Origin of the sequence: Devosia sp. (assembly GCF_028290435.1) — a bacterium.
Taxonomy (GTDB): domain Bacteria; phylum Pseudomonadota; class Alphaproteobacteria; order Rhizobiales; family Devosiaceae; genus Devosia.
The window spans coordinates 1-57,671 of sequence record NZ_JAQGJV010000078.1 but is presented as its reverse complement, the minus strand read 5'-3'; the positions used below and the strand labels follow the sequence as shown (position 1 = coordinate 57,671).

The 57,671-nt window shown below is 62.7% G+C and carries 52 protein-coding genes (1 of these 52 running past the window's edge); 19 read left to right on the top strand and 33 right to left on the bottom strand.

What is annotated here, in order from left to right; genetic code table 11:
• Positions 1-195 carry the beginning of an AMP nucleosidase gene (locus JWP26_RS17595; RefSeq protein ID WP_299730758.1) on the bottom strand. 1,281 nt of this gene lie to the left of the window's left edge, so the window shows 195 of its 1,476 coding nt (coding positions 1-195); it begins with the start codon at positions 193-195; its stop codon lies beyond the left edge, outside the window.
• A gap of 462 nt (positions 196-657) precedes the next feature.
• Between JWP26_RS17595 and folD the strand changes: the two genes are divergently transcribed.
• Positions 658-1,560, top strand: coding sequence for a bifunctional methylenetetrahydrofolate dehydrogenase/methenyltetrahydrofolate cyclohydrolase FolD (folD, locus tag JWP26_RS17590; RefSeq protein WP_299730757.1), 903 nt, complete (start codon positions 658-660; stop codon positions 1,558-1,560).
• Positions 1,557-2,102 carry a DUF1643 domain-containing protein gene (locus JWP26_RS17585; protein ID WP_299730756.1) on the top strand — a complete coding sequence of 182 codons (546 nt, stop codon included), beginning with the start codon at positions 1,557-1,559 and terminating at the stop codon, positions 2,100-2,102. Before folD ends, JWP26_RS17585 begins: the two co-directional genes overlap by 4 nt.
• A gap of 162 nt (positions 2,103-2,264) precedes the next feature.
• On the opposite strand, the gene JWP26_RS17580 is transcribed toward JWP26_RS17585, so the two are convergent.
• Together JWP26_RS17580 and metH are read right to left on the bottom strand one after the other, a co-directional pair.
• Entirely contained in the window at positions 2,265-2,630 is a 366-nt protein-coding gene (locus tag JWP26_RS17580) for a hypothetical protein (protein ID WP_299730755.1), read from the bottom strand.
• On the bottom strand, positions 2,630-6,409 hold the full coding sequence (gene metH / locus JWP26_RS17575; RefSeq protein WP_299730753.1) for a methionine synthase: 3,780 nt from the start codon (positions 6,407-6,409) through the stop codon (positions 2,630-2,632). The genes JWP26_RS17580 and metH overlap by 1 nt, the downstream gene beginning before the upstream one ends.
• 246 nt (positions 6,410-6,655) lie before the next feature.
• On the opposite strand from metH, the gene JWP26_RS17570 reads away from it, so the two are divergent.
• From JWP26_RS17570 to mazG, 14 genes are all read left to right on the top strand, one after another.
• Positions 6,656-7,714, top strand: coding sequence for a septal ring lytic transglycosylase RlpA family protein (locus tag JWP26_RS17570; protein WP_299730750.1), 1,059 nt, complete (start codon positions 6,656-6,658; stop codon positions 7,712-7,714).
• 59 nt (positions 7,715-7,773) lie between these two features.
• A complete protein-coding gene (locus JWP26_RS17565; RefSeq protein ID WP_299730747.1) occupies positions 7,774-8,925 on the top strand; it encodes a D-alanyl-D-alanine carboxypeptidase family protein in 1,152 nt (383 codons plus the stop codon).
• A gap of 19 nt (positions 8,926-8,944) precedes the next feature.
• A complete protein-coding gene (gene tmk, locus JWP26_RS17560) occupies positions 8,945-9,631 on the top strand; it encodes a dTMP kinase (RefSeq protein WP_299730744.1) in 687 nt (228 codons plus the stop codon).
• A complete protein-coding gene (locus JWP26_RS17555; protein ID WP_299730741.1) occupies positions 9,628-10,653 on the top strand; it encodes an AAA family ATPase in 1,026 nt (341 codons plus the stop codon). Before tmk ends, JWP26_RS17555 begins: the two co-directional genes overlap by 4 nt.
• A complete protein-coding gene (gene metG / locus JWP26_RS17550) occupies positions 10,653-12,203 on the top strand; it encodes a methionine--tRNA ligase (protein WP_299730738.1) in 1,551 nt (516 codons plus the stop codon). The genes JWP26_RS17555 and metG overlap by 1 nt, the downstream gene beginning before the upstream one ends.
• A gap of 3 nt (positions 12,204-12,206) precedes the next feature.
• A complete protein-coding gene (locus tag JWP26_RS17545) occupies positions 12,207-12,986 on the top strand; it encodes a TatD family hydrolase (protein WP_299730735.1) in 780 nt (259 codons plus the stop codon).
• A 3-nt stretch (positions 12,987-12,989) separates the two neighbouring features.
• Positions 12,990-13,826, top strand: a complete 837-nt coding sequence (locus JWP26_RS17540; RefSeq protein WP_299730732.1) for an MBL fold metallo-hydrolase — start codon at positions 12,990-12,992, stop codon at positions 13,824-13,826.
• Between the two features lie 651 nt (positions 13,827-14,477).
• On the top strand, positions 14,478-15,434 hold the full coding sequence (locus JWP26_RS17535; protein ID WP_299730729.1) for a tripartite tricarboxylate transporter substrate binding protein: 957 nt from the start codon (positions 14,478-14,480) through the stop codon (positions 15,432-15,434).
• On the top strand, positions 15,415-15,954 hold the full coding sequence (locus tag JWP26_RS17530) for a tripartite tricarboxylate transporter TctB family protein (protein WP_299730726.1): 540 nt from the start codon (positions 15,415-15,417) through the stop codon (positions 15,952-15,954). Before JWP26_RS17535 ends, JWP26_RS17530 begins: the two co-directional genes overlap by 20 nt.
• A 3-nt stretch (positions 15,955-15,957) precedes the next feature.
• Positions 15,958-17,445, top strand: coding sequence for a tripartite tricarboxylate transporter permease (locus JWP26_RS17525; protein ID WP_299730723.1), 1,488 nt, complete (start codon positions 15,958-15,960; stop codon positions 17,443-17,445).
• Between the two features lie 47 nt (positions 17,446-17,492).
• Positions 17,493-19,016, top strand: coding sequence for an MmgE/PrpD family protein (locus JWP26_RS17520; RefSeq protein WP_299730720.1), 1,524 nt, complete (start codon positions 17,493-17,495; stop codon positions 19,014-19,016).
• Positions 19,017-19,019: 3 nt separating this feature from the next.
• Positions 19,020-19,898 carry an isocitrate lyase/phosphoenolpyruvate mutase family protein gene (locus tag JWP26_RS17515; RefSeq protein WP_299730717.1) on the top strand — a complete coding sequence of 293 codons (879 nt, stop codon included), beginning with the start codon at positions 19,020-19,022 and terminating at the stop codon, positions 19,896-19,898.
• Between the two features lie 12 nt (positions 19,899-19,910).
• Positions 19,911-20,594 (top strand): GntR family transcriptional regulator, encoded by a 684-nt coding sequence (locus tag JWP26_RS17510; RefSeq protein ID WP_299730714.1) that lies wholly within the window; start codon positions 19,911-19,913, stop codon positions 20,592-20,594.
• An 81-nt stretch (positions 20,595-20,675) separates the two neighbouring features.
• Positions 20,676-21,485 carry a nucleoside triphosphate pyrophosphohydrolase gene (gene mazG, locus JWP26_RS17505; protein ID WP_299730710.1) on the top strand — a complete coding sequence of 270 codons (810 nt, stop codon included), beginning with the start codon at positions 20,676-20,678 and terminating at the stop codon, positions 21,483-21,485.
• Here the strand turns inward: mazG and hflX are convergent.
• The 8 genes from hflX to dusB all read right to left on the bottom strand — a co-directional run bounded on the left by hflX (position 21,482) and on the right by dusB (position 31,705).
• A complete protein-coding gene (gene hflX / locus JWP26_RS17500; RefSeq protein WP_299730707.1) occupies positions 21,482-22,852 on the bottom strand; it encodes a GTPase HflX in 1,371 nt (456 codons plus the stop codon). The two genes, mazG and hflX, sit on opposite strands and share 4 nt — an antisense overlap.
• Before the next feature lie 8 nt (positions 22,853-22,860).
• Positions 22,861-23,112: an RNA chaperone Hfq gene (hfq, locus tag JWP26_RS17495; protein WP_046136099.1), complete on the bottom strand. Its 252-nt coding sequence runs from the start codon at positions 23,110-23,112 to the stop codon at positions 22,861-22,863.
• A gap of 184 nt (positions 23,113-23,296) precedes the next feature.
• Positions 23,297-24,679: a sigma-54 dependent transcriptional regulator gene (locus JWP26_RS17490; protein ID WP_299730700.1), complete on the bottom strand. Its 1,383-nt coding sequence runs from the start codon at positions 24,677-24,679 to the stop codon at positions 23,297-23,299.
• Positions 24,679-27,012 carry a PAS domain-containing sensor histidine kinase gene (locus tag JWP26_RS17485; protein ID WP_299730697.1) on the bottom strand — a complete coding sequence of 778 codons (2,334 nt, stop codon included), beginning with the start codon at positions 27,010-27,012 and terminating at the stop codon, positions 24,679-24,681. The genes JWP26_RS17490 and JWP26_RS17485 overlap by 1 nt, the downstream gene beginning before the upstream one ends.
• A 203-nt stretch (positions 27,013-27,215) precedes the next feature.
• Positions 27,216-28,133, bottom strand: coding sequence for a PfkB family carbohydrate kinase (locus JWP26_RS17480; RefSeq protein WP_367184166.1), 918 nt, complete (start codon positions 28,131-28,133; stop codon positions 27,216-27,218).
• A 4-nt stretch (positions 28,134-28,137) separates the two neighbouring features.
• Entirely contained in the window at positions 28,138-29,586 is a 1,449-nt protein-coding gene (gene ntrC, locus JWP26_RS17475) for a nitrogen regulation protein NR(I) (RefSeq protein WP_299730691.1), read from the bottom strand.
• The gene (locus JWP26_RS17470) at positions 29,583-30,707 is read right to left on the bottom strand and encodes an ATP-binding protein (protein WP_299730688.1); all 1,125 of its coding nucleotides are present in this window, start codon (positions 30,705-30,707) and stop codon (positions 29,583-29,585) included. The genes ntrC and JWP26_RS17470 overlap by 4 nt, the downstream gene beginning before the upstream one ends.
• Positions 30,704-31,705, bottom strand: coding sequence for a tRNA dihydrouridine synthase DusB (gene dusB, locus JWP26_RS17465; RefSeq protein ID WP_299730685.1), 1,002 nt, complete (start codon positions 31,703-31,705; stop codon positions 30,704-30,706). Before dusB ends, JWP26_RS17470 begins: the two co-directional genes overlap by 4 nt.
• A 175-nt stretch (positions 31,706-31,880) precedes the next feature.
• Here dusB and JWP26_RS17460 point away from each other — a divergent pair, with 175 nt between their 5' ends.
• Together JWP26_RS17460 and JWP26_RS17455 are read left to right on the top strand one after the other, a co-directional pair.
• Entirely contained in the window at positions 31,881-33,071 is a 1,191-nt protein-coding gene (locus JWP26_RS17460; protein ID WP_299730682.1) for a bifunctional 2-C-methyl-D-erythritol 4-phosphate cytidylyltransferase/2-C-methyl-D-erythritol 2,4-cyclodiphosphate synthase, read from the top strand.
• Positions 33,071-33,583 carry a CinA family protein gene (locus tag JWP26_RS17455; protein ID WP_299730679.1) on the top strand — a complete coding sequence of 171 codons (513 nt, stop codon included), beginning with the start codon at positions 33,071-33,073 and terminating at the stop codon, positions 33,581-33,583. Before JWP26_RS17460 ends, JWP26_RS17455 begins: the two co-directional genes overlap by 1 nt.
• Here JWP26_RS17455 and JWP26_RS17450 read toward each other — a convergent pair.
• From JWP26_RS17450 to aspS, 20 genes are all read right to left on the bottom strand, one after another.
• Positions 33,580-33,945, bottom strand: a complete 366-nt coding sequence (locus JWP26_RS17450; protein WP_299730676.1) for a VOC family protein — start codon at positions 33,943-33,945, stop codon at positions 33,580-33,582. The genes JWP26_RS17455 and JWP26_RS17450 overlap by 4 nt on opposite strands.
• Positions 33,946-34,022: 77 nt before the next feature.
• Positions 34,023-34,907 carry an alpha/beta hydrolase-fold protein gene (locus JWP26_RS17445; RefSeq protein WP_299730673.1) on the bottom strand — a complete coding sequence of 295 codons (885 nt, stop codon included), beginning with the start codon at positions 34,905-34,907 and terminating at the stop codon, positions 34,023-34,025.
• Between the two features lie 117 nt (positions 34,908-35,024).
• Positions 35,025-35,459 carry an SRPBCC family protein gene (locus tag JWP26_RS17440; RefSeq protein ID WP_299730669.1) on the bottom strand — a complete coding sequence of 145 codons (435 nt, stop codon included), beginning with the start codon at positions 35,457-35,459 and terminating at the stop codon, positions 35,025-35,027.
• Entirely contained in the window at positions 35,459-36,412 is a 954-nt protein-coding gene (gene lipA, locus JWP26_RS17435; protein ID WP_299730666.1) for a lipoyl synthase, read from the bottom strand. Before lipA ends, JWP26_RS17440 begins: the two co-directional genes overlap by 1 nt.
• 73 nt (positions 36,413-36,485) lie before the next feature.
• On the bottom strand, positions 36,486-36,734 hold the full coding sequence (locus JWP26_RS17430; protein WP_299730663.1) for a GlsB/YeaQ/YmgE family stress response membrane protein: 249 nt from the start codon (positions 36,732-36,734) through the stop codon (positions 36,486-36,488).
• Positions 36,731-37,771: a Gfo/Idh/MocA family oxidoreductase gene (locus tag JWP26_RS17425; RefSeq protein WP_299730660.1), complete on the bottom strand. Its 1,041-nt coding sequence runs from the start codon at positions 37,769-37,771 to the stop codon at positions 36,731-36,733. The genes JWP26_RS17430 and JWP26_RS17425 overlap by 4 nt, the downstream gene beginning before the upstream one ends.
• Before the next feature lie 47 nt (positions 37,772-37,818).
• Entirely contained in the window at positions 37,819-39,258 is a 1,440-nt protein-coding gene (lpdA, locus tag JWP26_RS17420; RefSeq protein WP_299730657.1) for a dihydrolipoyl dehydrogenase, read from the bottom strand.
• 3 nt (positions 39,259-39,261) lie between these two features.
• The gene (locus JWP26_RS17415; protein WP_299730655.1) at positions 39,262-39,852 is read right to left on the bottom strand and encodes a GNAT family N-acetyltransferase; all 591 of its coding nucleotides are present in this window, start codon (positions 39,850-39,852) and stop codon (positions 39,262-39,264) included.
• Positions 39,849-40,361 carry a hypothetical protein gene (locus JWP26_RS17410; RefSeq protein WP_299730653.1) on the bottom strand — a complete coding sequence of 171 codons (513 nt, stop codon included), beginning with the start codon at positions 40,359-40,361 and terminating at the stop codon, positions 39,849-39,851. The genes JWP26_RS17415 and JWP26_RS17410 overlap by 4 nt, the downstream gene beginning before the upstream one ends.
• The gene (locus tag JWP26_RS17405; RefSeq protein ID WP_299730651.1) at positions 40,358-41,008 is read right to left on the bottom strand and encodes an SGNH/GDSL hydrolase family protein; all 651 of its coding nucleotides are present in this window, start codon (positions 41,006-41,008) and stop codon (positions 40,358-40,360) included. Before JWP26_RS17405 ends, JWP26_RS17410 begins: the two co-directional genes overlap by 4 nt.
• A complete protein-coding gene (locus JWP26_RS17400; RefSeq protein ID WP_299730649.1) occupies positions 41,005-41,646 on the bottom strand; it encodes an SGNH/GDSL hydrolase family protein in 642 nt (213 codons plus the stop codon). The genes JWP26_RS17405 and JWP26_RS17400 overlap by 4 nt, the downstream gene beginning before the upstream one ends.
• A 12-nt stretch (positions 41,647-41,658) precedes the next feature.
• Complete coding sequence (locus JWP26_RS17395; RefSeq protein ID WP_299730647.1) at positions 41,659-43,026, bottom strand: pyruvate dehydrogenase complex dihydrolipoamide acetyltransferase; 1,368 nt, start codon at positions 43,024-43,026, stop codon at positions 41,659-41,661.
• Positions 43,027-43,038: 12 nt separating this feature from the next.
• Positions 43,039-44,427, bottom strand: coding sequence for a pyruvate dehydrogenase complex E1 component subunit beta (locus JWP26_RS17390; RefSeq protein ID WP_299730644.1), 1,389 nt, complete (start codon positions 44,425-44,427; stop codon positions 43,039-43,041).
• Positions 44,428-44,835 carry a hypothetical protein gene (locus JWP26_RS17385; RefSeq protein WP_299730641.1) on the bottom strand — a complete coding sequence of 136 codons (408 nt, stop codon included), beginning with the start codon at positions 44,833-44,835 and terminating at the stop codon, positions 44,428-44,430.
• A gap of 4 nt (positions 44,836-44,839) precedes the next feature.
• On the bottom strand, positions 44,840-45,859 hold the full coding sequence (pdhA, locus tag JWP26_RS17380) for a pyruvate dehydrogenase (acetyl-transferring) E1 component subunit alpha (protein ID WP_299730638.1): 1,020 nt from the start codon (positions 45,857-45,859) through the stop codon (positions 44,840-44,842).
• A 113-nt stretch (positions 45,860-45,972) separates the two neighbouring features.
• Entirely contained in the window at positions 45,973-46,371 is a 399-nt protein-coding gene (locus JWP26_RS17375) for a septum formation initiator family protein (protein ID WP_299730635.1), read from the bottom strand.
• 94 nt (positions 46,372-46,465) lie between these two features.
• Positions 46,466-46,759, bottom strand: a complete 294-nt coding sequence (locus JWP26_RS17370; protein ID WP_299730632.1) for a Dabb family protein — start codon at positions 46,757-46,759, stop codon at positions 46,466-46,468.
• Between the two features lie 2 nt (positions 46,760-46,761).
• Positions 46,762-49,047, bottom strand: a complete 2,286-nt coding sequence (locus JWP26_RS17365; RefSeq protein ID WP_299730629.1) for an NADP-dependent malic enzyme — start codon at positions 49,045-49,047, stop codon at positions 46,762-46,764.
• Between the two features lie 131 nt (positions 49,048-49,178).
• The gene (locus tag JWP26_RS17360; RefSeq protein ID WP_299730626.1) at positions 49,179-50,780 is read right to left on the bottom strand and encodes an EAL domain-containing protein; all 1,602 of its coding nucleotides are present in this window, start codon (positions 50,778-50,780) and stop codon (positions 49,179-49,181) included.
• Positions 50,781-50,943: 163 nt separating this feature from the next.
• Entirely contained in the window at positions 50,944-52,728 is a 1,785-nt protein-coding gene (gene aspS, locus JWP26_RS17355) for an aspartate--tRNA ligase (protein ID WP_299730870.1), read from the bottom strand.
• A 206-nt stretch (positions 52,729-52,934) separates the two neighbouring features.
• Between aspS and rnd the strand changes: the two genes are divergently transcribed.
• Positions 52,935-54,104 (top strand): ribonuclease D, encoded by a 1,170-nt coding sequence (gene rnd / locus JWP26_RS17350; protein ID WP_299730623.1) that lies wholly within the window; start codon positions 52,935-52,937, stop codon positions 54,102-54,104.
• 18 nt (positions 54,105-54,122) lie between these two features.
• On the opposite strand, the gene JWP26_RS17345 is transcribed toward rnd, so the two are convergent.
• Together JWP26_RS17345 and JWP26_RS17340 are read right to left on the bottom strand one after the other, a co-directional pair.
• The gene (locus JWP26_RS17345; RefSeq protein ID WP_299730620.1) at positions 54,123-55,661 is read right to left on the bottom strand and encodes a Ppx/GppA phosphatase family protein; all 1,539 of its coding nucleotides are present in this window, start codon (positions 55,659-55,661) and stop codon (positions 54,123-54,125) included.
• Positions 55,658-57,671, bottom strand: a 2,014-nt coding sequence (locus tag JWP26_RS17340; protein WP_299730617.1) for an RNA degradosome polyphosphate kinase, incomplete at its 5' end; no start/stop codon positions are given. The genes JWP26_RS17340 and JWP26_RS17345, both read right to left, overlap by 4 nt.

Here is a 57,671-nt window from a genome sequence, read left to right as displayed (position 1 = left end):
GCTGGTGGAGCGCACCTCGATCTGCGGGTAGCAGGCGCGCACCTTGCCCTCGGGGACGATGCCCTGGGCCAGCGCGTTCAGGTGGCCGCGGATAAAACCGGTATTGCGGTGATAGATTTCGGCGAGATAGGCCCAGGCTTTTTCAGGATCGGTGAAAGACTGCTTTTCAAGGCGCGGCGGGCTGATCGTTGTCATTCTTGTTCTCGTTTGCGGGCTCCGGATTGAGCCCCCCGTCTGGCGGACGATAGATTGCGATAACCCCATGCCATGACAGTTTATCGGCGTGGCGGCAATCTCGGCACGACGATCCATCGCTTTTCACACTTGAGTGAACCCCACTTTTCCTGCCGCAATTGCGCACCATCTTGATAGCAGTTCAAAGGACACGCAAGCGACCCATGCGCCCGGCGAACTAGGGATTTCCTTTTCGCCGCTTGTCCCCCAAGCCCTCAACAGTGCGGTGGGTGGATTTCCCCCAGGGCTGTGATGGTAGAGATACCGTTGCAGCCCTTTTTCTTGTCTCCACCATGTCGGTCCGCGCCATGTTCTGCGCCAAGGGCGTAGACGTAGAGCCGCGATTTCCGTAAGGGAAACCCGTTCCCCACCAGCAGCTCGCCCGCCGGTTTTCGGCGCCGCGGACATTCCATGGAGTGCAGCATGGCAGCCAAGATCATCGACGGAAAACTGTTTGCCGAAGGCCTGCGCACCCGCATCGCGGGCCATGTAGCGCGGCTGAAATCCGAACACGGCATTACTCCGGGCCTGGCAGTGGTCATCGTCGGCCATGATCCCGGCAGCCAGGTCTATGTCGCGCAAAAAGCCAAGCAGACCGTCGAAATGGGCATGCATTCCGAAAAATATGAATTGCCGGAAACGGTCAGCGAAGCCGACGTTTTGGCGCTGGTGGAAAAGCTCAATGCCGATCCGGCCATTCACGGCATCCTGGTGCAGTTGCCTGTGCCCAAGCATATTGATTCATTGAAGATCATCCAGACCATTTCGCCCGACAAGGACGTGGATTGCTTCACCCCGACCAGCGTCGGCAAACTGGTCATCGGGCTGCCGGGCCCGGTATCCTGTACGCCTCTGGGTTGCCTGATGCTGCTGCGCGACCAACTCGGCTCGCTCGCGGGACTGGATGCCGTCATCATCGGCCGCTCCAACCTTGTCGGCAAGCCGATGGCACAATTGCTGCTGGCCGATAATTGCACGGTCACCATGGCGCATTCGCGCACCAAGAACCTCGCCGAGGTCGTACGTCGTGCTGACATCGTCGTCGCTGCTGTTGGCCGACCGAAGATGATCCAGGGCGACTGGATCAAGCCGGGCGCTACGGTCATCGACGTCGGTATCAACCGCATCGATGCTCCCGAACGCGGGGAGGGCAAGACGCGCCTCGTCGGCGACGTCGACTATGCCGCCGCGGCCGAAGTCGCTGGCGCCATCACGCCGGTTCCCGGCGGCGTCGGACCGATGACCATCGCGTGCCTACTGGCCAATACCATCACCACCGCCTCGCTGATCAACGGCCTCGTGCCGCCAAGCGATCTGACGGCATGATCGGCGACGACCACGATCCAGGCGGCAAGGTCCGCCTGGCACTGCCGCCCGGCGTGCATGGCGATGCGATTTTCAGCGACCACCAACACCGCCAGATCATGCGGCGCTGGACCGGGGATCGCTTTCCGGATCGCTACAGCTTGTTTATCGGTATGAACCCCAGCACGGCCGATGCGACCGTGAACGATCCGACCTGCGCCCGTGAATGGAATTTCAGCCTGCGTGAGGGGTTTTCGGGCATGGCCAAGGGCAATGTCGGCGACTATCGCGCCACTGTCCCCAAGGCACTGCTGGCTCCGGGCGTGGTGGCGTCATCGCCCGCGAATTTGCCGTCGCTGATGGAGGCGGCCAAGGGAGCGAGCTTGGTGATCTTGTGCCACGGCAAGCTGAATCGCGCGCTGGTGGGGCCGGCCCGTGAGATCGTCGCGGCACTCCGCGCCCATGACATCAGGATCATGTGCTTCGGCACCAATGCCGATGGGAGCCCCAAGCACCCGCTGTATTTGCGGTTGGATACCAAGCTGGTGGAATACGAGGGGTAGGAGGGGGCAGACACCCTCATCCGGCGCTGCGCGCCACCTTCTCCCCGGCGGGGAGAAGAATAGGAAGTCGCCCCTTATCTAGGGCACCGTGCCCGCAAGATTCCTCTCCCCATCTGGGAGAGGGTGGCCCACAGAAGCGGAGGTCGGGTGAGGGTGTCTGCCCTACGCCGTCCCTGCCAGATAAAACCGCCGCGCCACCGTATGATCGCGCAGTGCGGTCGCCTGCAATTTCCCCGTCAACGCATCCACGACCACGCCGGTATCCACCACCGCTGACGCATCCACCATCACGCTGGTGAAAGGCGGCCGCATCCCCAGCCGGACTTCCTCCAGCAGGTCGAACAATATCGCCCGCACGTCGCCACGCCCCGCGCAGGCGACACACTGAAACCCATCGGCATGCCCATGCCCGGTATTGGCCGCCAGCCGCACCAGCGCCGTGCCGCTGTCAAGCGGCAATAGCCGCCCGGCGGTGGTCACCAGCGTCACCGGGATCTGGTCGGCTCTGAACTGAACCGCGGCGCTCATCACTCGGCCGCCGCTACTGCTGGGCCGGGGATGTAGTTCAGGATGGGCCCGAGCCAGCGTTCGACTTCGGCCACGCCCATGCCCTTGCGCTCGGCATAGTCGAGCACTTGGTCATGTTCGACCTTGGCCACACCGAAATAATAGCTCTCGGGATGCGACAGGTAGATGCCCGACACGGACGAGCCCGGCCACATGGCAAAGCTCTCGGTCAGCGTCACGCCAGCATGTTTCTCGGCGTCCAGCAGCTTGAACAGTGTCGTTTTCTCGGTGTGGTCCGGCTGCGCGGGATAGCCGGGGGCAGGGCGGATGCCGCGATAGGGTTCGCCGATTAGGTCCTCGGGCTGCAGGGTCTCGTCGGCCGCATAGCCCCAGAACTCGCGACGCACCTTCTCGTGCATCTTTTCGGCGAAGGCTTCGGCGAAACGGTCCGCCAAGGCCTTGACCAGGATTGACGAATAATCGTCGTTCTTCTGCTCGAACTTTTCAGCGATCGCCACTTCCTCGATGCCGGTCGTGACCACGAACCCGCCGACATAGTCGGGCTTGCCGCTATCGACCGGCGCGATGAAATCGGACAGGGCGATATTCGGCTTGCCATCACGGCGGCTGAGCTGCTGGCGCAGCGTGAACAGCGTTGCCAGTTCGTCCTTGCGGCTTTCGTCGGTAAACAGGCGGATATCGTCGCCCACGGCATTGGCCGGCCAGAAGCCTACCACGCCACGCGGCTCGAACCACTTTTCGTCGATCACCAGCTTGAGCATGGCTTGCGCATCGGCAAACAATTGCCGCGCCGCCTCGCCCTGCTTTTCGTCCTGCAGGATCGCCGGGTAGCGCCCCTTAAGCTCCCAGGTCTGGAAGAACTGGGTCCAGTCGATGTACTTGGCCAGTTCCTCAAGGCTGAAGTCAGCGCTAGTGAACGTCCGCGTTCCGAGGAAGCTCGGTACGGGCGGCGTATAGCCGGCCCAGTCCGGCTTGAAGGCATTGGCGCGTGCCTTGATCAGCGGCAGGCGTTGCTTGTCGTTCTCGGCCCGCTCATGCGCCGCTGCTGCCTTAGCATATTCGGCCCGTACGTTCTCGATGAATGCAACCTTGGTGTCGGGCGACAACAGGTTAGACACAACGCCCACCGCACGGCTGGCGTCGTTCACGTAGACCGTCTGCCCGGCATGGTAGCGGGGGTGGATCTTCACCGCGGTATGCACACGGCTGGTCGTGGCCCCGCCGATCAGCAGCGGGATGTTGAACCCCTCGCGCTCCATTTCGCCAGCGACATGGGCCATCTCGTCCAGCGACGGCGTGATAAGCCCGGAGAGCCCGATGATGTCGACATTCTGCTCGCGCGCCGTCTGCAAAATCTTGGCGACCGGCACCATGACGCCGAGATCGATGATCTCGTAATTGTTGCAGGCCAGCACGACGCCAACGATGTTCTTGCCGATGTCGTGCACATCGCCCTTCACCGTCGCCATCAGAATCTTACCGGCGCTCTGGCGTTCGCTGCCACCGCCATTGGCGAGCTTTTCGGCTTCCATGTAGGGCAAGAGCAGCGCCACGGCCTGCTTCATCACCCGGGCGGATTTCACCACCTGCGGCAGGAACATCTTCCCCGAGCCAAACAGGTCGCCGACAATGCTCATCCCGGCCATCAACGGGCCCTCGATGACATGCAACGGCCGCGCTGCCGCCTGCCGGGCTTCCTCGGTATCGGCATCGATGAATTCGGTAATGCCATTGACCATGGCATAGCCGATGCGCTCCTCGACGGACTTATCGCGCCAGCGCAGATCCTTGGCGGCGGCTTCCTTGCCGCTGGCACCGCGATATTTTTCGGCGATCTCCAGCAGGCGGTCGGTTCCGTCAGCGCGGCGATTGAGGATCACGTCCTCGCAGGCATCGCGCAGTTCCCGGTCGATGGATTCATAGACGGCCAACTGCCCGGCATTGACGATTCCCATGTCCATGCCATTCTGGATGGCATAGTACAAAAATACAGCATGCATGGCTTCGCGCACGGGCTCATTGCCGCGGAATGAAAAGCTCAGGTTCGAGATACCGCCCGAAATGTGGACATGGGGCAGGGTGTCGGTGATGATCTTGGTGGCTTCAATGAAATCGACGCCGTAATTATTGTGCTCTTCGATGCCGGTCGCGATGGCGAACACGTTCGGATCGAACACGATATCTTCCGGCGGGAAACCCACTTCCTCAGTCAGCAGCTTATAGGCCCGCGTGCAGATTTCGACCTTGCGCGCCAGCGTATCGGCCTGGCCCTGCTCGTCGAACGCCATCACCACCACGGCGGCGCCATAGGCGCGCACCAGACGGGCATGATGCAGGAAAGCCTCTTCGCCTTCCTTCATCGAGATTGAATTGACAAGCGCCTTGCCCTGAACGCACTTCAGGCCGGCCTCGATCACTTCCCATTTGGAACTGTCGATCATGATTGGCACGCGGGCGATATCGGGCTCGGCGGCGATCAGATTGAGGAACTCGACCATGACCGCCTTGGAGTCGATCAGGCCTTCATCCATGTTGATGTCGATGATCTGGGCGCCATTCTCGACTTGGTCGCGCGCCACGGCCAGGGCAGCGGTATAGTCGCCAGCCGTGATCAGCTTCCGGAAGCGGGCAGAACCCGTGACGTTGGTGCGCTCGCCCACATTGACGAAGGGAATGTCCTTGGTCAGCGTGAAGGGCTCCAGGCCCGACAGGCGCATTTGTGGTGCGATCTCGGGCACCTTGCGCGGCGGATGTGGACGGACCGCGGCGGCGATGGCGCGAATATGGTCCGGCGTGGAACCGCAGCAACCGCCGACGATATTGATCAGCCCCTCGGCAGCGAAGCGCCCGAGTTGCTCGGCCATGAGTTCGGGCGTTTCGTCATAGCCGCCAAATTCGTTGGGCAGGCCCGCATTGGGATAGGCGCAAACGAAGGTGTCGGCGATGGCCGAAATCTCGGCGATATGCCCACGCAGCAGGTCAGCACCCAAGGCGCAGTTCAGCCCGATGGTGAACGGGCTGGCGTGGCGCAGCGAATACCAGAACGCCGTCGGTGTCTGACCGGACAACGTGCGGCCGGACAGATCGGTGATCGTCCCCGAAATCATCATCGGCAGGCGAATGCCCTTTTCAGCAAACACTTCCTCGGTCGCGAACACTGCGGCCTTGGCATTCAGCGTGTCGAAAATGGTCTCGATCAGGATGACATCAGCGCCGCCGTCAATCAGCCCGCGCACCTGCTCACTATAGGCAATACGCAGCTCATCGAAGCTGACCGCCCGGAAACCGGGATTGTTCACGTCCGGCGAAATCGAGGCCGTGCGATTGGTGGGCCCCAGCGCTCCGGCCACGAACCGGCGTACGCCGTCCTCAGCGGTTGCCCGATCGAGTGCCCGTCGTACAATCCGCGCGCCCTCGAAATTCAACTCATATACAACGGCTTCCATGCCGTAATCGGCCTGGGCGATGCTGGTGCCGGAGAAGGTATTGGTCTCCACGATATCCGCACCCGCCTTCGCATAGGCATAATGGATATCCTCCAGCGCCTTGGGCTCGGTCAGGATCAGCAGGTCATTGTTGCCCTGCAGTGGCTTCTGCCAATCCTTGAACCGGTCGCCACGGAAATTGTCCTCGGTATAGCCGAGCCGCTGGATCATAGTGCCCATGGCGCCATCGAGGATCAGGATACGCTCGCGCGCCGCCGCCGTCAGCGCCGCCAGAATTTCGGCGCCGTCGCGGAGGGCAGGGGGAGTTGATGAAGTTGAATCTGAGCTCATCATCGTCGTCCTATCTGATCGTTCTAGGCAGTCAGCCGAAGCACATACGCATTCATATAAAGATATCTTTATATCATTCAAGCGCCAAAAGCCAGTGACGGCTCCTGCTTTGGCTTCGACACAATTGCCACCAAATCGTTTAACGCTTCGCTCGCCTTAACCGAACCGAAACCCAAAACCCGTTCCATACGCGCGGGGATGGCGAGCATGGGGTAATGTCCAGGCTCCAATAGTAAAGAGCGTATGACGTTGAGTACACCGACATCCCCCTGGCGTAATGCCACTCGCCTTGTCGTCCTTACCGCTTTGCTTGCGCCGATACTGGCTGCCTGCGGTGGCGGCGGTCTTGGCGCCACTGTCAAGCGCGGTGCTTTTACGTCCGCCGAATTTGGCGTCAAGTCGTCGCCCCGCGTCACCAATAATCCCAATCCGCCCAAGGGCGGCGGTCGGTATCAGGTCGGCAAGCCCTATACCGTGCGCGGCCAGGTCTATACTCCCACCGAAGATCCCAATTACCAGGCGGTCGGCGAAGCCTCGTGGTACGGCTCGGACTTCCATGGGCGCCGCACCGCAAATGGCGAAATCTTCTCGGCCAATGCCATTACGGGTGCCTCGCCGGTCCTACCGCTGCCATCCTATGTGCGCGTCACCAATCGGGAAAACGGCCGCTCGCTGATCGTGCGGGTCAATGATCGCGGCCCCTATATGCCCGGTCGTGTCATGGACCTGTCGTTTCGTGCCGCCGAAATGCTGGGCTATGTGAACAATGGCCATGCCCAGATCGCCGTTCAATATGTGGGCCGCGCACCGCTCGAAGGCGATGATACCCGCATGTTGATGGCCAGCTATGATGGCCCCTCCGATTACGGCCGCGGCAGCAATAGCGGCACGCGCATGGCCAGCAATGACGGCACCAACAGCGCCATGGACATGGCCGGCAATTTCTTCGGCAGCTTGTTCTCCTACGCCGATACCACGCCTGAAAAACAAGACATCGCGATCGAAACCGCCCATGCGGCCGTCGATGCCATGGCGACCCGCTCGCCGGGGCTGCAGGATTGGGTCAACTCCACCGATCTCGACGCGCGGAACATCAAGCTCGGCCTCGGCGTATTCGCCGATCAGGACAAGGCGATCGAGCTTTCGGAACGCTTCGCTTTCCTTGGGGCAGTCGACGAAGACCAGGTCACCGTCAACGGTCGTCCGGCGACCCGCCTCACTCTGACGCATTTGAAGCCCGGCGTAGCGCGTACCGATGCGCTTGATCTTGCCCGCGAACTTGGCCTCGACGATATTACCGTCTATTAATGAGTATAGGGCGGCTTGCGCCGCATCTGTGCGAGAAGATGATGGAATTGAGGACGATCGTGAAACGGCTTTTGTGGCTTGCCTTTGCGGTCTTTACCTTGACGACGCCGGTCTTTGCTCAGGCAGCGGCCGATTTTGACACCAAGGCCAAATACGCCATTCTGATGGACGAGGAGTCTGGCACCGTCATCTTTCAGAAGGATGCCGATACCGCCATGGAGCCGGCCAGCATGGCCAAGCTCATGACCATTGCCGTGGTGTTCAACGAAGTCCGCTCTGGCCGGGTCAAGCTGACCGATGAATTCTTCGTCTCGGAAAACGCCTGGCGCACCGGCGGCGCCTCCTCGGGCGGCTCCACCATGTTCGCTGTCCTCAATTCCAAGATCAAGGTTGAAGACCTGATCCGATCGGTCATCATCCAATCCGGCAACGACGCAGCCATCGTGCTGGCCGAAGGCATTGCGGGGTCCGAGCTGAGCTTTGCGGCGATGGAGAATGAGCTGGCCGGCACGATCGGGCTGGAAGACTCGCACTTCGTCAATCCGACCGGCCTGCCGGACCCCGACCAGTACATGACCGCCCGCGACCTTGCCGTTGTCGCCCGCTACCTGATCCGCGAATTTCCCGAATATTATCACTACTTCTCGGAGCCCGAGATGGAGTGGAACAACATCAAGCAGCCCAACCGCAACGCATTGGTCGAGCTCGGCATCGGCGTCGACGGCCTCAAGACTGGCCATACGCTGGCGGCTGGCTATGGTTCGGTGATTTCCACTGCTGACGGGGGACGCCGCCTCATCGCGGTGCTGCACGGCATGAAATCCATGGCCGAGCGCACCGAGGAGGGCCGCAAGCTGATAACCTGGGGCGCACGCGCCTTTGAACGGGTTTCGGCATTCCCCGAAGGCCACATCATCGGCTATGCCAACGTCTATGGCGGCACCAGCGGCAGCGTTGGCCTCGTGGGTGACGGCGAGGTTGCGCTCTACCTGCCGCGCGGCTCGCGCAAATGCCTGCAAGCCAGTATCGTCTATACGGGCCCCCTGATGCCGCCGGTGGAGCAGGGCGCCAAGATTGCGGAACTGCGCGTGTTCTGCGATGACAAACTGGTGCAGACCGCGCCCCTGTTCGCCGCCGACACGGTGGAAGAGGGTGACATCGTGCGCAAGGCGACCGATGCGCTCAAGCAATTGGCGCTGGGCTGGCTCTAAGTAGGGAACGACATCACCAATGCTCGACGCTTCCCAGGCCAGCCGCGCCCGTTTCATTACCTTTGAAGGTGGCGAAGGCGTCGGCAAATCTACCCAGGTCAAGCGCCTGCTGGCGAGCCTGGCCGAAACCTCGATCCAGGCCGTGCGCACCCGCGAGCCAGGCGGCACGCCCAAGGCTGAGGCCGTGCGCTCCTTCATCCTGCAGGGCCGTTCCGAAAGCTGGGGCGCCGGTGGTGAAGCTGTGCTCTTCGCCGCAGCGCGCCTCAATCACGTCAACGAGTTGATCGCCCCTAACCTCGCCGCAGGCAAATGGGTGATCTCCGACCGCTTCCACGATTCGACCCGCGCCTATCAGGGCCTGACCGGCGGCGTCGATGACAAGCTGATCGCAGCACTCGAAGCTCTGGCTTTGGACGGCCATGCGCCGGACTTGACCATCGTGCTCGATATGGATCCCGAGATTGCCTTCCGCCGCGTCGCCCAACGCGCCATCGAAGATGGCCTAGCGCTCACCGGCGACCGCTTCGAAAAAGAAGACATCGATTGGCACAAGCGGCTGCGCGACAGCTTCCTGTCAATCGCCAAGGCCAATCCCAACCGCTGCGTCGTCATCTCCGCCGATCAGGGCGAAGATGCGCTGGAAGGCGCGATCTGGGCTGTGGTCAGCGATAAATTCCCCGAAGTCACGGGCAGGGCGCGCGCGTGACCGATCCCGATGGTCTGGATGATGTGGCTGCGCCCGAGCAGCACCGCACGCTTTGGGGCCACGCCGCCGCCAAGGCGACTATTCTCGAACGGCTGAACAATCACCGGCTCCCCGGCGCCATCCTGCTGCATGGCCCGCAAGGCATCGGCAAGGCGACGCTGGCGTTCAACCTGACGCGCCTGATCTTCGCCGCCACAGGCGACGAGGACGCCAACCGCGTCGACCAGCAGGTCACTGCGCTCTCCCATCCCAACCTGGCTTTGCTGCGCCGTCGTCCCAAGGACGCCAAGAGCTATTATACCGTTATCCGCGTCGAGGACGTGCGCAACCTGCGCGAGGATCTCCACCAGACCCGCGGTCGCGCCGGCCACCGCATCGCCATCATCGACAGCATCGACGATTGCAATCCGTCCGCCGCCAACGCCCTGCTGAAAACGCTCGAAGAGCCGCCGGCCGACACGACGTTCTTCCTCGTGTCTCACCGCCCCGGCCAACTGCTGCCCACCATCAAATCGCGCTGCCACAGCCTTGCGCTGCGCCCGCTAACCGATGCCGAGGTCCGCGCTGTTGTGGCCGAGCAAAGGCCGGACCTGCCGTCCGACCAGCTCGATCGCGCCGTGTCGCTCGCTGGCGGCCGGCCTCGCCGCGCCTTCGAAACCCTGACGCTGGGCGATGGGAGCGCGCTCGGCGCTCTCCAGGCATGGTTCACTGCGCCCAACAGTCATCCTGCAGCGCTCCATATCCAACTCGCCGAAGCCTTGGGCTCCAATACCCAAAGCACTGAGCTTTCCTTCGCCCGGGAAATGCTGACCGACTGGCTGGCGGCCGAAGCCCGCAACGCTGCCATCGCGCCCAATGGCCGCTATCGCCTTGCCTCGGCCAATGCACTATGGGACAAGGCACAGGCCATGCTTGCCGAGGCCGACAGCATCAATCTGGATATGAAGCAGACGCTCGTCGCTATCTTCGACGCGATCCGCAAGCATATCGAGACCACCACACCAGTTTCCATCGAGCCCTGATGACCGCCAAACCTTTCTACGTCACGACCGCGATTTCCTATCCCAACGGCGCTCCCCATATCGGCCACGCCTATGAAATGATCGCCACCGACGCCATCGCCCGCTTCAAGCGGCTGGAAGGGCGCGAGGTCTATTTCCTGACCGGGACCGACGAGCACGGCATAAAGATGGTCCAGACCGCCGCCGCCCAGGGCGTCACGCCGCGCGAGCTGGCTGACAAGAACTCCGCCGAGTTCCGCCGCCTCGCGGAGACGCTCAATATCTCCAACGACGACTTCATCCGCACCACGGAGCAGCGTCACCACGAGGCCAGCCAGGACATCTGGAAGAGGATGGCCGCCAACAACAATGGCGACATTTTCCAGTCGACCTACAAAGGCTGGTACTCAGTCCGGGACGAGGCCTATTTCGACGAAGACGAGTTGACGGAAAAGGACGGCAAGCGCTTCGCCCCGTCCGGCGCCGAGGTCAATTGGGTTGAAGAGCCGACCTATTTCTTCCGTCTCTCGGCCTACCAGCAAAAGCTGCTCGATCTCTACGAAGCCAATCCAGACTTCATTGCGCCCAAAGAACGCCGCAACGAAATCATCTCCTTCGTCAAAGGCGGACTGCAGGATCTGTCGATCTCGCGTACCACCTTCGATTGGGGAATCCCGGTGCCCGACGCGCCGGGCCACGTCATGTATGTGTGGGTCGATGCGCTGACCAATTACATCACCGGCGTCGGCTTCCCCGACATGGACAGCGAGCTGTTCAAGAAATTCTGGCCCGCTGACCTGCATGTCATCGGCAAGGACATTATCCGCTTCCACACCGTCTATTGGCCCGCCTTCCTGATGAGCGCCGGCATCGACGTGCAGCATCGCGTTTTCGCCCATGGCTTCTTGACCGTCGATGGCCAGAAGATGAGCAAATCGCTCGGCAACGTCGTCGATCCCTTTGAATTGGCGTCGGAATTCGGCGTCGATCAGTTGCGTTATTTCCTGCTGCGCGAGGTCTCCTTCGGCCAGGACGGCGACTATAGCCGCGACAAGCTGGTCAACCGCGTCAATGCCGACCTCGCCAACAATCTGGGCAATCTGGCCCAGCGCTCGCTGTCGATGATCAACAAGAACCTCGACGGCAAGGTGCCCGAGCACGGCCCGCACACGCCCGAGGATCTGGCACTGATCCGCGAAGTCGATGAAGCCCTCGACGCCGCCCAGAAGGCCATGGACGGCCAACTGGTCCATGACGCCGCCGGCGCTATCATCGCAGCCCTGAGTTCGGCCAATAACTACTTCGCCGGCCAGGAGCCCTGGGCGCTGAAAAAGACCGATCCCGTCCGCATGGCCACGGTCCTATACCTCACCGCCGATACGGTTCGCCGTCTGGCCATCCCGATGCAGGCCTTTGTACCGGCATCGGCCGAAGTCCTGCTCAACCAGTTGGGTGTACCCGCCGACCAGCGCATGCTTGCCGACGCACTCGTCCCCGATCGCCTCGTTCCCGGCACCGAACTTCCCGTGCCCCAAGGCGTATTCGCCCGCCTCGAGCGCAAGGCCGAATAGACCATGCTGATCGACAGTCACTGCCATCTGGATTTCGAGGCGCTGTCCGGCGATATCGACGGCGTTTTGGCTCGCGCCGCCGCTGCCGGGGTGACCGGAATGGTCACGATATCCACACTGGTGGATAACTTTTCCACATACGCTGCCATCGCGGAACGTTACCCGAACGTTTGGTGCTCAGTCGGCACCCATCCGCACAATGCCGACAAGGAATTGCACATCCAGACCGACGATCTGGTGCGCCTAAGTGCCCATCCACGCTGCGTTGCGATTGGCGAAGCGGGGCTCGACTACTTCTATGATAATGCACCGCGCGAGGCCCAGGCCACGGGCCTGCGCCGCCACATCGCTGCCTCCAGAATCACCGGTCTTCCACTGGTTATCCACAGCCGCAAGTGCGACGACGACATGGCCGCCATCCTGACCGAAGAAGCCGGGCAGGGGGCCTTCCCTTTCGTTCTGCACTGCTTCACCGCCGGCCAGGATCTGGCTCGCACCGCACTCGATCTGGGTGGCTATATTTCATTCTCCGGCATCATCACCTTCAAGAATGCCGAGGACATCCGCGAGGTCGCCAAGTTTGTCCCGGCGGATCGCTATCTCGTGGAAACTGATGCGCCTTACCTGGCGCCGATCCCGCATCGCGGCGCCTCGAACGAACCCAGCTTCGTGCGCTTCACCGCTGAAAAAGTCGCTGAAGTCCGCGGCCTGAGCATAGAAGCGCTCGGCGCAGAAACTACCGCGAATTTCGCCCGGCTGTTCGCCAAAACTGGCCTCGCATAAACCATGGCCGACGCGCAAAAGATCATTGCCACGGTGCTTGGCTGTGGCTCGTCCGGCGGTGTGCCGCGCATCGGCAATATCTGGGGCGATTGTGATCCCGCCGAGCCGCGCAACCGCCGCCGCCGCTGCGCGCTGCTGATCGAAGGCTGGACCGACGGCGTCGCCGAGCCAACCCGCGTCCTCATCGACACCGGTTGCGACCTGCGCGAGCAATTGCTGGATGCCGAGGTCAATCGCGTCGACGCGGTGCTCTATACTCACGAACACGCCGACCATACGCACGGCATCGATGATTTGCGTGTGCTGGCGCTGAATAACCGCCAGCGCGTCGACGTCTATTTCACCCGCGAGGCTGGCGCCCGCATCCGCGAGGCCTTTGGCTATTGCTTCACCGCGCCACCCGGCAGCGACTATCCGCCCATCCTCAATGCCCATGAAATCGAGGCAGGCACCGTGCTGTCGATCAATGGACCCGGCGGCACCATCCGCATCGACGCTTTCAGCCAAGTGCACGGCAACATTGAGTCTCTTGGCTTCCGCGTCGGCAATTTCGCCTATTCCTGCGACCTGTCGGCCATTCCCGCCAACTCCGACGCCGCCGTATCTGGATTGAGCCTCTGGATCGTCGACGCCTTGCGCCACGCGCCACATCCAAGCCATCTGAGCTTGCCGGAAACCCTGGATCTAATCGAGCGCTTCGCGCCAGGCAAAGCCGTGCTCACGAACATGCACATCGATATGGACTACCGGACGCTGCAATCGACTTTGCCCGCCAATGTCGAACCAGCCTTCGACGGCATGCGCATCGACGTCGTGGCAGGAACCATCATCAACCTCTGAGCCGACTTATCCTCGTGCCGCCGCGCTGAGCTATGATGGCGCCACCGCCGCTAGCCGCTGAACGCGAAAACCTGTATTTTTATACAAACCTCCATTGAATCAATGCCTTAGATCAATACAAAAGTTCCATAATATATATTATGCGAATCACGGATCGACGGTTCGATTGACTCGGTCCCCACCACCCCTTCACGATCCACCACCCCTTCACAATCAGACGCTCCAGCCGGCAGCACTGCATCCAATCGATTCAATCGATCTGCCTCGCCTCAGGCCTCACGATTGCGAACCGAAAAGTGCTGCACAGCGGATCGCAACTAGGCCGTTGGTCACTCAACTGCCACCGTCCATTTTCGGAGCGAGCCACGGTCGCGCAAGCGCATGGCAATTGCGCGACCGCTGCCCAGTACGGGCTTGGCAGGTGCAATTCGCCATTCAAATTTGGCACCCCCGCCCCCTTTGCTGATCGCATCGGGATTTCGCTCAGGCGCAGCCATCACCAACGCACCATTCTGTCAGCAGAACTTTGGGGTTGACGTCCTTTTGGCGTTATGGTGACCTCTGAAACGTCAATTCTGTCGACAGATTTGAGCGTGACGGACAAAGGCGCCAGATAGCGCAATAAACACCGCACGCTCGGGAGGATCAATAATGAAGCTTTCGAAGACACTGATTGCGCTTGCCATGACGGCGGCGCTTGGCACGGGCGCAGCCAGCGCCCAGGTCAATGTCATGCTGCCCGCCGCCCCCGGCGGCGGCTGGGACGGTACGGGCCGCCAAGCCTTCCAGGCTCTCAAGGATGCCGGCATCTATACAGACGGCGTCAATTTCACCAATACCGGCGGCGCCGGCGGCACTGTTGGACTTGCCGAGTTCCTGGGCACCTCGACCGGCCAGCCCGATGCGCTGGCCGTGTTCGGCGCGATCACTGTGGGCGCCATCCAGCTCAACAGTTCGCCCATCAACCTGGCGGATTTCCGTCCAGTGGCACGGCTGACCGCCGAATACCTGGTTGTCGCGGTAGCGGCTGACTCGCCCTACAACACGCTGGCCGACCTTGTCGCCGACCTCAAGGCCGATCCAGGCGCTCATCCGATCGGCGGCGGTTCGGCCGGCGGTGTCGACCATATCGCCGTGGCCCTGCTGGCGCAGGAAGGCGGCATTCCGGTAGCCGACCTCAACTATATCCCGCAGACCTCTGGCGCCGAGACGGTAACTGCCATCGTCAACGGTACACTGACGGCCGGCGTTTCGGGCACGTCCGAATTCGCCCAGTTCGCCGAGCAGGGCCGCATCAAGCTGCTGGGAGTCACCGCCGCCGAACGCCGTACCAACCTGCCCGACGTGCCGACCTTCACCGAAGCCGGCTATCCCATCGAGCTCGCCAACTGGCGCGGCATCCTGGCGGCGCCTGGCGCGCCGGACGACAACTATGCCCAATGGGTCGATCGCTTCACGCAGCTTTCCAAGAGCGATGCCTGGAAGGCCGTACTCGAAACCCAAGGTTGGGACGATTACTTCCTCGCCGGTGAAGACTTCGGCGCGTTCATCGCGCAAGAGACCGCGACCCAGGGCAAGGTCCTCAAGGATGCCGGCCTTGTCAACTGACGGGCAGGATAACAGCCAGAATGGAGGCGGCCCCGCGGCCGCCTCCGCACCCGCCCGCCCCTACTGGATCGGAATCGGGGTCATGGCCATCGGAGCGGTCTGGCTTTATGGAGCCTCCGGCCTGCCGCAGGGCGCTCGCTATGCAGCCGTTGGTCCGGGCCTTTTCGTCACCATATCGGGTGCTGCCCTGCTGGTACTGGGCGCCATCCTCATTCTGCAGATATGGCGCGGCGAAAGCTTCGAGCCGCAAGAGGCGGAAGACGCCCAAGCCGATGCCGGCATGGATCGCCGGGCTTTCTTTACGGCGCTTGTCGCCGTTGCCGTCCCGATCGCCACCATGAAGCCGCTCGGAATGCCCTTTACCGCCACGATCGCGTTCATGCTGGTCGCCAATGCCTTCGGCTCGCGCCGCTGGTGGCTGGACCTAATCTGCGGCGCCGTACTCGCCGCCCTCGCCTGGTTCCTGTTTGCCCGTCTCGGTTTGCAACTGGGCGGCTTTTTTCCACCCTTGGGGTTTTGACGCATGCAAACCTTCGGGCTGCTCCTGGACGGCTTCGCCGTTGCCGTACAACCGGTCAATTTGATGTGGGCCCTGGTGGGCTCGCTCCTGGGCACCATAATCGGCATCCTCCCAGGCATCGGGCCGGCGCTGACCATCGCCCTCCTGCTGCCCATCACCACCACACTCGAACCCACCTCGGCCTTCATCATGTTCGCCGGCATTCTCTATGGCGCCATGTATGGCGGGTCGACCACCTCGATCCTGCTGAATACACCCGGTGAAGCCGGCTCGATGATGACCGCGCTTGAGGGAAACAAGATGGCGCGCGCCGGCCGTGGCGCCGCTGCCCTGACCACCGCTGCGCTTGGCTCCTTCGTGGCAGGCACCATCGCCACGCTGGCCCTCACCTTTGCGGCGCCGGCCATTGCCGAGCTGGCGTTCTACTTCAAGCCCGCCGACTATTTCGCCTTAACCACGCTGGCCTTCTGCTCGGTCGCCGTGGTGATGGGCAACTCGCGCACACGCGGATTCATTTCGCTGTTTATCGGCATAGCCATCGGCGTCATCGGCATCGATTCCATGAGCGGCCAGCCCCGGCTCACCTTCGGCGTCATGCAGCTTTTGCGCGGTGTTGAACTTACGGTCGTGCTGGTGTCGCTGTTCGCCGTCGGCGAGATGCTCTATGTCGCCAGCCGCTTCCGCTCGGCCCCGGCCGCCATGGCGTCCGTCAAGGGCCAGGCGTGGTTTACGCGAGAGGACTTCGCCCGATCCTGGAAACCCTGGCTACGCGGGACCCTTATCGGCTTTCCAATGGGCGCCCTGCCCGGCGGCGGCTCGGAAATTCCCACCATGCTGTCCTATACGCTCGAGCGTAAACTCTCGCGCCACAAGGACGAGTTCGGCCATGGCGCCATTGAGGGCGTCGCCGGTCCCGAAGCCGCCAACAATGCCGCCGCCGCCGGCATTCTCGTGCCGCTGCTGACCCTGGGCCTGCCGACCTCGGCGACCGCCGCCGTGCTGCTCGCCGCCTTCCAGAATTACGGCCTGCAGCCCGGCCCTTTCCTCTTCACGTCCAACCCGGCGCTGATCTGGGGCCTCATCGCCTCGCTCTATATCGGCAATGTCATGCTGCTCGTGCTCAACCTGCCGCTCGTGGGCATCTGGGTACAATTGCTGCGCATCCCGCGTCCGCAGCTTTATGCCGGCATTCTGGTCTTTGCCATGATCGGCGTCTGGGGCCTCGCCGGCTCCTGGACCGACCTCGCCATCATGCTGGTCATCGGCCTGATGGGTTATGTGATGCGGGTCTACGATTTCCCCATCGCGCCGGTACTGATCGGCCTGATCCTCGGCCCCATGGCCGAAACCCAGTTGCGGACGGCCCTGGCGGCTGGGCAGGGCAACCCCATCGTCCTCGTCTCGACCCCGCTCTCGGGCACGCTGATGGTCATCGCCCTGCTGTTTTTGGCCGTGCCTCCACTGCTTCGGCGCCTGCGCGCCAATGCCTGAACGGCCCTAGGGCCCTGTTTCACTTCGACTAAGGAATGCCATCGACTATGAAGACCTACGACGTCAAGGTTCACGCCTCCGCCGCCAATCTGCCCCGCCAGCAGCAGCTCGCCTGGCACATCGCCGAATTTGCCGCCCATTGCGGGCCAATCGACGCCGACGTGCGCGAGATGATCGCCTGCAGGATCGTGGACAATGCCAGCGTGGCCCTGGCCGCCATCAACCGGGCTCCGGTCGCGGCGGCCCGCTCCATGGCGCTGGCGCATCCACGCAAGGGCGGCGCTACCCTCTACGGATTGGATGCATCGAGCCGGGTGGATGCCGAATGGGCCGCCTGGGCCAATGCTACCGCCGTGCGCGAACTCGACTTCCATGACACGTTCCTGGCTGCCGACTATTCCCATCCCGGCGACTCCCTGTCGCCGCTGATCGCCGTCGCCCAGCAGATGGGCCTCGACGGCGCGGCGCTGGCGAGGGGCGCCGCTGTGGCTTACGAGGTTCATGTCGCCCTGGTGAAGGCGATCTCGCTGCATAAGTACAAGAAGGACCACGTCGCGCACCTGGCACCGGCCACCACCGCCGGCATCGGCGCCATGTTGGGTCTTTCCACCGAGGTGATCTACCAGGCGGTCAACCAGGCAGTGCACCTGGCGTTTTCAACCCGACAGTCGCGCAAGGGCGAGATCAGTTCGTGGAAGGCCTATGTGCCCGGCTTTTCGGGCAAGCTGGCCATCGAGTGCATCGACCGCGCCATGCGCGGGGAAGCATCGCCATCGCCAATCTATGAGGGCGAGGAATCCGTGCTGGCCTGGATGCTGGGCGGGAGGGACGAGCGCTATAGCGTCAGCCTGCCGGCGCCCGGCGAGAGCCCACGCCAGATTCTGGAAACTTATACCAAGGCGCACTCGGCCGAGTACCAGGCGCAGGCCCTGATCGACCTTGCCATCGACCTGTCAGGTCAGATCGGCGATCTCAGCCAGGTTAAATCGGTGCTGCTCGAAACCAGCCATCACACCCATAACGTGATCGGCACGGGCGCCAACGACCCGCAGAAGAGCGATCCCGAAGCCAGCCGCGAAACGCTGGATCATTCGATCATGTATATTCTTGCCGTCGCGCTCGAAGACCGCAGATGGCACCATGTCGACAGCTATGCCCGCGAACGGGCCCGTACGCCATCGACCGTGGCGCTGTGGCACAAGATCACCACTGTCGAAGATCCCGAATGGACGCGACGCTATCTTGAGGTCGACCCGGACAAGCGGGCCTTCGGCGGCAAGATCGTCGTGACGATGCTGGACGGCACCACCATCGTGGGCGAGCGCGCCGTTGCCGACGCCCATCCCAATGGCGCCCATCCCTGGACCTGGCCCGACTATGCCGGAAAATTCGAAACGCTGACCCGCGACACGCTGGGCGCCTCCGAACGCCAGGCGTTCCTGGCCGCCGCCAAGGGCTTCACCGCCCTGCCCGCCAAAGCGCTCGATGGCCTGGTGCCCGCCTTGCCGGGCGGTTCGGTCATTCCTTCCAAGCCCACCGGCCAGGGCATTTTCGACCGCGGACTGGACTAGACCATGCTCAACCACGAAATCAACCAAGCCTTCCGCGCGCGCCTGGACAAGGGCGGCGCCGTGCTGATGCCGGGAGCGGCCAACGCGCTGGCTGCCCGCATCATTGCCGATCTGGGTTTCGAGGCGATCTATCTGTCGGGCGCAGGTCTCACCAACACTTATCTGGGCATGCCGGACTTAGGCTTTGTCAGCCTGCCCGAAATCGCCCAGCATACGTCCACCATCCGCGACGCCACGGACCTGCCCATCGTTGTCGATGCCGATACCGGCTTCGGCAACGCCCTCAACGTGCGCCACACCATCCGCACGCTCGAGCGGGCCGGCGCCAGCGCCATCCAGTTGGAGGACCAGGTCAATCCCAAGCGATGCGGCCATTTTGCGGGTAAGGACGTGGTCGATCTGGGCGAGGCACGCAGCCGTATCAAGGCTGCGGTGGATGCGCGGCAGGACCCCAACCTGCTGATCATCGCCCGCACTGACGCCCGCGCGACGCAGGGCTTTGCTGCGGCAATCGAGCGCGCGCAGGCCTTTATCGAGGACGGAGCCGACATCACCTTCGTCGAAGCTCCCGAGAGCATTGAGGAAATCCGCAGCATCCCCGCCCAACTCAAGAATACGCCCCAACTGGTCAATCTGGTCGTCGGCGGGCGCACCCCGATCCTGGGGCTCGAAGAGCTGGACCGGATGGGCTTTTCACTGGTGCTGTACGCCAATGTGGCGCTACAGGGCGCGATCTATGGCATGCAGGCGGCGCTCGGCCAGCTCAAAAGCAATGGCAGCCTGGACGAAACCGGTCCGGTTGCCAGCTTCAAGGAGCGCCAGCGGCTCGTGAACAAGCCGCTGTTCGACGAGCTGGAAAAACGTTACGCAACCAGGGACTAGAGGATTGCAACGGTGAGCACATTAGCCGACGAAAAGCACGACCCGGCTGACGACCGGCTGCTCACCGACCAACTTTTCGACCAGCTCAGCGAAGCCATCGTCATGGGGACGTTCGCCCCGGGCTCAAAGCTCAGCGAACCGCGGCTCGCAGCGCAATATGGCGTGAGCCGCGGCCCCGTCCGGGAGGCGATCCGGCGGCTGGAAGAGCGCAAGCTCGTCACCAGCGCCCCGCGCCAGGGCGTGCGCGTCGTGGTGCCGACTCCCGAGGACGCGCTGGAGCTTTTCACGATCCGTGAGGTGTTGGAGGGGCTGGCCGCCCGCCACGCCGCCGACAACGCCACTGATGCGGAAATCGAAGATCTCAGGACGATGCTCGCGGGCCATCGCCAAGCGCTCTCCAAGCCGGACGCCATGGTCTATTGGCAGGCGACGGCAAATTCCGATTTTCACTTCATGGTCGCCCGCATCGGGCGCAACCAGCATCTGTTCGACCTGCTGTGTGGAGAATACTACACGCTGTTCCGGCTGTACCGCATGCGGCATCGGATCGTCCCAGGTCGCGCCCAACGCGCTCTCGCCGAACACGAGCGTATCGTGGAGGCCATAGCCGATCGCGACGCAGAACTATCAGAACTTTTGATGCGCCGGCACATCGCCTCGGCCCGGACCGGCTTGATCAATCAGGCGACCGCTTAGGGCCGGTTGAGGTACCGCGCTGACGACATGCTCCGGCACCCTTGCTAAGCTCGGCTCACCGATTCCATCATCGAGCCCGCCATGCAGCCCTCCCGCGATATTTCCCGTCTGATCGAAATCATGGCCGCCTTGCGCAATCCCGTCGGCGGCTGCCCCTGGGATCTGGTGCAGGACTTTTCCACCATCCGCCACTACACCATAGAGGAAGCCTACGAGGTCGCCGATGCTATCGAGCGCCAGGATTTTGCCGACCTGCGCGAGGAACTCGGTGATCTGCTGCTGCAGCCGATCTACCACGCGCAGATGGCCAGCGAGGCCGCCCACTTCGATATCGGCGACGTCATCTATGGCATCACCGAAAAGCTGATCCGTCGCCATCCCCACGTCTTCGGCGATCTCGATGCCAATGATGCACAAGCCGCGCAGGGCCGTTGGGAAGCCATCAAGGTCGAGGAACGCGCCGCCAAGGCCGCACGCAAAGGCGATACCGTTCCCTCGGTTCTCGACGACGTCGCTGCCACGCTGCCCGCACTTGCCCGCGCTGAAAAGCTGACCAAGCGCGCCGCCCGCGTCGGCTTCGACTGGCCCGATCTCGCCGCCGTCGCGGCCAAGGTCACCGAGGAACTGGCCGAAGTCTCTGAAGCCGCAGCCTCAGGCGACGCTGCCGCCACGCACGAGGAAATCGGCGACCTGCTCTTCGCCGTCGCCAATCTGGCGCGCCACGCCGGCGTCGATGCCGAAGCCGCCCTGCGCGATGCCAACCAGAAGTTCACTCGGCGGTTTCACCACGTCGAAGCGCGAGCTCGCGGAGACGGCGTGGCGATCGAGGCGGCTGGCCTCGACCGGCTCGATGGCTACTGGAACGAAATTCGAGCGGCGGATAAAGGTTAGGCGTCCGAACTCTCGATCCGGCCGTTGAACCGTTCAAGAAACGCAGTCTTCTGCCGCGGCTCAATGCGCACAACAAAGCCGCTGCCTTTTTCGTTCGGCTCGTCACGCGAAATGATCTCGGCATGGCTATGCAGCCAGCCAATGTCCGCTCCGGCACTGTGTGGCACGTGCACATGATAGGTCCGGCTCTTCTCGGCGAGGCCCGCCTCAATGGCGAGCTTGAGCTGATCCAGCCCCTGCCCGGTCTTGGCTGAAACCGGCACCACGGCCGACACCTTGCCGATCGGCTTGGCCGTATTCAGCAGCCCATCCGGATCATCGGTGGCGGGTAACAGGTCGATCTTGTTCCAAACTTCGATGATCGGCGTCGTGTCGGTCGAAACACCGAGATCGCCCAGAACCTTGAGCACATCCAGCGCCTGAGCCAGATGATCCTCATTGGCCACATCGCGTACGTGCAGGATGATGTCGGCGTCCAGCACTTCTTCCAAGGTCGCGCGGAAGGCCGCCACCAGATCGGTCGGCAGATCGGCGACGAACCCGACGGTATCGCTCAGCATGATCTGTCGCCCATGGGGCAGTTCCAGCTTGCGCACGGTGGTATCGAGGGTCGCGAACAGCAGATCCTCGGCGAACACCCCTGCCCCAGTCAGCATATTGAAAATGCTGGATTTCCCGGCATTGGTATAGCCGACCAAAGCCACGGTCGGTGTATCGCTGCCCTTGGCACGTTGCTGGGCGCGGGTCTTCTTGACCTTCTCCAGTCGGTCTTCCAGCAGCACGATGCGGTCGGTAATCTGCCGGCGATCGCTTTCGATCTGGGTTTCGCCCGGACCACCCATGAAGCCGTAGCCGCCGCTGCCGCGCTGGCGCTCCAGATGGGTCCAGGACCGCACCAGACGGCCCTTCTGATAATTCAGATGCGCGAGTTCGACCTGCAGCACGCCTTCGCGTGTCGCCGCCCGCTCGCCGAAAATTTCCAGGATCAGCGCCGTGCGGTCCAGCACCTTGGCGCCGGTTTCCTGCTCCAGATTGCGCTGTTGAATAGCCGTCAGCGAAGCATCCACCAATAGCAGGTCGATATCCTCGGCCTTCACTCGAGCCTTGAGGCTCTCGGTATGGCCGCCGCCGATGAAGGTCGACGGCTTGACCTCGCGCACCTTGATGACTTCGGAAAACACGATATCGAGGCGGATCGCTCCGGCCAGTCCTTCGAATTCAGCCTTGCGCGCATCAATGCCGTGTTGCGAAAAGTTACCACGCACGTCGGGGACCACGAGGCCCACACGGGTCGCATGCTGTTGCTGGTCGATAAATGCCTTTGGGCCGCCCCGTGCGGCGGCCTCGTCGTCGTCGTGGTCATCCATTGCTGGGATCAGTCGCTATCTTGGTTCTGTTCGGGATCGAACAGTTGGATCGGCGCGCCCGGCATGATGGTCGAAATCGCGTGCTTGTAGACAAGCTGCGATTGCGCATCGCGCCGCAACAGCAGGCAGAAATTGTCGAACCAGGTGATGACACCCTGCAACTTGACGCCGTTCACGAGGAAGATTGTGACCGGCACCTTCTGCTTGCGAACGTGGTTGAGGAAGGAATCTTGCAGATTTTGTTGTTTTTCACTCGCCATCGAGGCCTCTTCTCGCGGCATTGCATGCCGCTGTTATCATTGCCTGGGAGTGCCAGGTCTCGCCGGGGACAGCCGCCCTGCCCCCGCACAGTCCATAATCGTTAGACCGCTAACGACTATTACACAGAACACTTTTACTGCCTACCCGCGCCCCACGCATGGCACGGGCGATATTTCTGTACGCTCACAGACCAAGCGATTTGATCTTGCGATGCAAGGCACTGCGCTCCATTCCCACGAACTCCGCAGTCTTGGAAATGTTCCCGCCAAACCGCTCGATCTGGGCCACCAGATATTGCCGTTCGAACACTTCGCGGGCGTCGCGCAGCGGCAGGCTCATCAGGTGCGCCGAAGCGTCGGTGTCCCCGACTGTGGGCAGCACCTCGCCGATATCGGACGGTAACATGGCCGCCGTGATGATCCCGTCCTCGGGCTGCTGGTCCTTCATCAGAATCAACAGCCGCTCAATCGAGTTGCGCAATTGCCGCGCATTGCCCGGCCATTCCTGCGCCTGCAACACCGCCATGGCGTCGTCGCCAATCGTCAGGCGCTGCAGATTATGCATGCGGCAGACCTGGTCGATGAACACATTGACCAGCGGCGGCACGTCCTCGCGGCGCTCTTTGAGCGGCGTCAGCGGCAGGGGCACGATCGACAGGCGGTGGAACAGGTCGCTTCGGAACTCGCCCGCCTCGATCTGCGCCGCCACGTTCTGCGAGCTGGCGGCGATGATGCGCACGTCGATCGGCACCGCCTGGGTGCCGCCAACGCGGGTGAAGCGGTTCTCCACCAGCGTGCGCAATAGCGCCGTCTGAGTCTGCGCCGGCAAGGTCGTCACTTCGGACAGATAGAGCGTGCCGCCATGCGCCTTCTCCAGCGCGCCGACTTCCGCCCGCAAGGTGCCGGTTTTCTCGCGCACTTCGCGGCCGAACAGCACCACCGGCACTTCCTCGGGCGCGTACAGCGAGGCGTTAATCTCGACAAACGGCGCGTCCGCACGCGGGCTGCGCTGGTGGATCAGGCGGGCCACCAAGCCCTTGCCGGCGCCCGACGGCCCCGAGATAAAGATGCGCGAATTTGTTGGTGCCGACTTCTCAATCACACCGCGCACCTGCTGCAGCGCCGGGGACGAACCCACCATATCGCCACTCTTGGCCGACGAGCGTTCCTTGAGCTCGGCGACCTCATTGCGCAGCCGCGTCGCTTCCATCGCCCGCTGGGTAATGTGCAGCAGTCGGTCAATCTTGAATGGCTTCTCGATATAGTCGTAAGCGCCGCGCCGGATCGCCGACACAGCAGTCTCGACGTTACCGTGGCCAGAGATCATCACGACCGGCATGTCCGGGTGCTGGCTCTGGAACACGTCGAGCAGTTGCAGCCCGTCGAGCCGCGACCCCTGCATCCAGATATCGAGGAAGACAAGACTCGGCCGCCGTCGCGCAATCTCGTTGAGCCCGCTATCGGCATCGTGGGCCTGTCGCGTTTCAAACCCCTCATCCTCAAGGATGCCGGCGATCAGGTCGCGGATATCGTCTTCGTCGTCGATGATCAGAATATCGAGTGCCATTATTTGTGCACGACCGCTGCCAGCAGCGGCTCCTCCATTTGGGCGATCATTGCCTCGGTTCGCTCGGCAATCTCGCCGTCAGTCGATGTCTTGTGGGGGGAAGTCAGGGGCAGCGTAAAGGTGACACAGGCGCCGATACGGCCATTCACATCGGGTTCGGCGTCCACCAGTTCAACCAGGCCACCATGTTGCTCGATGATCTTGGCCACGATGGCCAGACCGAGCCCAGTCCCCTTTTCACGGGTCGTCATATAGGGTTCCAGCAGGCGCTGGCGATTATCCTTGGGCCAGCCCTTGCCATTGTCCGATACGGCAATTCTAGCATGGTTACCCTCAATCTGCCCCTGCACGAGAATAGCAGGCCCGAAATCCGATATATCAACGGCTTCAAAAGCTTCTACCGCATTCTTGATAAGATTAGTTAGACTCTGCGAAATCAGCCGGCTATCGAAATAGGCGTAGATCGGCATTTCCGGCAATTCGGTCTGAATGCTGATTTCCGGCAGTCGCACGCTTTCCAGGAACACCGCCTGCCGCACGGTATCGCTCAGATCGGCCACTTCGGGCGCCGCCTCGGGCATACGCGCAAACGCCGAGAACTCATCGACCATGCGGCCGATATCGCCCACCTGGCGCACGATGGTGTTAATGCACTTGTCGAAGACCTCGCGATCGTCCTCCAGCCGCGTGCCGTAGCGCCGGCGCAGGCGTTCGGCCGATAGCTGGATCGGGGTCAGCGGGTTCTTGATCTCATGGGCAATCCGGCGCGCCACATCCGCCCACGCGCTCGTGCGCTGCGCCGACTCGAGGTCCGTGATGTCGTCGAATGTCAGCACGTAGCCTTTTGACTCGGTCATCGAGCCCTCGCGGGTCAACTGCACCTGATAGGTTTTCCGGTCGGTCTCGTTGCCGAGATAGATTTGATCGCGCACCTGCCCGCGCCGTGCCGAGCGCGCGCGTTCGAGGATTGGGGCCAGTTGCGGCATAACCTCCTCGATCGCCTCGCCCATCATGGCAATTTCGTCGCGACCCAACATTTCGCAGGCGCGAGCATTGACCAGCGTCACCGCCCCGAACGGATCTAGCCCGATAATGCCCGCCGAGACGCCTTCCACCACGGCCTCGGTAAATTGCCGTCGTTTCTCGTTCATTTCGCTGGCGCTCAGCAGCGCCTCACGCTGGCTCTTGAGCTGCTGCGTCATGCGATTGAAGCGGCTGGATAAATCCCGAAAATCGCCCCTGCCCTCCTGCACCGGCACCTGCACATCCAGGTCGCCCTGGCTGACCCGGTTCGACGCAATCATCAGGTTTCGAATCGGATCAACAAAGCGGTTGGCCAGGGCGATACCGATCCACAAAGCCGCCAGTAGCAGCACCACGGCGAGGCCCACATACATGATGGTGAAGGTGATCTGGAACACCAGCCGATTGGAGGCATATTGGCGGTATTCGGTGATATTCTCGTCGGTTAGGCGCATATATTCGAGCACTTCGGCATCCACCGGCCGGGCGACGAACAGGAACGTATTGTCGTAGCCGCGCAGCTTGACCACCGAGCCGACCAGATTGGTCGAACCGGGCGCGATTGCCGTTGGCGTGCCCTCGACCACGCCCTGGGTAATGCCCTTCGGCAGCTTCGGGCTGGCGCCCTGTACGTTGATCTGCGCCCGCATCAGCGTATCGCCGTCTTGCGAGATCAGCGAGGTAAACGGCAGCGAGCGCGTCACCGCCAGCGCGGTCAGGATGCGCTGATAGCGATCGCGATCCGATTCGAAGGTGCCACGCGCCTGCTCCAGCTCGGTCGCAACCCAGATGATATCGTCACGCAGCACCTGCGCATGTTCGAGCATGTAGGAGCGCGCCACCAGCCGCGAGCTTTCCACCATGGCCCTGGTGCGTTCGGAGAACCACTGGTCGAGCCCCTGGTTGAGCGCGATGGTCGCCACCACGGCCACGATCACCGCCGGAACGGCTGCCACCAGCGCGAACATGGTCACCATGCGGATTTGCAGCCCGGCGCCAGCCTGGTTCTGTGCCCGCGCTTGCACCAGCAGCATGGCCTCGGTCACCACCAAGGCGATCATCAGCAGCACCAGCACGCCAGTGACGATCCAGATGATGGTCCACACTTCGGCCGAAGGCTCGATATTGGTGGTACCGGACAGGATCAGGAACGAGATCGACGACATCGCCACCGATGCCAGCACCACAACGAGGCCGAGCATGCGCAGCGCACGGTTGTTCTGCACGGCAAAAAACGGCGCCCGTGGTGGCTTGGGCGTCGTCGGCGTCGTGTTGCCAATGCCCTCAATCGGTGCTGTCGCGTCGCTCATTTCAAAAGCCAAACGGCTTCTCCGCGGGAGACAACAGAGTCTGGCCCAATTTCGCCAACCCTTCAAGACAATTGTTGCCAAAATGTGACACTGATCGCCGGCCGCCTTCGGCGGTAAAATCTCCCCAGTGGGGAGATTTTAGGCGATCAGGCCCGAAGAGCTATGCTCGCAGGGCCCAGATGCTCCGCAAACACGATCCCGAACTACGATGTCGTGGCGCCCTCATACACCATTCGCGCTTCGACTTCACCCCGCTTCGGCGCTCCCAGGCGACCGCCAAACGACTCACACTTGATCGCCGCTGCCACCGCCGCGAACCGCATGATCCACTCCATCGGCCGGCCTTCGACCAAGCCCAGCACAAAAGCGCCGTGGAACACGTCGCCCGCCGCCAGGGTATCGCGCGCCACAATCCTGGGGGCGGCGCAATGGCGGACCTGCTTGCTGTCACGGTCGAACCAATAGACGCCGCTCGGCCCAGCGGTCACCGACACGAAGCTATCGAACTGCGCAGCCAGCCGCTCCACCGCCGCTGCCGGGCCGGCACAGCCGGTCAGTTGCTCCGCCGCCGGCTCGGACGCCACGATATGGCTCGCCAGAGGCAGCAGCAGCGCGTGAGTCTCGGCCCGGGCGACATCGGCATCCAGCACCGCTGGGATCCCGGCCTGCCGCGCTGCGGTCAGCGCCCGCGCCGCTGCGAGCGGCCAGCGAACGTCCACCAGCACGGCCGAATGCGTCCGGCCCGAAATCGCAGGCATGGTCTCTGGCGCCGTCAGCAGTGCAGGATCGTAATGCGGCACGATGATGCGCTCGCCCGCCTGATCGACCAATATGGTAGCGAACGCCGACCGGGCACCAGAGACGGTTCGCACCGCGGCACAATCCACGCCTTCGGCCGCTATTTCCCCAATGAGGCGTGTCCCGGTCGCATCCTCGCCAACTGACGCCCACAGCGCCACCGCGCAACCCAGCCGCGCTATCGCGGTCGCCGCGCTCGACGCCATGCCAGCCGCAATCTCCACCGCCGCGACCGGGATGAATTTCCCCGGCCCTGACGGCAGTTCCGCCATCTCGAAAATCGTATCCAGCGTCAGCGCACCAACGCACAGAATCGGCCGCACGGCCTCACCCATTGCGGCGACTGTGCTTGACGATCTCGATGCTGTGCGTGCGGATTTTCTTGCGCAAGGTATTACGGTTCAGCCCCAGCAAATCGGCCGCCTTGATCTGATTGCCGCCACATGCATTGAGCGCCATGGCGATAAGCGGCGCTTCCACGCGGTCGATCACCCGCTGATAGAGCCCCGCCGGCGGCAGGTTCGGCTCATATTCGCGTAGCAACTGCCCGACATGGGTCTCGACCGCCATCGATACGTCCATCGGCCCCGCAGCTCCGGCCGCCTGCGGCCTGTCACTGATATTGAGCTCGTTCTGCACGATCTCAGCCGAGATGCTTTCATCGGCGTAGAGCGCCGATAGCCGTCGCACCAGATTTTCCAGCTCGCGCACATTGCCCGGCCAGGAATAGTTCTGCATCAGCCGGATGGCTTCGGGCGCGATCGACTTGATCGGTTCACCCTCGCGCTGCGAGGTCTTGAGGAAGTGCGCTGCCAGGTCACCGATGTCGTCGATGCGCTCGCGCAACGGCGGCAGGCGGATCGGCACCACGTTGAGACGGTAATACAGATCCTCGCGGAACAGCCCTTGCCGGATCATCTGGCTGAGATCGCGGTGGGTGGCGGCGACGATGCGCACATTGGTCTTGATCGAGGAGCGGCCCCCGACCATCGTATATTCGCCTTCCTGCAATACGCGCAGCAGGCGGGTCTGGGCATCCATCGGCATGTCGCCGATTTCGTCGAGGAACAGCGTGCCGCCTTCGGCCTGCTCGAACCGGCCCGACGAGCGGGTATTCGCGCCGGTAAAGGCGCCCTTCTCGTGCCCGAATAGTTCAGCCTCGATCAAGTCGCGCGGAATGGCGGCCATATTGATCGCCACAAACGGTCCATTGCGGCGCTTGCCGAAATCATGCAGTGCCCGCGCCACCAGTTCCTTGCCGGTGCCGCTCTCGCCGGTGATCATCACCGTCAGGTCGGTCTGCATCAGCCGCGCCAGCGCCCGGTAGATGTCCTGCATGGCGGTCGAGCGGCCGACCAGCGGCATGGTCTCGCCGGGCTCCTCGGCCTTGCGCTCCGCGCGCGTCGGCTTCTTGGCGTCCGCCAGCGCCCGCGCCACCACAGACAACACCTCGGTGATGTCGAACGGCTTGGGCAAATATTCGTAGGCTCCAACCTCATTGGCCCGGATGGCCGTCATGAAGGTGTTCTGCGCGCTCATCACGATCATCGGCAGGTCGGGCCGCAGCTTCTTGATCTTGGGCATGACCTCGAAGGCATTGCCATCGGGCATCGCCACATCGGTGATCAGCACGTCGCCTTCGCCCCGGCTGACCCAGTTCCACATCGTGGAAATATTGCCGGTCGGGCGCACTTCGTATCCGGCTCGCGTCAGCGCCTGGTTGAGCACCATGCGGATCGCGGCATCATCGTCGGCAAGCAGCACAACATGGCTCATTTGACGCCAACCTCTTCGAACGGCGATGTACTGAAAGCCCCGCTGGCCACCGGCAGCAGGATACGGAACCGCGTGCGGCCGGGGCGGCTATCGCAATCGATCACCCCACCATGGTCGCCGACAATTTTAGCCACCAGCGCCAGCCCCAGCCCGGAGCCGTTCTGCTTGGTGGTCACGAACGGATCGAACAGGAATGGCAGGATATCCGGGGGCACGCCCGGGCCATTGTCTTCGATGACGATTTCCAGCGGCAGCGAGATACGCTCGGAGACGCCCATCACGCTGATGCGAATGCCCGGCCGGAAAGCGGTGAAGAATTTTATTTCAGGTTTTTGAGTTCGTTCAAGGGCTTCCGAGGCGTTCTTCACTAAGTTCAGGAAGATTTGGATGAGCTGATCACGATTGCCGAACACGGGCGGCAGCGACGGATCGTATTCCTCGGAGAAGGCAATGCCCTGCCCGACCCCGTTGCGGGCCAGCAGCTTCACCCGGTCCAGCACTACGTGAATGTTGATCGGTTCGCGCTCCAGCGGCCGCTCGTCGCCGAACACTTCTACCCGGTCGATCAGCCCGACAATACGGTCGGTCTCCTCGCGGATCAGCCGCGCCAAGGGCACCTCATCGCTGGCGACGCTCTGTTCCAGCAGCTGCGCCGCGCCACGAATGCCCGAGAGCGGGTTCTTGATCTCATGGGCCAGCATCGAGGCCAGGCCCGTCACCGAGCGCGCCGCGCCGCGAGAGACCATCTGCCGGTCTATCTTATCGGCCATGGTGCGCTCCTGGATCAGCAGCGCCACTCTCCCGTCAGTGTCCGAGATCGGGCTGGCGAAGACGTCGGCAATGCGCTCATCGCCAAAGCGCGACGAGCCCACTCGCACCCGGTATTCGGTCATTGGCGCCCGACGCAGCATGACGGTTTCCACGAGGCTGATGATCGGCGAGCCGAACGCGATCAGGTCGTCCAGCCGCTGCCGCGCCAGCACGCTCATCGAGGCGCCAAAGAAGGCCTCGGCAGCATAGTTCACGAAGACGATCTGGTGCTGCTCGCCGCAGACGATGATCGGCTGCGGCAGCGCCTGCAATACGGCGGTCGACGTTTCCGCCCCCAAAGCCTCGATCATGCCGCCGCCTTCCAGTCGCCAGAAAAAATGTCGCCAATCATCGCCAGCACCGCTTTCGGGTCGTCATTGTTCAACAGAGCATTGCGCACCGGCTTTTCCAGCGCCAGCCCCGCCGCCTCGGCATACCAATCGAGATGCTTACGCGCCGCGCGCCCACCGACCTGCACGCCATATTCGATCAGCATCTGCTCGTAATGCTCGCGGATCAGCGCCACCAGTTCGTCGCCCTCGGGTGCCGCCATCGGCGCTTCGCCACGCAGTTGAGCCCCGATCTGTCCAACCAACCAGGGCTGTCCCTGCGCGCCACGGCCCAGCATGACCGCCGCCGCGCCCGACTCGGCCAGCGCCGAACGGGCGCTCTCCAGATCGACGATGTCGCCATTGACCACGACCGGCACGTCTACCGCATCGACCACCGCCCGCACCGGCGCCCAACGGGCAGAGCCCTTGTAGAATTGCTGCCGCGTGCGCCCATGCACGGTAATCATGCGCGCGCCTGCATTGACCGCACGCCGCGCCATGTCCGGAGCGTTGAGGCTGTCATCATCCCAGCCCAGCCGCATCTTGACCGTGACCGGCAACGGCGTTGCCGCAACCACTGCATCGACCAGCGTCATGGCGATGTCCGGCACCCGCATCAGCGCCGAGCCGGCATAGCCGTTGGTTACGCGCTTGGAAGGACAGCCGAAATTGATGTCGATGACGTCGGCGCCGGCTTCGTAGGCAATCTTGGCGCCCAGGGCCATCCATTCGGGCTCGCAGCCGGCCAGTTGCACCACGTGCGGCAGGTTTCCGACCTTGCCAAGCTTACGGACCATATCGCCATTGCCGGTGGTCAACGCCGCGCTGGCAATCATCTCGGACACGACCAGACCGGCGCCGTACCGTTCGGCGATGTCGCGGAACGGGCGGTCGGTAATACCAGCCATGGGTGCGAGGAACGCGTTATTCCGGGCAGACTGGTTGCCGATGCTCAACTCGCAGGCATTTTCAGACAAGGACTGCACCAGAAACGGTCATTTTCGGATTGTTGCCTGCACAATAGTCAAAATGACGCCGCACGCAACCACTTATCGCCCGTTCAATCCAATTTGAGCGGTCGCCCTTGCCGCTTGCTGGGGCCAGCGTTAGACCACGCAGATACGACAGTTTCTTGTTCGAGTGCCACCCCTCATGCGTGCTAAATCCATCGCTGTCATCATCGTCGCCGCCGGACGGGGCGAGCGCGTCAATGTCGATGGAGCCTCCGAACCCAAGCAATACCGGCTTTTGGCCGGCGTGCCTGTGCTGAGCCGGACTATTCAGTCCTTCCTCAACTATCCTCACGTCACCCATATTTTGCCTGTCATCCACCCTGATCACAGTGAGCGCTATGCAGCCCTGAGCCTGACCGATCCCCGGCTGATGCCGCCTGTCGTCGGCGGCGCCGCGCGGCAGGCCTCGGTGCTGGCCGGCCTCAAGGCGCTGGCGCCGTTGCGACCCGATCTGGTGCTGATCCAGGATGGTGCGCGGCCGTTCGCCGCGCCGGACCTGATCGGCGACGTGATCGCGGTGCTGGAAACCCATGACGGCGCCCTGCCCGCGCTGTCGGTCACCGATACTATCAAGCGCTCGCTGGACGGCCAAGTCATTGTAAATACAGAAGATCGCAGCCAGCTCTATGCCGCCCAGACGCCGCAAGGATTCCGCTTCGGGCAGATTTTTTCCGCCCATATGCGCGCCGCGAGCAATCCGCGCCAGTTCACCGACGACGCCGAAATCGCCGAGTGGGCCGGGCTGCGCGTCGCCATGGTCATGGGCGCCAGAGACAATATCAAGATCACCCATCCCGAGGATTTCGAGCGGGGTGAGCGCATCATTCTAGGAGACCAGCCCATGGAGACCCGCATCGGCACGGGCTATGACGTGCATCCGTTCGAGCCCGGCGATGCCGTGTGGCTGGGCGGTGTGCGCATTGCGCATACGGCAAAGCTGCAGGGACACTCCGATGCGGACGTGGCGTTGCATGCACTGACCGATGCCATTCTGGGCGCCATCGGCGAGGGTGATATCGGCACTCATTTCCCACCCAGCGACATGCAGTGGAAGGGTGCAGCATCCACGGTTTTTCTCAAGCATGCTGGATTTCTTGTTGGCAAAGCCGGTGGAAGGATCGTCAATCTCGACGTGACAATAGTTGCCGAGCGGCCCAGGATCGCCGAACATGTTCCGGCGATGCGCGCCGTCATCGGCGAGGCGTTGGGAATCGAAGCTTCAAGGATCGCCATCAAGGCGACAACAAGCGAGAAGCTCGGCTTTGTCGGGCGGGAGGAAGGGATCGTGGCGATGGCAAGTGCGAGTATAGAATTGCCGAGGTATTCTTGATGGCGGCGGCAAAGCCAACGGTCGATCCGGCCCAGCAGATCATCACCTTGCTCACCGCAGCGGGCAAAACCATCGTCACCGCCGAAAGCTGCACCGGGGGCATGATCGGCGCCGCGCTGACCGACATCCCCGGCTCGTCAGCGGCGTTCTTTGGCGGCTATATCACCTATGCCAATAGCGCCAAGTCACGCATGATCCATGTGCAGGCGCGGCTGATCCGCGATTATGGCGCCGTCAGCAACCAGGTCGCCCGGGCCATGGCCGATGGCGCTCGCAATACGGCGCATGCCGACTACGCCGTGGCGGTCACCGGCATCGCCGGCCCCGATGGCGGCAGCGAGAAGAAGCCGGTCGGCCTGGTCTATGTGGCGGTATCGTCGGAACTGGCAACGCTGGTCATCGAACACCGCTTTAGTGATCTCGGCCGTGCCGAAATCCGCAAGCGCAGCGTCGCCGCCGCGCTTGATGTGGTGATCCAGGTGCTGACTGGCACGCAGGCGGCCGAGCGCTAGGCGCCGACGAGCACGAACACGTTGCCGTCAGGAGCTTCCATCACGGCGACGTGGCCAGATTCGGTGGCAAACGGCTCGCGTATCCAGGTGATGCCGGGATTGCCGCGCATTTTGGCGAAGCTTTCGCGCACGTCATCGACTGCCAGCTCGATTTCGGTGAAATCGACATCGGGATTGTCGCTGAGCACCAGTTCGGAACTGGCGGCATCGGGGAATTTCAGCCCGGTCAGCGTCCACACCTGACCGCTCGGCAGCGGCCGCTCGATCGTCCAGGCCTGCTTGAGACCCAGCGAAATATAGAACGCCGCCGACTCAGCGACGTTCTTGGTTGCGATACAGACGCACTCGATTTTCTTGATCATTTCCTGCCCCCTGTGTCGAACAAAGAGTGAACGACGCCGTCCCTTTTACGGCAATCGGCCCCATAAACAAGGCCCGATCAGGAGCAACTGGCGTCAAGATGGGGCGCCAGCCATTCGAGGGCCGGCACGATAGCTTGTTGCCAGGTGTCCCAATAATGGTGGCCGGGCCCGATGCGCAGGCTGACATCGGCCTTGGTGGTGACCAGCAGGTTGTGAAACACGGCATTGGCCTCGATCAGGTCGGGATAATCCCGATCGCCGATGGTGAGATAGAACGCTGGTTTTTCCTTCAGCGCCCTGACGCTCGGAGCGCGCTTGAACACATTGGCAGCATTGAACCGGGCCGCATCGAACGGCGCGCCGAAGACGTTCTTGTAAAGGTCCGGAATCCATTGCTGACGCGGATCGTTCGGTTGCATGGGCCGATGCAGCGCGCCCGAAAAGCTCATGGCGGCGACATAGGTCTGCGGGTGATTGATGGCCTGGAGCAAGGCGCCTGCCCCGCCCATGGACAATCCGCCAACAGCCCTGCCCTGACGACACGCGGCCGTCGGCAGGCTCGTGTCGATTGCTGCCACCAGATCGGTCGCGAAGGCGGTGTCGATCAGGCCCAGCCCGCCGGGATCGGGATTGTCGACATACCAGCTGTCACCGGCGCTCGGCGCCACCACCACCATGGGCGGGATGCGTCCATCGGCAATCGCCTGATCCAGGATCGGCCCGAGATTGCCCCAGGTGAACCAATCCCCACCGGCGCCGCCCAGACCATGCAGCAGATAAACCACGGGCCAGCGTTCGCCCTCGGGCGGAAACGGAAATGGCTTATAGAGGGCGTAGGGTATTGGCCGCCCGAGAACAGGGCTTGGGGCCTCAAGATTATACTCGACGATACCGGCGGCATTTGCCGGAACGGCACAGGTCAGCAGTGCCGCCGAAACGGCGGCCATAAACAGAATGCGCATTTGGATTCCCCCCACGTTGAGAAAGCCTTCTCAACCTGACGACGATGCGCGGCCCCTTGAGCGCTCGCAAGAGACCATGGGTGGGAAATACTTGGGAAAATGTGGCGTGGGACGAGTTTAGTCGCCGTAACGCCGGTCGGCCTCGTCGACAAAGGCCCGGATGATCTCGGCTTGCTTGGCGGCGAAGGCCGGCTCGGCCACGGCGGCGATCAAGACGTTGGAAATCTTGAAGTCGACCTCGAAGCGCACGCGGGTGCCCATGCCCTCCGGCTCGAAGCTCCAGACGCTATCGAGATAGGCGAAGGGGCCATCGAGGGCCTGGGCTTTGATGGTATGCGCCGCCGGGTCGAGCACCACGCGGCTGGTATAGGCCTGGGTGATCGGCCCGAAAAACAGCGTCATGGTGGCCAGCTTGGTATCGTCGGCACTGCCAGGGCGCACCGTCATGGCTTTGCAGTTCGGCACGAAGCGCGGATAATCCTCAAGATCGGCGACGATCTCGTACATTTTCTGCGGCAGGTGCCGCACGTGGTGCTCGAAAAAACGCTTCATCAGTGACCAAGCTTTGCGAGGCGTGCGGCCTTGAGGGCGGCGAAGTCCTCGCCTGCGTGGTGGGACGAGCGAGTCAGCGGGCTCGACGACACCAGCGAGAAGCCCTTGGCGGTCGCCACGGTGGCGAAGGATTTGAACTCGTCGGGGGTGACGAAGCGGATCAGCGGATGATGCTTCTTGGTCGGCTGCAGGTACTGGCCGATGGTGAGGAAATCCACATCGGCAGAGCGCAGGTCGTCCATGAGCTGGAGCACTTCGTTGCGCTCTTCGCCAAGGCCAACCATGATCCCCGACTTGGTGAACATGGTGGGGTCGAGTTCCTTGACCTTCTGCAGCAGCCGGATCGAGTGGAAGTAACGGGCGCCGGGGCGAACCTTGAGATATTTCGACGGCACGGTTTCGAGATTGTGGTTGAACACATCGGGCTTTGCGGCGACGACGATCTCGAGAGCACCCTCCTTACGCAGGAAGTCCGGCGTCAGGATTTCGATGGTGGTGCGCGGATTGCGGGCGCGGATGGCCAGGATCACGTCGGCAAAGTGACGGGCGCCGCCATCGGCCAGGTCGTCGCGGTCCACCGAGGTGATGACAACGTGCTGGAGGCCGAGCTTCTCGACGGCCTTGGCGACATTTTCGGGCTCGTTCGGATCGAGCGGCCCGGGCATGCCGGTGCGCACGTTGCAGAACGCGCAGGCGCGGGTGCAGATCTCGCCCATGATCATCATGGTGGCGTGCTTCTTGCTCCAGCACTCCCCGATATTGGGGCAGCCGGCCTCTTCGCACACGGTCACCAGCCCGTGCTCGCGCACGATGGCCTGGGTTTCCTTGTAAATCGGCGAACCGGGCGCCTTGACGCGAATCCAGTCCGGCTTGCGCAGGGTGACGGTATCCGGGCGATTGGCCTTTTCAGGATGCCGCGGCCGGTCGATGGAATTGTCGATGAGCGTAACCAATTTATGGTCCTAACTGGCAGTCAATGCCGACTATATCGCTCCCAGGGCGTGCCGGTTCAACCCGGCCTATAGTTTATCGCGCGATGACGCGCGCTATGACGATGACGACAACCGCGCCGATGGTCGCAGTGATGACCTGGCTCAGAAGGACGTTCTCGATTGGCAGCGTAATTTTTGCTGCGGTCAGCACATAGCCGCCGACAAACGAGCCGATGACGCCGACGATCAGATTGCGCAGCAATCCGCCGCCGCCGAGGACGAAGCCAGCCAGCGTGCCGGCGACGAGGCCGATAGCGAGGAAAATCCAGATTTCTTGTGTCATGCCATCACCTCGGCGATTTCGACCCATTCACCGTTCCGGCTAGCCGACAGGATGGTCGCCTGCACCAGTGCCAGGGAATGCAAATTATCCTGCCCGGAACTGAACCGCGCCGGCATCGAGCCGCTTTCGATCACCTTGGCGACGGCCGCCAGCGTGCCGGTACGGTCGGCATATTCGACGGGCTGTAGCGCCACTTCCACCGGCTGGGCATCGCGCGCGCGGGTCGTCAGCCGGTCCGGTCCGTTCTTACCCATGAAATGGTCGCGCGAGGTCCACCAGATTTCGCCTTCTGAGCAATCCATGGTCCATTCGCCGGCCCATGGCGTGACCGGCCCGCTGCTCATCCACGAGCCGCGATAGGACACGATAGTGCCCTTCTCGAACTCGACGGTCGCCACGCCGATGGGATGATGCCCGAAGGGGCTCGCCGCCGGGTTCCAGGTGCGGCAGGAGACGCGCTTGGGATTGTCGTTGAGCACCATGCGCATCAGGTCGAAATGGTGGATCGACATATCGGCCAGCAGCGGATCGGGCATGTCCCAATAGCGATAGCCCTGGCTGGGGGCATGGCGGCGGAATTCGATCGAGACCAGATTGACCGGGCCGAATTTTTGCGCGCCGATGAGTTCAGCCGCCGCAATCGGCGCGGGCTGGAAGCGGTAATTCTGGCTGACCATCAGGATGCGGTTATGCGCCTCGGCCAGTGCCACCAGTTCCTTAGCCTGGGCGATGGTGGAGGCGAAGGGCTTTTCCACCAGCACGTTGAAGCCTAGCTCCAGCGCCTGCTTGACCACCGGATAATGCGCCTCTGTGCGCAAGGTCGCGATCACGAGGTCGGCTTCGGTGCCCTTGGCGGCTTCCTCGAGGCTGAGGAAACAGCGCTTCTCGTCGATGCCCAGCTCGGTCTGCACGCGTTTGACCGCGTCGGGATTGGCATCCACATAGCCCACCATGTGAATAGCAGGAACTTTGGGGATAACTTCCTTGGTCCAGCTGAAACCCCAGTGTCCGAGGCCGACTTGAATGGCTTTGACCATGTGGATAACTCCTTGAAAACCTGTGCAATGCCTGCGGAAAGCGGCAGCTAGATGTTCAGCGCGCGTCCGTAGGCATCGAGCACACTTTCCTTGAGAGTCTCGCTCAAAGTGGGATGCGGGAATATGGTGTGGATCAGTTCTTCCTCGGTGGTCTCGAGGTTCATGGCCACGACAAAACCCTGGATCAACTCGGTGACTTCGGCGCCAACCATGTGCGCGCCGAGCAGCTCACCGGTCTTGGCATCGAAGATGGTTTTGACCAGCCCATCGGGCTCGCCCAGTGCGATGGCCTTGCCATTGCCCACGAACGGGAAGCGGCCGACCTTGATCTCGCGACCGGCTTCCTTGGCCTTGGCCTCGGTCAGGCCGACGCTGGCGATCTGCGGCTCGCAATAGGTGCAGCCGGGAACCTTGGTCTTGTCGAGGCCATGCACCTTGAGGCCGGCAATGGTCTCGACGGTGACGACGGCTTCATGCTCGGCCTTGTGCGCCAGCATGGGTGGGCCGGCGACGTCGCCGATGGCCCAGATGCCCGCAACATTGGTGCGGCCATAGCCGTCGATGACGATGGCGCCGCGCTCGGTCTTGACGCCGACCGTCTCCAGCCCCAGCCCTTCGATATTGCACATCACGCCGATGGCCGAGATCAGCTTGTCGCCGGAAATTTCCTGCTTTTCGCCGGACTTCAGCTCGACATGGGCGATTACGCCATCCTTGGTCTTTTCGACCTTGGACACTTTGGCATCGGTCAAAATCTTGATGCCGCGCTTTTCCAGCCGCTTGCGGGCGAGCGCGGAGATTTCAGCGTCTTCCACCGGCAGAATCTGCGGCAGCAGCTCGATGATCGTCACCTCGGCGCCCATCGAGCGGTAGAACGAGGCGAATTCGACGCCGATGGCGCCCGAGCCCATGACCACCAGCGATTTCGGCATGGTGGCGGGCTTCATTGCCTCGAAATAGGTCCAGGTCTTGTCGCCATCGGGCTCGATGCCGGGCAGCACGCGCGGACGCGCGCCGGTGGCGATGATGATGTTCTTGGCGGTGTAGGTGCCCTCGCCCAGCGGGTTTTTTGGCACCGGGCCCTGTGGCTGCACGATGGCCTTTTTGGTTGGGCTGACCTTGACCTCGCCCGGCTTGGTGATGACGGCCTCGCCCCAGATGATGTCGACCTTGTTCTTCTTCATCAGGAACTGCACGCCATTGTTCATCTGCGCCGCGATGCCGCGCGAGCGCTTGACGATGGCGTCGAGATCAAAGCCGTAATCGCCGGCGGTGAGGCCATAGTCCTTGGCGTGGCTCATGTGGCCATAGACCTCGGCCGTGCGCAGCAGCGCCTTGGTCGGAATGCAGCCCCAGTTGGAGCAGATGCCGGCCATGTGCTCGCGCTCGATAATGCCCACCTTCATACCCAATTGGGCACCACGGATAGCCGCAACATAGCCGCCGGGGCCGGCGCCGATGACGAGAAGATCGTATTGGTCAGCCATAATTTATTCCTTCACCATCAACAGCCAGTCCGTTCCATGCTGCGGCGTGCCGGGAAACGGCAGCATGGGGCGGCTCGCCGTTACCGCGAAACCGCGGCTTTCATACAATCGCCGAGCGCCTTCATTGGCATCCTCGACGATCAGTGCTTGTCCATTCGCCTGTGTCGCCCGGGCCTGCGCATCGGCATGGTCGAGCAACACCGATCCGACACCCTTGCCGCGCCAGGTCTTGTGCACGCCGACCATGGAAATGAACCAGCGGCCATTGGCCTCCGCCTCCAATTCCTCGATCGGCCGCATCGGCGCCCAGACAGTGTCCGGTACCGCCTCGCGTTCATCCGCCTTGCGATAGCCGAGCAGCATGCCGGCAATTTCGCCATTGGCCTCGGCCATGGTGGCGCTGCGCCAGTTGAACTCGGTGTCTTCACGCATCATGTCAAGCCGCCCGACTTCGAGCGGATCATAGGTTCCGGCCGCCCGCTTGTCCTGCGCCCAGCCAGGCCCGATGCTGCCATGCACGGCGATATTGACCAAGAGGGCAATCTCCGCGGCATCAGACTTGCGCGCCGGCCGAAGGGCGAACTGTGCAGTCAATGCACATTCTCCCGCGCCATCAGCACCCAAGTCACTGGCAGACCCAGCGAATAGAGCCCGTCACGCTCCGCAAGAACTGAAAATCCCTCGCCCTCGAAGAACGGCACAAAATCGGTCCGTACCCGTCCGAAGACAACACTCAATCCTGTGGCTCCCGCAGCGTCAGCCAACCCTTCGGCGAACTCAAGCAGTTGACGTTCGACGCCTTGATTTTTCCAATCGCGATCAGCGCCAAGACAGCGAATGAGCCAGCTGCCGCTGGCGATGACCTCAAGCTGATAGATGCCCCCAAAGGGATTTTCGTTCGAAGGGTCATCGGAAGCCACCTGCACTGTGTGACCAACGATCATTCCGACGAGCTTGTCGCCTGCCTCGGCTACCGCCATCTTCACGGGACGCTTGTTCCACGCCATGTCAGGCAGCCCCGGCATCATCGCGTCAAATGCAAGCCAGCTCGCACGGCTGAAGTCGTCGCGAACGGCCTCACGAATGATGAATTGATCGCTCAAAGCCCGAGCGCCTGCTTGACCACCGGCACCAGGCCCTGCCCGATTGCGCGAGTGTTGGCGGCGTCCAGATGCACGCCGTCCAGCGGGTCGGGCCTGGCGACGGTCGCGGCGTCGAAGAAGCCGGTGCCCAGTTCAGCGGCCCGGCGGGCATAGTGATAGGCGAACTCGGCGGATTCTTTGGCAGCATGTGGCAGGCCGCCAAAATGGCCGAGCATATCGGCGTTTTCACTATCGACCACCAGCGGTGGCGAGACGATGACGATACCCGGTACCTGCTCGCCCAACATGTGGAAATGGCCGCGGGTGAGCTGTACCAGGCGGCGCATGCCGTAGGAGGCCATCAGCGCCGTGCCGAAAATGGCCGGTTTCAGGTCATTGGTTCCCAGCATGATGACGACGAGGTCCAGCGGGGCGTGGCTGGCGAGCAAAGTCGGCAGGATGCGTGCGCCATTGCGGTCGGCATCTGCGGTGAAATCGTCGGACGAGGTGGTGCGGCCGCCCAGCCCTTCGGCGATGACGCGGACCTGGCCGCCGAGGCCGGCTTCGAGCGCGCCCGGCCAGCGGTCTTCATAGGCGTGGCGCGCGCCGCCGGGGGCAGGATTGGCGCCATAGGTGATGCTGTCGCCGTAGCAGAGAATGGTTTTCATTGCAGTCCCAATGCCTGTTTCACCACCGGTATCAGTCCCATGCCGATCGCCCGAGTGTTCGCCGCGTCCAGATGGACGCCGTCGATGGGCGAGGCTACGGCGACCGAGGCGGCATTGAAGTAACCGGCGCCAACTTCCTTGGCCGCAGCAGCGTAGTAGTGGTCGAACAGCTGATCGTCCGTCGTGCGGGGCGACACGCTGGCCGGCGCGACATTGCGCGGCGACGGCACTGTTAGCGGCGGCGCGACGAAAATGATCCTGGGCGCCAAACCATTCAGATAGGGAAAGGTCCGGACGATTTCGGCCAGCCGTTTCATGCCATTAGCCGCGGCGAAAGCGGAGCCGACAATGAAAGTCTTGATGTCGTTGGTGCCCAGCATGATGACGACAAGGTCGAGCGGCTGATGGGTGTCGAGCACTGTCGGCAGCAGGCGCACGCCGTTGCGGTCCGAGGCGGCAGTGAAATCGTCCGACGCCGTCGTGCGACCATTCAATCCCTCAGGGATGACGCGCGCCTGCCCGCCCAGCCCAGCCTCCAGCACGCTTGGCCAGCGGTCGGCATAGGGATGGCGCACGCCGCCGCCTTCCGGGGCATGGCCCCAGGTCAGGCTATCGCCATAGGCCAGAATGGTTTTCATCCGCCCTGCCCCTTAGGCCAGCATCATCACGGGATTTTCAATCAGTCCCTTGAACACGCCGAGCACTTCGGCGCCGAGCGCGCCATCGACCGAGCGGTGGTCGCAGGAGAGCGTGACGGTCATGAAGTTGGCGATTTTCACCTGCCCGGCTTCGGCATAGACGCGCTCTTCGCCGACGCCGACGGCGAGGATCGTGCCATGCGGCGGGTTGATGACGGCCGAAAAGCTCTTGATGCCGAACATGCCGAGATTGGACACGGACGAGGCGCCGCCCTGGTATTCGTGGGGCGCGAGCTTCTTGTTGCGGGCGCGGGTGGCGAGGTCCTTGACCTCTTCGGAGATCTGGCGGAGCGACTTGGTATCGCAGGACTTCACCACGGGGGTGAAGAGGCCACCGGGCACCGCCACGGCGACGGCCACGTCGGAGCGCTTGTGGTAGAGGATGCTGTCGCCGGCCCAGGTGGCATTGGCGGTGGGAACGCGCTGCAAGGCGACGGCCCAGGCCTTCATGACGAAGTCATTGACCGATAGCTTGAATTCCGGCTTGCCGTCCTTGCCCTTGGGGGCGGTGGCATTGATCTGCTCGCGAGCGGCGAGCAGCGCGTCGATCTTGCAATCAAGCGTCAGGTAAAAATGCGGAACGGTCTGCTTGGACTCGGTGAGGCGCGCAGCCACGACCTTGCGCATGCCATCGTTGGGCACCAGCTCGTAGCTGCCCTCGGGATAGAGCGCGAGGACTTGGGCCTTGGTCATGCCGGTCGGTGCAGCACCGCCAGCGGCGGATGCGGACGCAGCAGTCGCGGCCTTGAGCGGTGTCTTGCCGGATTTGGCGGCTTCGACGTCGGACTTGACCACGCGGCCATGCGGGCCGGAGCCCGAGATGGCCGAAACATCGATGCCGGCCTCCTTGGCGAGGCGGCGGGCGAGTGGCGAGGCAAAGACCTTACCATTGGCGCTGGCCGGCGCTGGGGCAGCAGCGGGCTTTGCAGCCGGAGCCGGGGTGGCCGTGGTATCGGCCTTGGCGGTGGGCGCGGTCTGAGTGGCCGCATCGGCACGCGTGATGGTGCCAGCGTCCGCCTTGGTTTCCGGCTTCTGTGCCGGGGCCGCCTTAGGCGCGCCAATGGCGTCGGCGCTTTCGCCTTCCTGCAGCAGCACGGCAATCACGGCATTGACCTTGACGTTATCGGTGCCTTCGGCGACCAAGATTTTGCCGATCGTGCCTTCATCGACGGCTTCGACTTCCATCGTCGCCTTGTCGGTCTCGATTTCGGCAATCACGTCGCCGGAGGAGACGCTGTCGCCCTCCTTGACGTGCCACTTGGCAAGCTTGCCCTCTTCCATCGTGGGAGAGAGCGCCGGCATGGTGATTTCGATCGGCATCAGAACTCTCCCTTACGAACGGTAGGTCACGGCGTTGACCGCCGCGATCACTTCATCGACGTTCGGCAGCGCCAGCTTTTCGAGGTTGGCGGCGTAGGGCATCGGGACGTCCTTGCCGGTGACGCGCAGGATCGGCGCGTCGAGATAGTCGAACGCCGCTTCCATGACGCGGGCCGAGATATCGGCGCCGATGCCGCCCTGCGGCCAGCCTTCTTCGACCGTCACCAGGCGGCCGGTCTTCTTGACCGAGGCGATGACGGTGTCGATGTCCAGCGGGCGCAGCGTGCGCAGGTCGATCAGTTCGACATCGAGCCCGGCCGCAACCAGCTTTTCGGTGGCCTGGGTCGCGTAGCGCATGCCCATCGAGAACGAGACGATGGTCACGTCCTTGCCCGAGCGGGCGATGCGCGCCTTGCCGATAGGCAGCACGAAATCATCGACCTTGGGGACGAGACCCGTCGAGCCGTAGAGAATTTCGTTTTCGAGGAACACGACCGGGTTGGGCGAACGGATCGCCGCCTTCAGCAGGCCCTTGGCATCGGCGGCGCTATAGGGCGCGATGACGGTGAGGCCGGGAACATGGGAGTACCACGCCGAATAATCCTGGCTGTGCTGCGCGCCGACGCGGGAGGCGACGCCATTGGGGCCGCGGAACACGATGGGCGCCTTGACCTGGCCGCCCGACATATAGAGCTGCTTGGCGGCGGAGTTGATGATCTGGTCGATGGCCTGCATGGCAAAGTTCCAGGTCATGAATTCCACGATGGGACGCAGGCCGGCAAAAGCCGCGCCGACGGCGAGACCGGCGAAGCCGTGCTCGGTGATCGGCGTATCGATGACGCGCTCGGGCCCGAATTCCTGCAGCAGGTTCTGGGTGATCTTGTAGGCGCCCTGATATTCGGCGACTTCCTCGCCGATGATGAAGACGTCCTTGTCGCGGCGCAGCTCTTCGGCCATGGCCTCGTTGAGCGCCTGGCGGACGGTCATTTCGACCATTTCCACGCCGGCCGGCAGATCGGGATCACCCTGGGCCTCAAACTTGGGAGCAGCAGGCGCCGCCGCAACCGTTGGCGCGGGAGCCGGCGCCTCTGCCTCGACCATACTGGGAGCGGCTTCTGCGACCGGCGCGGCGGCGGGAGCGGGAGCAGCCTCAGCCGTTTCGCCTTCGGCTAGGATCAGGGCGATGGGCGTATTGACCTTCACATTGTCGGTGCCCTCGGCGATCAGCAGCGCCTTGACCACGCCTTCATCGACGGACTCGACTTCCATCGTTGCCTTGTCGGTTTCAATCTCGGCCAGCACGTCGCCGGACTTGACGGTATCACCGACCTTGACCAGCCATTTGCTCAGCTTGCCTTCTTCCATGGTGGGCGACAGCGCGGGCATCAGAATATTGGGCATTTAGCTCTCCTGCCGCGCGAGCTGGGGCATTGCTGCCGCCCGGGACGCGGGAAACGGGACTATGTTGGCAAATTGCGCCGGAATGACGCGTGGATCATTGATGAGGGCCGGCCCCTCGGCGACTGTGGCAGCAGCTGGCACCGAGCGGGAGCCAAGGCCACCGAGCACCACGCCGATGACCACCAGCACGACGAACACGATGACCGAACGCTGGTAGATCGCCAGATGCGGCTTGGCCTCGGGGCCAGACTTGGCCGCAAGGTCCTTGAATTTCCACCAGCCGAGCAGGAAGAAACCGCCCAGGCCCTGGGCCTTGGGCGACAGCCGGACAACGGACATCGCCTCACGCACGGCGACGGCCAGTGTAAGGAGAGCCAAAACTGCGACGACGCCGGCCAGGATGGTCATGACGTTATGCGCTGACCGTGATGTCGGTCCACAGCTCGGCCGCATCAGGCTCGGGCGCGGTGGTGGCGAAATCCGCGGCTTCGGTGACGATAGCGCGGATATCGGCCTCGATCTTCTTGAGGCTATCCTCGGTCTCGTAGCCGGCTTCCAGCAGACGCGCCTTGACCTGTTCGATCGGGTCGCGCTCCTGGCGATACTTGGTCACTTCGTCCTTGGTGCGATACTTGGCCGGATCGGACATGGAGTGGCCACGATAGCGATAGGTCAGCATTTCGAGGATGTAGGGGCCCTTGCCGGAACGGGCATGCTCGATGGCGCGCTCGGCGGCGTCGTGCACCAGGCGCACATCCATGCCGTCGACCTGCTCGCCGGGGATATTGAACGACGCGCCGCGCGTCGACAAATCGGTGGTCGCCGCGGCGCGCTCGATCGAGGTACCCATGGCATACTTGTTGTTTTCGATGATGAAAACGACCGGCAGGCTCCAGAGCTTGGCCATGTTGAAGCTCTCATAAACCTGGCCCTGATTGGCCGCGCCATCGCCGAAATAGGCGATGCTGACCGAACCGTCGCCGCGATATTTGGCGGCGAAGGCGAGGCCGGTGCCGAGCGAGACCTGGGCGCCCACGATGCCGTTGCCGCCGTAGAAGCGGTGCTCATTGGAGAACATGTGCATCGAGCCGCCCTTGCCGCGCGACAGGCCGGCTTCGCGACCGGTCAGCTCGGCCATCACGCCCTTAGGGTCTAGCCCCATGACCAGCATGTGGCCGTGATCGCGATAGCCGGTGATCTGGGCATCGATGCCCTTTTTGGAGGCCATGGTGACGCCGGTGACGACGGCTTCCTGGCCGATATAGAGATGGCAGAACCCGCCGATCAGGCCCATGCCATACATCTGGCCGGCCTTTTCCTCGAAACGCCGGATCAGCAGCATCTCGCGATACGCCTCGGTCTCCTGCTCCTTGGAAAATTCGGGAACATTGGACTGTGCCTTGGCCTTGGTGGCCACCGCCTTACGCGCCATGACATACGCTCCGCATCGATTGGGATTTCTGTGTGGCCGAGTTGGCCATAGATCGGCACAATAGCGCAAGTCGCCCTGCCCTAGCAAGGACAGCACGGGTCACACAATCGTCGCTAATGGTCTATAACATCAGTCAAATTCGGGTTTAACTGGTTTTCAGATAATTCTGAATATGAACTGGAAATAGGCTTACCTGTCGCTGGATCGACCATGACGATGATGTCGTCGGCATTGGCCATGTTAAGCAGTGCCCGCGCCCGCTCGGTCACCAGATCCGGATCGAGCCGCCGCGTATCCATCAGGCTGGCGCGGTGCTTATAGGCGTCGATTTCGGCCTGCAGCGCCGAGGATCGCGATTTCAGAACCTCGATATCGGCGATGATCTGCTTGCGGTTCTCGGTGCCGAACTGCCCGCCAATGGCGGAAAAGCCGAGATAGCCCTGAAAACACAGCAGCGCCGCGCTCAACGCGAGCGAGCGCCAGATTGCACGTTTCTTGAGACGGGTGGGCATGGGCGAACCGAATTGGAGAAGCCCACTATGCCTGCCAAGGGTTTAACGGGGGGTTTCTTCGCCTCTCCCTTTGGGGGGAGAGGTGAAGAAGTCCTCACACCAGCACGTAATCGATCTCCAAAAACTTCGCCACCTCCGGCACCCAGCGATCACGGACAAACGCCACGTGGTCCGGATGGTTGTCATAGCCCGAATAGGCGGCCTGGTCGGCGAACTCCATGGAGAAGCCGAAGGCATAATCGTTCTTCTTGGGGCTGACCTGACGGAGCTGCTCGAACTTGGTCACGCCGGGAATGGTGGCGAGGATTTTCGCATCGCGCAGGAAGGCCGCCTCCTCGCTGGAGCCGGCTGCATGCTTGAGGGTGAAGATGACGCTATGACGGATCATGTTTATCGCACTGTTCCAAGGGATTCGGTGGCAGCGATGGCCGCCATGTTGACGATGCCGCGGCTGGTGACGGACGGCGCCAGGATATGCGCGGGCGAACGCGGTCCCATCAGGATCGGGCCGACCGACAGCGCATTGTTCATTTCCTTGAGCAGCGTCATCGACAGGTTGGCGGCGTCGAGATTGGGGAAAATCAACAGGTTGGCTTCGCCCTTGAGCACGCTGTCCGGGATATAGCGCTCGCGCAGCTCCTGATTGAGCGCCAGGTCGCCTTGCATTTCGCCTTCAACGAGGAGGTCGGGGGCGACGGCCTTGAGCTTCTGATAGGCCTCGCGCATCTTGTAGGCGCTGTCGCCGTCGCGCGAGCCGAAGTTGGAATAGCTCAGCAACGCCGCCCGCGCCTCGATATTGAAGCGCTTGAGGTGGTCTCGCGCCTGCAGGGTGATGCTGACGATTTCGTCGGGCGTCGGGTCCTGATTGACATAGGTGTCGGCCAGGAAGAACGCGCCGCGCGGCATGATGAGCATGGAGAGCGCCGAAATGTCGGCCACCCCGTCCTGCATGCCAATGATCGAGCGGATATCGCGCACGTGGCGGATGAACCTGCCTTGCAACCCGCAGATCAGCGCATCGGCATCGCCGCGCTTGACTGCCAGCGACCCGATCACCGTCGTATTGGTGCGCACGACCTGACGGGCAGTGTCCGGGGTGACGCCGCTGCGGCCCACCAGAGAGTGGAACAGCGAGACGTAGTCGCGATAGCGCGGATCGTCCTCGGGATTGATGATCTCGAAGTCCCTGCCAGGCTTGAGATTGAGCCCAAAACGCTCGATGCGCTGCTCGATCACCGAGGGGCGCCCGATCAGGATCGGACGGCCGATCTTTTCTTCCAGAATGACCTGAGTGGCCCGCAGCACGCGCTCGTCCTCGCCGTCGGCAAAGGCAATGCGCTTTTCCTGGCCCTGGGCCCGGTCGATGATCGGCTTCATGACGAGGCCGGAGCGGAACACGAAGCGGTTGAGGCTGTCGCGATAAGCGTCGAAGTCCAGGATCGGCTTCTTGGCCACGCCCGAATCCATCGCCGCCCGCGCCACGGCCGGCGCGATGCGCAGAATCAGGCGCTGGTCGAACGGATTGGGGATGATGTGCTCCGGCCCGAACACGGCCGGCGCGCCCGAGGGCGACACTTCCAGCCCTGGCTCATGCGCCAGCTTGGCGATGGCCCGCACGGCCGCCAACTTCATTTCCTCATTGATGGTGGAGGCGCTGACGTCGAGCGCACCGCGGAAAATGAACGGGAAGCAGAGGACGTTGTTGACCTGGTTCGGATAATCCGAGCGGCCGGTGCACACCATAGCGTCGGGGCGCAGTTCCTTGGCCGCTTCCGGCATGATTTCGGGATTGGGATTGGCCAGCGCCAGGATGAGCGGCTTGGGCGCCATCTTCATCACCATTTCAGGCTTCAGCGCACCGGCCGCCGAGAGGCCGAGGAAGATATCGGCGCCGTCGATGACTTCGGCCAGCGTGGTCGCTTCGCTCTCACGGCGGAATTGGCCGCGCCATTTGTCGTTGACGTCGTTGCGCTTGTGGGTAACCAGCCCGTCCTTGTCGGCCACCCAGATATTCTCGTATTTGGCACCCAGCGCCACCAGCACGTTGAGGCAGGCGATTGCCGCCGCCCCTGCCCCCGAAGTGCAAATCTTGACGTCTTCGATGCGCTTGCCGGCCAGTTCCAGCCCGTTCAGGACTGCGGCGCCGACGATGATCGCAGTGCCGTGCTGGTCGTCGTGGAACACCGGGATGCTCATGCGCTCGCGCAGGGCTTCCTCGATCTCGAAGCAGTCGGGCGCGCGGATGTCTTCGAGGTTGATGCCGCCAAAGGTCGGCCATAGTGGCGCCACGGCTTCGATGAATTTCTTGGGATCAATCTCATCAATCTCGATATCGAACACGTCGATGCCGGCGAACTTCTTGAACAGGACCGCCTTGCCCTCCATCACAGGCTTGGACGCCAGCGCGCCGATATTGCCGAGGCCAAGCACGGCCGTGCCGTTGGAGATGACGCCGACGAGGTTCTGCCGCGAGGTATAGCGCGACACGGTCTCGGGATCGGCGGCGATTTCCTCGCAGGGGGCAGCGACGCCGGGCGAATAGGCCAGCGCCAGGTCGCGCTGGTTGCCCAGCGGCTTGGTCGGCTGGATTTCGAGTTTGCCAGGCTTGGGGAATTCGTGGAAATGCAGGGCTGCCTCACGCAGGGCCTTACGCTGTTCATTGACGTCAGTGGTCACCGAATTCCTCCCAATGCACGATTCTGCGGTGAGCATGATCCACCGTCACCCGAAGGGTTCGTGCCACCATTCCATCGGCAATGAAAGGGCCTCTGCTCTCAAGGCCGTTCGACTAAAGTCGGAAGGTGGCATCAGGCGGCGGCGGCGACCACGCCTTCGGCGGGACGGCGCGGCTGCTTGCTGGACTGCAGGGCGAGCGCCAGTTCCTTGTAGGCCGGGGCCTTGAGCGCCGGCGCGAAGATATAGCCCTGCGCATGCAGCACGCCGCGCGCCCGCAGATACAGCGCCTGCGCCTCGGTCTCGACGCCCTCGGCGATGATTTCGCAATTCAGATCGCGCGACATGGCGATCAGCCCGTCGAGCACCGGCACCTGGGTGGTGTCCGGCTTGATCATGTCGACGAACACACGGTCGATCTTGATGATGTCGAGGCCCAGCGTCTGCAGATAGGCCAGGTTCGAATGGCCGGTGCCGGCGTCATCCATGGCGAGGCGGCAGCCCAGCGCGTGCAGCCCCGCGATGACGCTATTGGCCTGCATCGAATTGCCCAGCGGCCGGCGCTCAGTAATTTCAAACACCAGTTGGCGAAAATTGATGCTGGAGCCGCCGAAGATGGCCTGCACGTCTTCCACGATCGAACTATCGCGGAAGTGCCCTTCGAACAGGTTGATCGAGATTTTCATGTCCGGCATGGTCTTGCACAGCACACCCAGGTCGACCTTGACCTGCTCCATCAGCGATAGCGTCATCGGGATGGCGAGGCCGGTGACCTCGGCATAATCGATGAAGGCGCCGGGCGGCACCACGTCGCCGTTCTTCTTCTCCCAGCGGCACAGCACTTCGCAGCCGACCAGATCGCCGGTCTTAAGGTTGATCACCGGCTGGTAATACGGCTTGATCTCGCCATTGGCGACGGCGCGCTCGAGGTCGAACGCCGGAACACGCGTGCGCCGCACATATTGCAGCGCCATCAGCAGGAAGCTGGCGCTCATGAGGCAGCCGACGATGGTGAAGCTGGCATCGAGATCAGCATAGCTCGCCCGCACCATCGCGAACGGCACCGCGGTTTCAGCCAGCAGTGGCAACTCGCCCGCAAAGGCCTGGGCATAGACAAAATCGGTGCTGGAGGTGCGCCGGTCGAACGCCGTCGGATCGCCCACCGTCAGGATGGCGGTGCCGTCAGTCAGCATGAATCGCAGCAAAGCCGCAGGGCTCAGTCCGTTTGCCAATGCCCCCGTCGTCTGGCCGATCAGCGGCACGAAGGCCGAAATCCGGCGCGTATCTCCAAACGCCTGGGTGATCTTGAGCACCGGCATGGCCATGTCCGCCAGCTTGACCACGGTCATGGTCTCGGAGTGTCCCGGCACTGGCAGGCTCGCCGAAACCGGCGAATAAGCAACCGTGCGCCCGAAGGCATCGCAATATTGCACGCCATCACGATTTTCGACCAGCACCTGCTTCATGGTCAGGCTGGATTCGATTTCGTGCTGCACATTGGCCACGAAGGTGGGCGTGCACAGCGACGGGCTATCGGTCATGATCCGGCGCAAGGCCGAAATCGCGTCATTGGTGTTGATTTCAACCTGCGAGGTGATGGCGCTGATCGACTGCTGCGCCACGTCTTTTTCCCGCACCCGCACGTACCCGTCCAGCAGGTAATCGACGGCGATGATCGGGATAAACGCCAGAATGGCGCCCAGCAGCATCAGAATGTGGTTGTAGCGGGATTTCAACGCACGAATCCACCGGGCCCAATTGCATTCAATTGAGTATCAATGAGCGTTTAACGGACCGCTAATGGTGCTCGAAAGCAGGCGAGGAAACTGCTCTCAGTGCAAAAAAAAGCGGCTCTGCCCCGCAAGGGACAGAGCCACCGAGGCAAGTCGAACAAGCGGCTTACTTGTCCTGCACGTTCAAACGAATGCTTAATTCGCGCAGCTGGCTCGGAGACGCCGGGCTCGGCGCGCCCATCAACAGGTCTTCGGCCTGCTGGTTCATCGGGAACGCCGTGATTTCGCGCAGGTTCTGCCGGCCGCAGATCAGCATGACGATGCGGTCGATGCCGAATGCAGCGCCACCATGCGGCGGGGCGCCGAATTGGAATGCGCGATAGAGCCCGCCGAACTGCTCCTCGACCTCATCGCGCGACTTGCCGGTCAGTTCGAACGCCTTGACCATGGTCTCGGGCAACTGGTTGCGGATCGAGCCGGAGGCGATTTCGAAGCCGTTGCAGACCGCGTCGTACTGGTACGCCTTGATGGACAGCGGATCTTCGTTGTTCAGCGCGTCGATCCCGCCCTTGGGCATCGAGAACGGGTTATGGGCGAAATCGATCTTGTTCTCGTCGTCCAGCTCGTAGAACGGGAAATCGACGATCCAGCACAGCGCAAACTGCTCGGTATCGACCACCCCGATATCGGTTCCAAGCTTGGTACGGGCTTCGCCGGCGAACTTGTAGAACTTCTCTGGGCGACCGCAGACAAAGAACACGGCATCGCCGTCCTCAAGGCCGAGCTGGCTCTTGATAGCGGCTGTGCGCTCCTCGCCGATATTTTTGGCAATGGGGCCGCTTCCCTGGCCGTCCTTGAAGAAGATGTAGCCCAGGCCTGGTTGACCTTCGCCCTGCGCCCAGGCGTTCATGCGATCGCAGAACGCGCGGCCGATCGGCTCGGCACCCGCTTTGTTCTTGGCCGGGACCGCCCACACCTCGACCTTCGAATCGCTCTCGATCTGGCCGGCGAACACCTTGAAGCCGGAGCCGGCAAAGTGCTCGGTGACTTGGCTGATTTCGATCGGGTTGCGCAGGTCGGGCTTGTCCGAACCGTACTTGCGGAGCGCCGTGTCATAGGGAATGCGCGGCCATTCCTTGGTGACGCGCTTGCCGTCGGCGAACTCCTCGAACAGGCTCGTGATCACCGGCGCCATCGTGTCCCAGACTTCTTCCTGGGTGACGAAGCTCATCTCCAGGTCGAGCTGATAGAATTCGCCCGGCAGGCGATCGGCGCGCGGGTCTTCGTCGCGGAAGCACGGAGCGATCTGGAAATAGCGATCGAACCCGGCCACCATCAGCAATTGCTTGTACTGCTGGGGCGCCTGCGGCAGCGCGAAGAACTTGCCGGGGTGAATACGGCTCGGCACCAGGAAATCGCGCGCGCCTTCGGGCGAGGAAGCGGTCAAGATGGGCGTCGAATATTCGCCAAAACCAATGGCTTCCATGCGGCGGCGCATCGAGGAGATGACCTTGGTGCGCTTGACGATATTGGCGTGCAGCGTTTCGCGGCGCAGATCGAGGAAACGATAGCGCAAGCGGATGTCTTCGGGATAATCGGGCTCGCCAAACACCGGCATCGGTAGTTCCTTGGCCACCGACAGCACTTCGATTTCGCGGATGAACACTTCGATCGTGCCGGTCGGCAGGTTGGTGTTCACCGCCGTTGCGTCGCGCAGCTTCACTTCGCCATCGATGCGCACGACCCATTCGGAGCGAATCTGTTCGGCCGCGGCAAAAGCCGGCGAATCCGGATCGATAACGCACTGGGTCAGCCCGTAATGATCGCGCAGGTCGAAAAACAGCAGCCCGCCATGATCGCGAACGCGGTGAACCCAGCCGCTGAGCCGGACGGTCTGGCCCGCATCCTGCGCAGTCAGCGCGCCGCAGGTGTGGGAGCGATAGCGATGCATTGTCATGTCGTAACCACCGAAAAAGGCCGGAATCTTGGCGGGAAAAGCGCATGGGAGTCAGCACTTGTCAAGCAGCGCGGCGGGGCCGAAGGTACGGTTCGTACCCTTCGAGGCTAACCAATTCTCAAAGCTTAACAAATCCCTTCTGGAGTGGGGCTGCTGCACCTGCTAGGAAGAAATACGACGATTTTGAGACGGAAGCCGGTATGGACCTCGTTATATCCACAGACGTACTCGCGGGGTTCTGCGAGCGCGCCGCACAGTTTGATTTTGTAACGGTCGATACCGAGTTCCTGCGTGAAACCACGTACTGGCCCAAGCTCTGCTTGATTCAGGCGGCGACGCCCGATGAGGCGATTCTGATCGACCCACTCGCCCCGGGGCTGGACCTTGCGCCGTTCTTCGTGCTGCTGGCCAATCCGGCGGTCACCAAGGTGTTCCATGCCGCGCGGCAGGACATCGAAATTTTCGTCAAGCTCACCGGCAAGGTGCCGGTCAATATCTTCGACACCCAGATCGCCGCCAGTGTCTGCGGCTTTGGCGACAGCGTCTCCTATGACAATCTCGTCCGCGCCATCACCAATGTCGAACTCGACAAATCCTCGCGCTTTACCGATTGGTCGGCGCGTCCGCTCAGCGAAAAGCAGCGCCTCTATGCCGCCGCCGACGTCACCCATCTGCGCGATATCTATCTCGAGCTGCGCAAGCAGGTCGACGCCACCAAGCGCTGGGACTGGGTGGAGGACGAGCTGGGCGTGCTGCGCAGCATCGACACCTATGTGGTGCAGCCCGATCAGGCTTGGGAACGCCTGAAGATGAAGATCAACCGTCCCCGCGACCTGGCGGCACTGAAGCGCCTCGCCGGCTGGCGCGAAAAGCGCGCGCAGGACGGCGATCAGCCGCGCAGCCGCGTCCTCAAGGACGACGTGCTGTTTGAGCTGGCAATGCAGCGTCCGCTGACGCCCGACGCCTTCGACAAGCTGCGCGCCGTGCCGCGCGGTTTTGGCCGCAGCAGCGCCGCCGCCGAAATCATGGTCATGCTCAAGGAAGTCGAAGCGCTCGACAAATCCGAGCTGCCCCATATGCCGGATCGCTATCGCGGGCCATCGCCAAAGGGCGCCGTCGGCGACCTGATCCGGGTGCTGCTGAAATCGGTTGCCGAACAACACGGCGTCGCCGCACGTATCATCGCCACCTCCGACGAAATCGACGCCCTGGTGCTCGATGACGAAGCCGACGTCCCCGCCCTCAAAGGCTGGCGCCGCAAGCTGTTCGGCGACAAGGCGCTGGATATTAAGCACGGCCGCGTGGGTCTCGTCGCGACGCGCAAGGGCGTGGTGGAGTTTGCAGTCAAGGACACGACGCCGGCGGAGTAGTCAGCTCCCGCGCCTGCTCTAAGTGATCCGAACTTTGGCGTTCTTGTGGCCGGCGACGCCGGCGAATTGGTCGAGCCGGCCTTGCAGGTGTTCGCCGTCCAGAAACGCGAAGTCCTGCGGCAGGACGAGGACCAGCGTGTTGCCTTCGACCAGGAACCGGATGCGCGGCAGGATGCCCGGCATGGCGGCGGTCATTGGATAAGCGACGCGGAACAGAGCGCCGATCAGCTTGGCGCGGGCGGAGGCGGTATGTCCCGCAAGGCCAACCAGGGGCTGCGTGACGCCCTTGAGCTTGAGGCCGTTGTAGCGCACCGCAATGACATGAGCGAGGAAGGCCCGACCGGGGTGATCTACACCGGTCAGCGAGCCATAGGCCACGGCGTCGACGCTCTGGGCCCCGCGATAATCGGGGTGCGCGCGCCAGCCGATATCGGCGAGGAGGCACGAAACCTGGCGCAATCGCGTTTCCTCCGGTGTCTCGCTGACACCGGCCGCTACGAGATATTGGGTACTGAACTCGATCAGGTCATTGGCGTGCGCCGGGGAGCGCGAGCGCAGTACGGAAAGCTCTTCCGAGCCCTGGATCAGTGGGTCGATCGCCTGTTCGCGGCTGTCGAGCAGGCCGTAGAGATAGCCCTCGCGCACGCCCAGCGCGGAGAAAACCACGGTATCGAAGCGCCCGGCGCGCAAGACTTCGGCCAAGGCGACTGCACCGAACGGCACCAGATCGCGGCGCGACGAGCTGACGCTGCCGGAGCCCGGATAATCCTTGAGCGAGCCGGCGGCCACGATTTCGTCGCAGAGCGCCAGCATGTCGGCCACAGGTACGACGTAATGCTGCACCATCTGGAGCGGGTAATGCCGGCGGACCTGATGCAGCTTAGCCAGCGACCGCCACGTCCCGCCGATGGCAGCAAATGCGCCGCCGCCGGGGCCGCGCGCCAACGACGAATCCTTCAGGCGTTCGCGGGCGATCTCGCCGGCCTTGGCCGCCGAGCCACCGCTATCGTCCTGCAGCCGGATGACGCCCAGCTCATAGGTTTCGCCATTGGTATCGGCACCGCTGGCGATGGTGGATAGTTCAAGGCTGCCGCCGCCAAGATCGCCGACCATGCCGCTGAAATCGGGGATGCCCGCGACCACGCCGAGCGCGGCAAAATGAGCTTCCTGCTCGCCGCTCAGCACTTGCACCTTGGAGCCGATAATGGCCTCGACTGCGGCAACAAATTCGGTGCGATTGGCGGCGTCACGCACCGCCGAGGTGGCCAGTACATGGATTTTGCCGACGCGCATCATCCGGGCCACCAGCGCGAACCGCTTGATGGCAACCAGCGCCCGAGCGACGTTGCTATCGGCCAGCCGCCCGGTCAGCGCAATGCCCCGCCCCAGCGCGCACGCCGATTTCTCGTTGTAGAGCGGCGTCAGCGCCCTCGCGTGGCGCTCATAGACGACCAGACGGACCGAATTGGAGCCGATATCGAGCACCGCCACCGGCCTGGCGCCCTTGATGCGCCCCTGCGCGGTCGGATCGGCGTCGACGCCCCAGAATGAATTCAATCGAAGCCCTCGTCGCCTTCGTGCAATCCGGCGCTGCCGCGTCCCGAAAGCGATGGATTGGTCATGAAGTAATCGTGCGCGTTGAAGGGTTCTTCCCCCTCGCCAAGCCTGATCCGGTGTGAACTACCGTCTGGAAGCACTTCCCAGCTCTGCTGGTTATCCTTCAGGTAGGCAACCAAAATCCGGTCGAGGATCTGCTTATGCACGGTCTTGTTGAGGATGGGAACCATCACTTCAACCCGCCCGTCGAGGTTCCGCCCCATCAGGTCGGCCGAAGAAATATAGACCGTGGCACGCGGGTTGGGCATGGCCTCGCCATTGCCAAAGCAGTAGATGCGAGAGTGTTCGAGGAAGCGGCCGACGATGGATTTGACCCGGATATTCTCGGAAAATCCGGGGATACCGGGACGCAGGCAGCAGATGCCGCGGACGATCAGGTCGACCTTTACGCCCGCCTGGCTGGCATCGTAGAGGCCATCGATGATCTGCGGATCGACCAGCGAATTCATCTTGAGCAGAATGCTTGCCGGCTGGCCGTTTTTCGCGAACTCGATTTCGCGGTTGATGCTGTCCATCAGCGTCTCGCGCAGGTTGACCGGAGAAACCGCGATGGTCTCCAATTCGGTCGGCCGCGCGTAGCCGGTGATGAAATTGAACACCCGTGCCACATCGCGCGTAATCGCCGGATCGATGGTGAAATAGCTAAGGTCGGTATAAACCTTGGCGGTGATTGGGTGATAATTGCCCGTGCCGATATGGCAATAGCTCACCAGCTTGCCCTTTTCGCGCCGCACCACCTGGCTGAGCTTGGCGTGGGTCTTGAGTTCGATAAATCCGAACACGACTTGCGCCCCGGCCCGCTCCAGATCGCGCGCCCAGCGGATATTGGCCTCTTCGTCGAAGCGCGCCTTGAGCTCGACGAGGCACGTCACCGACTTGCCGGCCTCGGCGGCCAGCACCAGCGCCTTGATGATCGGGCTATCCGCCGAGGTGCGATAGAGGGTCTGCTTGATGGCGACCACGTCGGGGTCGCGCGCCGCCTGGATCAGAAACTGCGCCACCACGTCGAAGCTTTCGAAGGGATGGTGGACCAGGATATCCTTGGCGCGGATCGCCGCGAAATTGTCGCCGCTATAGTCGCGGATACGCTCGGGGAACCGCGCGTGATAGGGCGTGAACTTGAGGTCCGGCCGGTCGATATCGCAAATCTTGGCGGCATCGGCGAGGCCGAGAAACCCGTGCACCTCGAAGATATCGCCGTCCTTGACGCGCAATTGCTCGCTGATCTGGCGCTTGAGGGCCCGCGGCATGGTGCTTTCGACTTCCAGCCGGATCACCTGCCCGCGCCGCCGCTGCCGCAGCGCCGTCTCGAATTCGATCACGAGATCGGCAGCTTCGTCGTCGATTTCGATTTCGCTGTCGCGGATCAGCCGGAACGCGCCCGAGCCTACCACTTCGTGACCGGGGAACATCTTGTGGAAGAACAGCTTGACCAGCGTATCGATGGTCACGACCTCGCTGCGCCCTTCCGAAACCAGCCCACCGGGCAGGTTGATGAAGCGGTCCAGATTGGACGGAATACGCACCAGCGCCGTCAGCGGCTGATCATGATTGGGCCGATTCAGTTCGAACGCCAACGCCAGCCCGAGATTGGGGATGAACGGGAACGGATGCGCCGGATCGACCGCGATCGGCGTCAGCACCGGCACGATCTCCTCGCGGAACAGCTTTTGCAGATAGTCCACCTGGTCCGGCGTCAGATCGTCGGCCTCGTGGATCACCACATTCTGCGCAAACAGCTCTTCCCGCAGGCTCTGCCAGTGATCCTGCTGCTCGAGCTGCAGATGCTGCGCCAGCGTGGCGATCTCTTCCATCTGCTCGGCCGGCGACAGCCCGTCGGCGCTCTGCTTGGTCAGCCCGGCCCGCATCTGCCCCTTCAGCCCGGCAACGCGGACCATGTAGAACTCGTCGAGATTGTTGGCCGAGATCGACACGAAGCGCAGCCGCTCC

What these genes read in the sequence shown, in the direction of transcription:
- JWP26_RS17430 (WP_299730663.1), bottom strand. Translation starts at nt 36,734, where the DNA reads ATGACACAAGAAATCTGGATTTTCCTCGCTATCGGCCTCGTCGCCGGC.
- JWP26_RS17385 (WP_299730641.1), bottom strand. Translation starts at nt 44,835, where the DNA reads ATGACCATCCTGGCCGGCGTCGTCGCAGTTTTGGCTCTCCTTACACTG.
- tmk (WP_299730744.1), top strand. Translation starts at nt 8,945, where the DNA reads ATGCTCGACGCTTCCCAGGCCAGCCGCGCCCGTTTCATTACCTTTGAA.
- mazG (WP_299730710.1), top strand. Translation starts at nt 20,676, where the DNA reads ATGCAGCCCTCCCGCGATATTTCCCGTCTGATCGAAATCATGGCCGCC.
- JWP26_RS17400 (WP_299730649.1), bottom strand. Translation starts at nt 41,646, where the DNA reads ATGAAAACCATTCTGGCCTATGGCGATAGCCTGACCTGGGGCCATGCC.
- JWP26_RS17375 (WP_299730635.1), bottom strand. Translation starts at nt 46,371, where the DNA reads ATGCCCACCCGTCTCAAGAAACGTGCAATCTGGCGCTCGCTCGCGTTG.
- ntrC (WP_299730691.1), bottom strand. Translation starts at nt 29,586, where the DNA reads ATGAGCCATGTTGTGCTGCTTGCCGACGATGATGCCGCGATCCGCATG.
- hflX (WP_299730707.1), bottom strand. Translation starts at nt 22,852, where the DNA reads ATGGATGACCACGACGACGACGAGGCCGCCGCACGGGGCGGCCCAAAG.
- aspS (WP_299730870.1), bottom strand. Translation starts at nt 52,728, where the DNA reads ATGCATCGCTATCGCTCCCACACCTGCGGCGCGCTGACTGCGCAGGAT.
- JWP26_RS17370 (WP_299730632.1), bottom strand. Translation starts at nt 46,759, where the DNA reads ATGATCCGTCATAGCGTCATCTTCACCCTCAAGCATGCAGCCGGCTCC.
- metH (WP_299730753.1), bottom strand. Translation starts at nt 6,409, where the DNA reads ATGATGAGCTCAGATTCAACTTCATCAACTCCCCCTGCCCTCCGCGAC.
- JWP26_RS17530 (WP_299730726.1), top strand. Translation starts at nt 15,415, where the DNA reads ATGCCGGCCTTGTCAACTGACGGGCAGGATAACAGCCAGAATGGAGGC.
- JWP26_RS17450 (WP_299730676.1), bottom strand. Translation starts at nt 33,945, where the DNA reads ATGATCAAGAAAATCGAGTGCGTCTGTATCGCAACCAAGAACGTCGCT.
- JWP26_RS17470 (WP_299730688.1), bottom strand. Translation starts at nt 30,707, where the DNA reads ATGATCGAGGCTTTGGGGGCGGAAACGTCGACCGCCGTATTGCAGGCG.
- JWP26_RS17585 (WP_299730756.1), top strand. Translation starts at nt 1,557, where the DNA reads ATGATCGGCGACGACCACGATCCAGGCGGCAAGGTCCGCCTGGCACTG.
- JWP26_RS17440 (WP_299730669.1), bottom strand. Translation starts at nt 35,459, where the DNA reads ATGAAGCGTTTTTTCGAGCACCACGTGCGGCACCTGCCGCAGAAAATG.
- rnd (WP_299730623.1), top strand. Translation starts at nt 52,935, where the DNA reads ATGGACCTCGTTATATCCACAGACGTACTCGCGGGGTTCTGCGAGCGC.
- JWP26_RS17390 (WP_299730644.1), bottom strand. Translation starts at nt 44,427, where the DNA reads ATGCCCAATATTCTGATGCCCGCGCTGTCGCCCACCATGGAAGAAGGC.
- JWP26_RS17490 (WP_299730700.1), bottom strand. Translation starts at nt 24,679, where the DNA reads ATGGCACTCGATATTCTGATCATCGACGACGAAGACGATATCCGCGAC.
- JWP26_RS17425 (WP_299730660.1), bottom strand. Translation starts at nt 37,771, where the DNA reads ATGGTCAAAGCCATTCAAGTCGGCCTCGGACACTGGGGTTTCAGCTGG.
- JWP26_RS17515 (WP_299730717.1), top strand. Translation starts at nt 19,020, where the DNA reads ATGCTCAACCACGAAATCAACCAAGCCTTCCGCGCGCGCCTGGACAAG.
- JWP26_RS17460 (WP_299730682.1), top strand. Translation starts at nt 31,881, where the DNA reads ATGCGTGCTAAATCCATCGCTGTCATCATCGTCGCCGCCGGACGGGGC.
- JWP26_RS17395 (WP_299730647.1), bottom strand. Translation starts at nt 43,026, where the DNA reads ATGCCGATCGAAATCACCATGCCGGCGCTCTCTCCCACGATGGAAGAG.
- JWP26_RS17540 (WP_299730732.1), top strand. Translation starts at nt 12,990, where the DNA reads ATGGCCGACGCGCAAAAGATCATTGCCACGGTGCTTGGCTGTGGCTCG.
- folD (WP_299730757.1), top strand. Translation starts at nt 658, where the DNA reads ATGGCAGCCAAGATCATCGACGGAAAACTGTTTGCCGAAGGCCTGCGC.
- metG (WP_299730738.1), top strand. Translation starts at nt 10,653, where the DNA reads ATGACCGCCAAACCTTTCTACGTCACGACCGCGATTTCCTATCCCAAC.
- lpdA (WP_299730657.1), bottom strand. Translation starts at nt 39,258, where the DNA reads ATGGCTGACCAATACGATCTTCTCGTCATCGGCGCCGGCCCCGGCGGC.
- JWP26_RS17525 (WP_299730723.1), top strand. Translation starts at nt 15,958, where the DNA reads ATGCAAACCTTCGGGCTGCTCCTGGACGGCTTCGCCGTTGCCGTACAA.
- JWP26_RS17445 (WP_299730673.1), bottom strand. Translation starts at nt 34,907, where the DNA reads ATGCGCATTCTGTTTATGGCCGCCGTTTCGGCGGCACTGCTGACCTGT.
- hfq (WP_046136099.1), bottom strand. Translation starts at nt 23,112, where the DNA reads ATGGCGAGTGAAAAACAACAAAATCTGCAAGATTCCTTCCTCAACCAC.
- JWP26_RS17535 (WP_299730729.1), top strand. Translation starts at nt 14,478, where the DNA reads ATGAAGCTTTCGAAGACACTGATTGCGCTTGCCATGACGGCGGCGCTT.
- pdhA (WP_299730638.1), bottom strand. Translation starts at nt 45,859, where the DNA reads ATGGCGCGTAAGGCGGTGGCCACCAAGGCCAAGGCACAGTCCAATGTT.
- JWP26_RS17455 (WP_299730679.1), top strand. Translation starts at nt 33,071, where the DNA reads ATGGCGGCGGCAAAGCCAACGGTCGATCCGGCCCAGCAGATCATCACC.
- JWP26_RS17520 (WP_299730720.1), top strand. Translation starts at nt 17,493, where the DNA reads ATGAAGACCTACGACGTCAAGGTTCACGCCTCCGCCGCCAATCTGCCC.
- JWP26_RS17580 (WP_299730755.1), bottom strand. Translation starts at nt 2,630, where the DNA reads ATGAGCGCCGCGGTTCAGTTCAGAGCCGACCAGATCCCGGTGACGCTG.
- JWP26_RS17405 (WP_299730651.1), bottom strand. Translation starts at nt 41,008, where the DNA reads ATGAAAACCATTCTCTGCTACGGCGACAGCATCACCTATGGCGCCAAT.
- JWP26_RS17485 (WP_299730697.1), bottom strand. Translation starts at nt 27,012, where the DNA reads ATGAGCGACGCGACAGCACCGATTGAGGGCATTGGCAACACGACGCCG.
- JWP26_RS17545 (WP_299730735.1), top strand. Translation starts at nt 12,207, where the DNA reads ATGCTGATCGACAGTCACTGCCATCTGGATTTCGAGGCGCTGTCCGGC.